The following is a 56,500-nucleotide window of genomic DNA, read 5'->3' as shown; positions in this document are numbered from 1 at the left end:
GTCGGCCATCCGGCGGAGCAGGACGAGCTGGAACTGGAGCGGCCCGAAGCTGTTCATACACCCCATCCTGCCCGCCGCCGGAGGTCGGGTACGCGCGGTCGGCACCAGTTGCCCCGCCATGGAATCGCCGATTCCACACAGGATCCTCACAGTTGCGGCTACCCCTGTTGACCTGCGGCTGCGTACGCTGCGGGCGCCATGGACTACTGCCACCAGTGCCGTCGGCACCTCAATGGGGCTCTGGCGTGCGCCGGATGCGGTACCCCCGCGGAGGAGCTGAGGCATCACAACCCCGCCGCGCCGGCGGATGACGTCGTCATCGAGCTCGGCGGTGCGTACGAAGAGGACCGGCCGTCGGCCGGACACCGTCGCGCGCCGTCCCAGAACCGGCGTGCCCGCAGGCCCGCCGGCGTGCGCAGGCGCAAGAAGCGCGGCCGCAAGGTGCTGATGGGCACGGTCGGTCTCGCGCTGGCGGCGGGTGGGCTGAGCCTTGCGGAGCTGGCGCGCGAGGCGGTGTGGGACGACGGGGCGTCCGTCGAGGTCCGTGAGGAGGAGTCGCTGGCGGTCGACGACGTACCGGAACCGACCGCGAGTGACGAGCCCGCCGAAGTCCCGAGCGTCATAAGCGAGCCGCCCACGACGTCGTCCGCGGCGCCTCGGCCGAGCGTCACCGGCACGGGAACCGCCAGTGCCCTGCCCACGGGCGCGGCGTCGTCCTCGCAGCCGGTGCCGACGCGCTCGTTCGTCGCCGCGCCCGTCCCGAGCAGAGACGATTCTCCTCCGAGCCCGCGCGACCCCGGCGGTCATCCGTCGCAGTCGTCCTCGGCGTCTGCGCCGCCCGCCGCGCCTCCGGAATCGTCGCCCACGCCGACGCCGAGCGAGACGTGCACCTGGTTCCTGTTCTGGTGCACGTAGGGCTTGCGGTGCCCTGAGTTGTCGGGCTCACGCCGGAACCGGTCGTCGGCACGTGACGCGGTGGCGCCCCTCGGGGGCCGACAGCCCTCCGGCCGCTGAGCGGCCTCCGCGCCCGCGCCGCCTCCGCGCCGCCTCCGCGCCCGCGCCGCCTCCGCGCCGCCTCCGCGCGGCCCCGCCCGTCGCCCCGCGAGGGGTCGGCGGCCTGCCGGACCCGGCTTCGCCGCCTGTCCGGCCCGCCGGCTATCCGGCCCGCTCCCCGGGCTCCCCGAGCATCCGCTTGAGCAGGTCACGCAGCACCGTCCGCTCCTCCGCCGAGAGCTCCGCCAGCGGCTCGCGCGCGAAGTGCAGCGATTCCCGCAGCTGCCGGGCAGTGTCGCGGCCCTCGTCCGTCGCCGCGGCGATCTTGACCCGCCGGTCGTCGGGATCGGGCCTGCGCTCGACGAGCCCGCGGGCCTCCAGCCGGTCGATGATCCCCGTCACGTTCGACGGCTCGCACTTCAGCTTCTGCGCGATCCGGCGCATGGCCGTAGGTTCCATGGAGAGGAGCCCCAGCACCCGGGCCTGGGCGCCGGTGAGGCTGTGCCGGGTCGCGGCCTGCTCGTACTCGTCGTGGTAGCGGGCCACGACGGCGCCGATGAGATCGACGACCTCGAGCGTCAGCGGGTCCGGGGGTGTGGTGGCCATGGCGTCCATCATAGCCGAATACTTGACAACCTGAAATATTCAGTCGCATGGTTGTTTCAGAACCTGAAGCTTTTCTAGGAGGCACCCCAGCCATGTCCGCTCTTCCCACCTCCGGCCGTGAATGGCACCTCGTCGCCCGCCCGCAGGGCTGGCCCGAGGCCGAGGACGTCGCCCTGCGCGAGGGCCCGGTGACAGAGCCGGGCGAGGGCCGGATCCTCGTCCGCAATCTGCACTTCTCGGTCGACCCGTACATGCGCGGGCGGATGAACGACGTGAAGTCGTACGTCCCCCCGTTCCAGCTCGACCAGCCGATGGAGGGCGGCGCGGTCGGCGAGGTCGTCGCGTCGAACGCCGAGGGTTTCGCCGTCGGCGACCATGTCCTGCACGGCCTCGGCTGGCGCGAGTACGCGGACGTTCCCGCCAAGCACGCCACCAAGGTCGACGCCTCGGTGGCGCCGCTCTCCGCCTACCTGGGCGTGCTCGGCATGCCGGGTCTCACGGCCTACGCGGGCCTCTTCGAGGTCGCCTCCTTCAAGGAGGGTGACGCGGTCTTCGTCTCCGGCGCGGCCGGTGCCGTCGGCAGCCTGGTCGGCCAGATGGCGAAGCTGAAGGGCGCCTCGCGGGTCGTCGGCTCGGCCGGCTCCGACGAGAAGGTGAAGCTCCTCGTGGAGGAGTACGGCTTCGACGCCGCGTTCAACTACAAGAACGGCCCCGTGGCGGACCAGCTGAAGGAGGCCACCCCCGACGGCATCGACGTCTACTTCGACAACGTCGGCGGCGAGCACCTGGAGGCGGCGATCTCCTCGTTGAACGTGCACGGCCGCGCCACCCTCTGCGGAATGATCGCCCAGTACAACGCCACCGAGCCCACCCCCGCCCCGCGAAACCTCGCCATGGTGATCGGCAAGCGCCTGCGGCTGCAGGGCGTGCTCGTCAGCGACCACGCGGCGCTGCAGCCGCAGTTCGTCCAGGAGGTCGGGGGCTGGCTGCGTTCCGGTGAGCTCAAGGCGAACGAGACCGTGGTCGAGGGCATCGAGAACGGCTTCGACGCCTTCGTGGGCATGCTCCGTGGCGAGAACACCGGAAAGATGATCGTCTCGCTCAACCGGTAGGCTCACCCCAGCCGTCGCGGTCGTGGGCGCGAGCCGCGGCGAACCACAGAAGGAACCTCTTGATGTCCATCCAGCAGTCCGACGTTCTGTACACCGCGACCGCCACTGCGGAGAACGGCCGTGACGGCCGCGTCGCCACCGACGACGGCAAGCTCGACGTCGTCGTCAACCCGCCCAAGGAGATGGGCGGTTCCGGCGCCGGTACGAACCCGGAGCAGCTCTTCGCCGCCGGTTACAGCGCCTGCTTCCAGGGGGCGCTCGGTGTGGTCGCCCGCCAGGAGAAGGCCGACATCTCCGGCTCGACGGTCACCGCCGAGGTCGGTATCGGCAAGAACGACGAAGGCTTCGGCCTCATCGTCAGGATCTCGGCGACGATCCCGAACGTGGACGCAGCGACGGCCAGGGAACTGCTCGAGAAGGCCCACCAGGTGTGCCCGTACTCCAAGGCCACCCGCGGCAACATCACGGTCGAACTCGCCGTCTGAGCCGACCGGCCCGACCGGCCCGACCGGCCCGACCGGTCGACCGAGCCGTCCTGTCGCACACGCGCCGGGACGAGGGAGGGCCGCATCCCGACCGACCGGGGTGCGGCCTTCCCGCAGGCGCCGGACCAGCCCGGCTCAGCCCAGCAGCGCCCGCCCGACCTGGGCGAACACTCCCTTCGGGTGGTCACGGAAGAGCGGCTCCGTACCGAACAGCACCACCGGGGTGCCGCGCTCCGTCCTGCCGCTGACGACCGACGCCTTGCCCGCCGCGTCCTTCGGTCCGCCCTTGCCGTCCGCCCCCGCCCTCCAGTGGCCCGCGACGAGCGGGTTCCCGGCGGCGTACGACTGCTCCGCCCGTACGCCCCTGCCGAGGTCCGTGAACCACACCGGCGCATAGACGAAGGTGTGCGCAGGGGCGCCCGAGGTGATCCGGCTGCCCGAATTGACCACCCTCACCACGCCGTTGGCATCCCCGTTGCCCTCGGCCGCGCGGACCGCGAGCAGTCCCGCCGCCGTGTTGAAGGCCGCACCCTCGGGGCCGAGGGCAACCACGTTCGCTCCGCGTCGCGCGAGGAAGCCGTTCAGGGCGCTGCGGGCCGCGGGAGTCAGCTTCGCGTGCTCCAGGCCCGTCGAGACGAACAGGACGTCCGCCTTCGACCAGTCGAAGCCCGCGTTGAGCACCTCGGTCGACACCGGCACCACGTCGAAGCCCATCTCCCGCAGCGCGAACGACTCGCCGGCGCTGACCGCCGCCGCGACCCTGGTCCGCCCGAGCGCCGTCACGCCCGGCTCCTTCGTCGCCCGGAAGGCCACCCCGTACCGGTCCGCCAGGACGGCCGCCCTGCCCCGCGCGGAGCCGGGCACGACCGCCGACCCGCCGTCGGCCGACCGGCGCACCGCCACACCCTGCGCGAGCAGCGCGTTCAGCGCGGCCAGCTCCTTCGGGTCGTCCAGCCGCAGCCTCAGATCGCCGTGGCGCGCCACCTGCCCTGTGGGCGCGGCGGCCACCACCGCACGGCCGTCGATCTTCAGCTCGCCGCGCGCGACCTTGTCCACGCTCGCGCCCCACAGCAGCCCGAGGCTCCAGCCGGAGATGTCGTACATCGTGGAGACGTCCGCACTGATGTCGCGGCCCCGCGACAGGATCGCGTTCGCGAGACCGCGCTTGGGCTGGTGCATGTCGACGACGTACGAACCGGCCGGGTACGAGCGGCCCGCCAGCCGGAAACCCTTGCGCGCCCGCTCCACCCGTACGTCGTTGGCGACCAGATGGTCCACCAGGCGCCCCGCGGCGGTGGCGCTTCTCTGCCCCGTCCCCGCCGGGACGACGTACGCCCGCGGGAAGCGGGTCGTGTAGACGTCCTCCGGCCCGATCCCGGGAACGCCCGGCACGGTCCGCTCAGAAACCGGCCGTTGCGCCTCGCCCGCCGCGCCCCGCCGGAACGTCTCGATCTGGTCGGCGAGCACGGACGCGCGGTGGGCGCGGGTGTAGTCGAGTGCGGCGCGCATCGCGGCGCCCGCGACGCGTGTGTTGATCGCGGCCCGTCTGCGCAGCTCGGCGACGGGTAGCGAGTCGTACTCCTCGTAGTTCACCGCCAGCGGGATCTCGATGGTGTGCGAGGCGACAGCGCCCTGGAACGGCATGTACTGCGGGGTGAAGACCGGCGGCCAGTCGTCCCAGCCCTCCGTCTCGTCCCGGAAGGGGATCATCGCCGGCCGCACACCGTCCCTGGCCTCGGTGTAGCCGAGGCCGTTGACCGCCTTCTCCATGCCGAGCGCGTTGGCGTAGGCGTTCTTGAGGAAGAGGTCGTACTCGTAGTTCTCGCCGTGCGGCGGGGTCGTCGGCTCGATCAGGGTGCCGTTGACGTAGCCGTGCAGATCCAGCATCACCGCCGGCTGCTTTTCGACGGCGATCCGCCGCATCGCGCGGGTCTCGGGCTGCGAGGCGGTGATGAAGTCGCGGTTGAGGTCGAAACCGTTGGCGTTGGCACGGGTTCCGGCGATCCTGCCGTCCGGATTCGCGGTCACATTGAGGTGGACGCGGCTTGCTGCGAGCAGGCCCGCCGTCTTCGCGTCCTTCGCCGTCGCCAGCTCCTCGACGAGCTTCAGGGCGGCGTCCGTGCCTTCCCACTCGTTGCCGTGGATGTTGTTGTTGATGAAGACCGGTGTCTTGTAGGCGGCCTTGATGTGCCGGTCCTCGGCGGCCACGGCCGGCCGGTTCTCGATGAGCTCGCGCATCCGCTCCTGGTCGCGGGCCTGTCCGGCGGTCTCAGGGGCGGTCACGGTCACGAGATACAGCTCATGGCCTCCCGCCGAGCGCCCGGCGACCTCGACACTGACCCGGTTGCCCAGCTTCTGCAGGGCGTTCAGGCGCGGGGCCAGGGAGTGGTACGGCGCGAGACCGAGCCTGAGCGCGCTGTCGTCCGGGTTGACGGGCGGGGGAGTGAGACGGGTCCGCCGGGGGTAGCCCCCGTCCTTGCGCAGCCCCGGCGCCGTGTCCGCCGGCGCCCGCAGCGCCGCGGACGCGCTCGGGCTGCTGTCCCGGCCGGTGTCCCGGCCCGCGCCTTCCCGCACCGGATGAGGGCTGTCGCGACCGGCAGCCGCGGTCGCGTGTACGGGAGAGAGGAGCAGAGCTCCGGTGACGACGGAACTCGCTGTCGCAAGCAGGACGGTTCGGGGCATACCCATACGGAGGGCCTCCGGCGGATCGGAAGTGATCGGTACGGAGGGTCTACCGGCTCAACCGACGTACGACAAGAGGGACTTGCGCGGTCCATGAGGCTCGGGAGGCCCATGGGGCCGCGGTTTCCGGCTCCGGCCCCGATAGGGTGTGCGACATGCGTGATCTGAGGATCGGTTTCGGCTACCTGGTCAAGGGCCAGCGATGGATCGGCCGGCACGGCCGGTGGTTCGGTATCGGGCTGCTGCCCGGACTGGTCACCCTTGTCCTGTACGCCGGTGCGCTGACCGGACTCGGCTACGGCGCCGACGACCTGGTGGGCTGGGCGACGCCGTTCGCCGACGACTGGTCGTCGCCGTGGCTGAGTCTGTTCCGGGGCTTCCTCACCGCACTGGTCTTCGCCTTCGGTCTGTTCCTTGCCGTGATCACCTTCACGGCCGTGACCCTGCTGGTCGGGCAGCCGTTCTACGAGTCGCTCTCGGAGCAGGTCGACCGCACCGAGGGCGGCGACGTGCCCGAGTCGGGGCTGCCGCTCTGGCGCGAGCTGTGGATCTCGGCGCGGGACAGCCTGAAGGTCGTGCTGCGCGTCGCGCTGTTCGGAGTGCTGCTCTTCGCCCTCGGATTCATCCCGGTCGTCGGACAGACCGTGGTCCCGGTGATCGGCTTCTGCGTCTCCGGGTTCTTCCTCGCGGAGGAGCTGACGGCAGTGGCACTGCAGCGGCGCGGTGTCGAGCTGAAGGAACGCCTCACGATGCTGCGCTCCCGCCGCATGCTCACGCTCGGCTTCGGCGTTCCGCTCACGCTCGCGTTCCTCGTCCCGTTCGTCGCGGTCTTCCTGATGCCGGGTGCGGTGGCGGGCGCGACGCTGTTGGTACGTGACCTGACGGCGCCGGAGCCGGAGCCGGAGCACCGTGCCCCCGCCCAGTACCAGGCCCCGTCTCCGTCTCCGTCACCGTCTCCGTACAGCTTCAGCAAGGACCAGGCGCGCTCCTGACGAGCGGCAGTTCCACGACCGCGAGCCCGGGTGCCTCGGTGCCCGCCGTGGCCAGCACCACCCCGTCCGGACCCCACACGGCGCTTCCTCCGCAGCACTCACCGGCCCCGGTGCTGAGCCCCACGAGGTTGCCCAGGGCCACATAGAGGCCGTGGGTCCGGGCGCGGACCGGATAGACCGTGTCGAACGAGTCGTTCTCCCTGTCGAGCGCGGAACTCGCCAGATACACCTGGCAGCCGTCGGCCCGGGCGCGCTCTGCGAGCTCGGGGAACCGGTTGTCGTAGCAGATCGCGAGAGCGAAGCGGACGCCGTCCAGCGTGAAACGGCCGTCCTCGCCGCCCGCCGAGAAGATGTCGTTCTCGGGGCCGTGCAGATGCTGCTTGTCGTAGCGGGTGAGGAGCTCACCGTCCGGGCCGATGACGAGTGAGGCGATGGCCGGCCGGGCCCGGTCCGTACGCGCCGCACAGCTGACCACGGCGGCCGTGGCGGTGGCGCGGCACGCGTCCCTCACCGCGGCCAGCCGCGGATCGTCGGGCGCCACCCACAGCCCCGGGTCCTCGCCGAGCAGCCCCAGCTCGTAGCCGGTGACGGTCAGCTCGCCGAAGACGACCAACCGGGCGCCGTCAGCGGCCGCCGTATGGATCAGGGCGGCCATGGATCGCACGTTTGCCTCGATGTCCCCGGGTACCGGGACGAACTGAGCGGCGGCGAGGATCATGCCGCCCATCATCGCCGACACGCCTGTCAGCCGTTCGCCGCGACCGTCACGATCGACCGGACCTGGGCGATGATGTCCAGCCGGTTCCGTACGAACTCGGGGTCGGTGACCGTGCCCGTCGCCGGGTCGGTGTTGTCCGCGCCGAACTGCAGCACCGGGGTGTGGACATGGCCGCCCGGGAGCGTGTCGTGCAGGCCGAGCCGGTCGCGGAGCAGGGTCGCCCGGTAGGCGATCTCGTTGGAGAGGTAGTTGCCGCCGCCACCGGCACGGGCCGTGGAGCCGGGAGTCGGGCCCTCGGGACGGACCACCGGGTCGGTGCCGCCCACCGGTATCTCGGTGACCGAGGTGTTGTCGTAGACCGGGAAGCGGCCGGTGTGCGCCGCGACGACGGCCGTGTACGGGAGGGTCGTCGAGGTCCACTGCGGCCGGCCGGCCGGGTCGGGGACCGGCACGGGTCCGTCGCTCGACAGATTCTCGTTGTCCGGGAAGCCGCCGCGCCAGGCTCCGTTGGTGCGCTCGATGTCGAACCTGCCGACTCTGCCCTGGCTCACGGTGGTGAACAGATCCGCATGCGGCAGTTGCGGGCGAAGCGTCCGCTCGACGGTCCCGGCCTCGAAGTCGCTCCAGCGGACCGGGAAGACCGCCGTCTCGATCCTGGCGCGGCCACCGTCCGCCGTGCGTATCCAGGTGCCGTCAAGGGCGAGCGCCGTCGCCCCGCTCGGGTTGCTGATCCTTATGTCACGGTCCAGCGTGAAGGGATCGAAGCCCGTCACCACGATGCGCCTGAAGCCGCCTCCACGCGGGAAGTCCATCGTGTCCTGGCCGCGAGAGGTCTCCTCGAGCCTGTCGAGCAACCGGGACCGAGCGGCGTCGGACAGCCCGAACTCCGGCTGCCACGCGCGCAGTTCCCTGGTCATACCGAGCCGCGACCAGTACAGCGGCCGGTCGTCGTCCCGGCTCAGATCGCCCTGTGTCCCGTTCCTGCCCTGAGCCCGGTCCACGGCCGAGCGCCACAGGCGTGAGCCCTGCCGCGCGACCACCCGCCGGGCCTCGCCGTACGAGCCCGCCGCGCGCAGCTCCCGCGCGAACTCCGGTGCCACGGAGTCGAATCCGCTGCGCCGGAGGATCTCCTGCGGTACGGCCCCCTCCAGTCGCTGCTCCTCCACCGTGGGGGTGCCGGAGGACGCGGCCTCCGCTGCTCCCGACGCCGAGGCCGTGCCGAGCAGCGTGCACGCCACCGCCGAGACGACCAGCACTGCCGAAGTCCGTGTCCGCCGCACGCCGAATCCCTTCGCCGAAACCGTTCAACCGAAGTGGTCAGTATCGGAAAGGAGTTCGGCTGTGAACAGAGGGGCGAACGAGCCTCGGGAAGCTTCAGGCGAGAAACCGCCGTCGGGCGTCCCCTGATCAGGCGATGGGCGACATCGCCGAACGCGGCCGACGCCGGGATCACGCCGTCGCGGCGCGCCTACGGGACGCCGGACGGGAAGGCGGGATCCTGGATGTTCGTCTCCGGCTCGTACGGGGTCCAGGAAACCGCTCCGTCGGGCCTCCTCCTGACCGCCCTGCCGGGACACCCGTACGGCCCCGGGGCGGAACCTGACAACCGCCTCGGGGCTCCTTCCCGCCCGATCCCGAGCCCGAGCCCGAGCCCAGCCCGGGCCCTAGGCAGGCGGCTTCGCGGACGTCACATTGCGGTACGCGATCTCCGCCAGCCGCTGCTGGCCGTCCCTGCCCGGGTGGAACCAGTCCCAGGGGCTCAACTGCCTGCCCGTGAAGCGGTAGTCGAAGACCTCCCCGCCGTCGTACCGGCAGCGGCGATCCTTGGCACAGACGCTCTTCAGCGCCTGGTTGTACGCCACGACCCGGTCGTACACCCGGGCCCGCCGCAGCCGTGCCTCCTCGCCCGCGTTCTCCGAGTCGCCGAGCATCGACGCGCAGATCCCCAGCTTCCAGACCTGCCGGCCGAGCGGATTGCCACGCCCGGTGGACCACAGCCGCATCAGGTCGGGCACGCTGGACACGTACACCTGCGCCTTGGGTGCGGTGCGCCGCAGGGCGCTCATCGCCGCGGTGAACGACTCCGTGAACTCCGCTACGGGCGTCATCAGTTCGGGCGAGTCCCGGCATGCGTCGTTGGCGCCCACCATCACCGCCACGAGCTCGGGGCGCCGGGCCGCCGCTGCCTCCATCTGCCCCGGCAGATCGGCCATCCGGGCCCCGGTCCTGGCGTGGTTCCAGCTGCGCGTGGCCGCCGCCGGGCCGAGGAGGCGCAGGGCGAGGCTGCGCACCTCGGCGTCGGTGCCGGTGGCCCAGGACACCTCGGGGCAGTCGGCGAACACCTCGCAGGCGTCGAAGCCGCGGGTGATGGAGTCGCCGACGGCCGCCAGCGAGCCGGGGCTGCGGTCCCAGACCGGAGTGGGGGAGGGGGAGGGCCGCGGCGCCTTCTGCCGGCCGTTTCCGCTCCTGGTCGCGGTGGAAGGATCGTCACAGCCCGTGACCGCCGTGAGTCCGACGAGCACCGCCGCCGTCAACGCGGCGACCGTGGCACGCGGTCGAAGGCGTGTTCGCCCGCTCCGCCGGTTTTCCCGCATCCTGCCCTCCCCGTTGGCGTCCTGGTGGGTGAAACCTTGGCGCGTACGGCCATTCGGGCGGTCGGTACGACACACCTCGGTGCCCGGCGCACGGTAGCTTTTCCCCCGTCGAACCAGAGGTACCTGGCCCCCGGCTCCGGTAAATTACATCACGTCACATGGTGTCCGTTTTGCGGAGTTTCACTCCCGATGCTGTTTACTGGGCCGCTGGGGAAGGCGAACCTCGTCCCACACTGGAGGTCCCGGTGACGACACGCGGCGTTCTGTACGTTCACTCCGCACCCCGCGCGCTGTGCCCGCACGTCGAATGGGCGGTCGCGGGTGTACTCGGCGTGCGGGTCCAGCTCGACTGGGTACGGCAGCCGGCGTCGCCGGGTACCTGGAGATCCGAGATCTCCTGGCAAGGCGAACCCGGAACCGCCTCGAAGCTCGCGTCGGCCCTGCGGGGTTGGCAGTTGCTCCGCTTCGAGGTGACGGCGGAGCCCTGCCCCACCGCCGAGGGCGAGCGCTACAGCGCCACACCCGACCTCGGCATCTTCCACGCCGTCACCGGCATCCACGGTGACATCCTGATCCCCGAGGACCGGCTGCGCGCGGCCGTCGCCCGCTCGGCCCAGGGTGAGACGGAACTCGAGGCGGAGATCGCCAGGCTCCTGGGCAAGCCCTGGGACGACGAGTTGGAGCCGTTCCGGTACGCGGGCGAGGGCGCCCCCGTCCGCTGGCTGCACCAGGTCGTCTGAGGCCCTGTCTTCCGGATCCTGCCGGCTCGCGTGCCCCGGCACGTGCGCTCCACCAGCTCGCTGATCCGGCCCGATCCAGAAGACAGGTCCTCGGTGTTCCTCTCCGGCGCCCCGTCCGGGCGGGTAGGTCCGCGGTCCGCCGGCCCCCCGCCTGTCCAGGCAGGTCCACCTGACGCCCCCTGACGCCCACTTGCGCCCCTGGGCGCTCCCTTACACCGCATTCCGGACACCGCATTCCGGACACCGGTTCCCGGTCGTCGACTCCCGGCACCACTATCGCTTTCCGGTCACCTGCTCCTGCCGGTCGAGCTCCGCGAGCAGCCGTCGCAGCAGGCCGCGTCGGCCTTGGCGCTCCGCCGAACGCGAGCGGGCCCGGCCCCCAGGAAGGGAGCCGGACCCGGTCGTACAGCAGGAAAGCCGGAGAGATCAGACCGTGCGGAACGCCAGCACCACGTTGTGGCCGCCGAAGCCGAACGAGTTGTTGATCGCCGCGATCGTGCCCTCGGGCAGCTCGCGCGGCTCGCCGCGCACGATGTCCGCGTCGACCGTCTCGTCCAGGTCGTCGATGTTGATCGTCGGCGGGGCGAGACGGTGGTGCAGGGCGAGGACCGTCGCGACGGTCTCGATGCCGCCCGCGCCGCCCAGCAGGTGACCGGTCATGGACTTGGTGCCGGAGACCGCGACATGGTCCAGGTCGTCGCCGAGGACCTTCCGCAGTGCCTTGATCTCTGCGACATCACCCTGAGGAGTGGACGTCGCATGCGCGTTGAGGTGGACGACCTCGGCCGGCTTGAGGTCCGTCGCGTCGAGCAGGTTCTGCAGCGCCGTGGCGATGCCCCGGCCGGTCGGCTCGGGCTGCGCGATGTGGTGGCTGTCCGCGGACAGACCCTGGCCGAGCACCTCGCAGTAGACGCGGGCGCCACGTGCGGCGGCGTGCTCCGCCGACTCCAGGACGACCACGCCCGCACCCTCGCCGAGGACGAAGCCGTCACGGGCCTTGTCGTACGGACGCGAGGCCTTCTCGGGCTCGTCGTTGTTCTTGGACATCGCCATCATGTTGGCGAACGCGGCGATCGGCAGCGGGTGGATCGCCGCCTCCGTGCCGCCGGCGACCACGACATCGGCGCGGCCGGTGCGGATCATCTCGACGGCGTAGCCGATCGCTTCTGCGCCCGACGCGCACGCGGAGACCGGAGTGTGCACGCCCGCCTGGGCGTTCACCTCCAGACCGACGTTCGCGGACGGGCCGTTGGGCATGAGCATCGGCACGGTGTGCGGGGAGACGCGGCGTACGCCCTTCTCCTTCAGCACGTCGTACTGGTCGAGCAGCGTGGTCACACCGCCGATGCCGGAGGCGATGACGGCGCCGAGCCGCTCGGGCGTGATCTTTTCGTCCTCGCCCGCCGGAGCGGTGAAGCCGGCATCGGCCCACGCCTCACGTGCGGCGATGAGCGCGAACTGGGCCGAGCGGTCCAACTTGCGCGCGAGCGGCCGGGGCAGGACCTCACCCGGGTCCACCGCCGCCGGTGCGGCGATGCGGACGGGCAGGTCGGCGAAGCGTTCACCCTCCAGGGGGCGGACGCCGGAGCGTCCCGCGATCAGACCTTCCCAGGTCGATGCGGAGTCGCCACCCAGCGGTGTGGTTGCGCCGATACCGGTGACGACCACGGTGCGATTGGTCGAGCTCACAGGAATTCTTTCTCCACGGTCTATGAGGTTTCGTGAATCAGCGGCGCCACCGCTGGGTGGCGTACCTGATCAGTCCTGGATCAGTCCTGGTGCTTCAGGATGTAGTCGGCAGCGTCGCCGACCGTCTTGAGGTTCTTGACGTCCTCGTCCGGGATCTTGACGTCGAAGCGCTCTTCGGCGGCGACGACGACCTCGACCATGGACAGCGAGTCGACGTCCAGGTCGTCGGTGAAGGACTTGTCCAGCTGGACGTCCTCCGCCGGGATACCGGCGATCTCGTTCACGATCTCGGCGAGACCGGCGACGATCTCTTCCTGAGTGGCGGCCATGTGGCGCTCCTTCGGTGTGTAGCAGAGGGTTGAACTGGGCGTGGCCCGGAGAACCGGAAAGACCGGAAGATCCGGATGCTTGCCTAGGGGAGGGTAACGACCGTCGCGGCGTACACGAGACCCGCCCCGAAGCCGATGACGAGCGCGGTGTCGCCGCTCTTCGCCTGTCCGGTCGCCAGAAGCCGCTCCATCGCGAGCGGAATCGAGGCGGCCGAGGTATTGCCGGTGGTCTCCACGTCACGGGCGACCGTGACGTGCTCCGGCAGCTTGAGAGTCTTCACCATCGAGTCGATGATCCGCATGTTGGCCTGGTGCGGAATGAAGACGTCCAGGTCGTCCGCGGTGATCCCGGCCGCGTCCAGCGCCTGCTGGGCGACCTTCGCCATCTCGAACACGGCCCAGCGGAACACCGCCTGGCCTTCCTGCGTGATCGCGGGAAACTTGATGTCGCCGTTCGCGTCGAGCGGCAGCTGCGTCACATCACCGACGCGGTAGCGGTCCCAGGACACGGTCTGCTTGATCGTCCCGGCCTTGTCGCCCTCGGAGCCCCAGACGGTCGGGCCGATCATCGGCTCCTTCGCGGGGCCCACGACGACCGCGCCCGCGCCGTCGCCGAACAGGAAGGCCGTCGCGCGGTCCTCCAGGTCGGTGAGGTCGCTCAGCCGCTCGACGCCGATCACCAGGACGTACTCGGCGGAACCTTCCACCACCATGCCCTTGGCGAGGGTGAGGCCGTAACCGAAGCCTGCGCAGCCCGCCGAGATGTCGAAGGCCGCGGCCTTGTCCGTGCCGAGCTTGTCGGCGATCTCGGTGGCGATGGCCGGGGTCTGGGCGAAGTGCGAGACGGTCGACACGACCACGGCGCCGATCTGGCCGGCGGTGATGCCGGCGTCGGCGATCGCCTTGCCGGACGCCTCGATCGACATCGCGGCGACGGTTTCCTCGTCGTTCGCCCAGTGACGGGTCGCGATGCCCGAGCGGGAGCGGATCCACTCGTCGGAGGAGTCGATCTTCTCGAGGATCACCTCGTTGGGCACGATCCGCGTGGGGCGGTAGCCGCCGACACCCATGATGCGTGCGTACGGGGCGCCCTGACTGGGCTTGATCTTCGACATGCGCTACGGCTCCTTCGTCAGACTGCGCCCGCCGCGTCAGCGGCAGATGTTTCGGCGGCGACGAGCGCGCGGGCCGCGTCGAGGTCGTCGGGGGTCTTCAGCGCGAGCGTCTTCACGCCCGGCAGGGCCCGCTTGGCCAGACCGGTGAGGGTGCCGCCCGGGCACACCTCCAGCAGCGCGGTCACCCCGAGCTCCTTGAACGTCTCCATGCACAGGTCCCAGCGGACCGGGTTGGCGACCTGGCCGACCAGCCGGGAGACGATCTCGTCGCCCGCGCTGACGGTCCGGCCGTCCCTGTTCGAGACGTACGCGACCTTCGGGTCGGCCACGGCCAGGGACTTCGCGGCCGCGTCGAGCTTGTCGACCGCCGGGGCCATGTGCTGCGTGTGGAACGCGCCGGCCACCTTCAGGGCCACGACACGCCGTACACCCTCGGGCTTGTCCGCCTCCAGCGCGGCGAGCTGCTCCATGGTGCCCGCGGCCACGATCTGGCCCGCGCCGTTGACGTTCGCCGGGGTCAGGCCCAGCTTCTCCAGATGCGGCACCGTGACGTCGGGCTCGCCGCCGAGCAGCGCCGACATACCGGTGCGGGTGACGGCGGCGGCCTCGGCCATCGCCAGTCCGCGTGTGCGTACGAAGCCCAGTGCCGCGGTGTCGCCGAGGACACCCGCGAACACGGCGGCCGTGATCTCACCGACGCTGTGGCCGGCCACGGCGCCGGGCGTGAGGTCGCCGAGCGCGGAGGCGGACAGCAGACCGGCCGCGACGAGCAGCGGCTGCGCCACGGAAGTGTCGCGGATCTCGTCCGCGTCGGCCTTCGTGCCGTAGTGGGCAAGGTCGAGCCCGATGGCGTCGGACCAGGCCGCGATGCGGTCGGAGGCGCCGGGGAGTTCGAGCCAGGGGGTCAGGAAGCCGGGCGTCTGAGCGCCTTGGCCGGGAGCGACGAGTACGAGCACCCTCACACTCTCTCTTGTGGACGGTCATGGCCGCCCGTGGGGACAGGGACCAAGAACCGTCAGGGGAATTGTTGGTGTCCGACAAAAGCCTAGGACTGCTGATCGCCGTCTACCAGACGCCCGAGGATGAGTGCGATCCGAAGGGTGAACGCGGAGCGGACATCGGACGGTGACCAGCCGGTGACGTCAGTCACACGTCGGAGCCGGTAGCGGACGGTGTTGGGGTGGACGAAGAGCATCCGGGCCGCGCCTTCCAGACTGCTCGCCTGCTCCAGATAGACACTGAGAGTTTCCAGCAGCGCCGAGCCGGCTTCCTCCAGCGGTCTGTAGATCTCCTCCACCAGTTGCTCGCGGGCCGAAGGGTCGCCCGCTATGGCGCGCTCCGGCAGCAGATCGTCCGCCAGGACCGGCCGGGGGGCGTCCTGCCAGGCGGAACAGGCCTTGAGTCCGGCCGCGGCGGCCTGCGCGGAGCGGGTCGCCGCCAGCAGATCGGGTACCACGGGCCCGGCGACGACCGGTCCGGCGGCATACGGGCCGATCAGCGCCTTGGCGACCTGCAGGGGATTGTCGCTGCCGCCCGCGATGACGACGAGCCGGTCGCCGAGCACACCGGTCAGCACCTGGAGCTTGGCGTGCCGGGCGGCGCGGCGGATGGCCTCCACCGTGAGCTCGCTGTCCCCGTCGGGTGCGGTGCCCAGCACGACGCACACGTACTCCGGCGAGTTCCAGCCGAGCGCGGCGGCCCTGCTGACGGCCCCCTCGTCGGCCTCGCCCGACAGCACCGCGTTCACGACGAGCGACTCGAGCCGGGCGTCCCAGGCGCCGCGTGCCTCTGCGGCCTGCGCATACACCTGCGCGGTCGCGAAGGCGATCTCCCGGGCGTACACGAGCAGCGCCTCACGCAGGATCGACTCGTCGCCCGGAGCGGCGACCTCCTCGATCGCCGACTCCATGACCTCGATGGTGGTCCGCACCATCTCGACGGTCTGGCGGAGCGTGATCGCGCGGGTCAGCTCGCGCGGAGCCGTACCGAAGACATCGGTCGAGATCGCCTGCGGCGTCTCGGGGTGCCGGAACCACTCGGTGAACGCGGCGATACCGGCCTGGGCGACCAGTCCGATCCACGACCGGTTCTCCGGGGGCATCGCCCGGTACCACGGCAGCGTCTCGTCCATGCGGGCGATGGCGTTCGCGGCCAGCCGTCCTGAGGACTGCTCCAGGCGCTTCAGGGTCGCGGAGTGCGGATGGGCGGCGTTCGCAGGCAGAGCCGGTTCGGGATGGGGCACGGGGACAAGAGTGCCTTATCGGGACGCGCGGACGGAGTGGCGGGTCCGTGCTCATGGGTGAGGACCGGCCTTCGGCCGCCCCCGCGGGGCTCTACCGTAGAGGCGTGATTTCCGTACGGCGCGCCGGAGGGCGCTACCGGGGTGGGGACGAGACCGCCGGTATCGAGTCGCTTCACGCTTTCTCCTTCGGACGGTTCTACGATCCGGACAATCTGCGCTTCGGTGCGATCCTGGCGTGCAACGAGGAGCGGCTCGCGCCGGGCGCCGGGTTCGACGAGCACCCGCACAGCCACACCGAGATCGTGACCTGGGTGGTGGAGGGCGAGCTGACCCACCGGGACACGGCCGGGCACGCCACCGTCGTACGGCCGGGGGACGTTCAGCGGCTGAGCTCGGCGGGCGGGGTGCGGCACATCGAGCGCAACGACGGCGAGGCACCGCTCACGTTCGTGCAGATGTGGCTCGCGCCGAAGGACCCGGGAGGCGAGCCGTCGTACGAGACCGTGCGCGGGATCGCCGACTCGACGCCGTACGCGGTGCCGGAGGCGGGAGCGATGCTGCACGTCCGGCGTCTCGCGGCGGACGAGCGGACCGCCGTCCCGGACGCGCCCTTCGTATACGTGCATGTGGTCAGGGGGGTCGTGCGGCTGGCGGGTGAGGAACTCGGGCCCGGGGACGCGGTGCGGATCACGGAGGCGGAGGGTCTCGAACTCGCCGCCGCCGCGGCCGCGGAGGTGCTGATGTGGGAGCTGTCGGGCTGAGGCCGGCGCCGTTCAGCGCAGGGCGCTCTTCTCCCGCCACTGGGTCCACGGCAGATTCCACTCGCCGAAGCCGTTGGCCGGAGCCACCGTGCCCTTGGTGTCCGCGCCCTTGGTCTCGAACGGGTCGCCCGGCCGCACCTGCCCGTAGAACCACGCGGCGTCGGCGTCGCTCATCCCGATGCAGCCCGAACTGCGGTTGGCGTTGCCGAACCAGCGGGCGTTCCACGGCGCCGCGTGCGCGTACATCCCCGACCAGGTCAGCCGCATCGAGTAGTTGACCATCTTGTCGTAGGCGTCGCCGAGGCCCACGGTCTCGGAGTTCATGTTGATGGTGCCCTCCTTGGCCATCAGCACCGCCGTGCCGCGCCAGGAGCGCTTGTCCCCGCCCGGAGTGCCGCCGGAGACCGGGATCTGCCGCACCACCTTGCCGTCGCGCTCCAGGGTGAGCCGGTGGCTGTCGAGGTCGACCTTGACGATCTGCCGCGCGCCGATGGTGAAGGTGGTCGTGTAGTCGCGTACGAACCAGCCGCCGTCGCCCGAGTCCGTGCCGCCCAGCTCGGCGTTCAGGGTGACGCGGGTGCCCGGCCGCCAGTACTCCTTCGGTCGCCAGTCCACGCGGTCCTTGCCCGACCAGTCCTTCATCCAGCCCCACGACCCCTCGGTGCCGTTCGTGGTGGAGACCTTCAGCTGCCGCTCGACCTCCGCCTTGTTCGTGACGGGGCTGTCGAAGACGAGGGAGACGGGCTGGGCGATGCCGACGGTCGTGCCGGTGCCCGGACGCCAGTCGACCTTGTTCACCTTGTCCGCCTCCGCGGTGGCGAAGGACGTCTTGGCGGTGCCGGTGGTGCCGCCCTTGGTACGGGTCGCCGCGGTGACCGTGTACGCCGTGCCGGGCGCCACCTTGCGGGACGAGGTCCAGGTCGTGCCGTCGGCCGAGACCTTGCCCGTGAGCCGGTGCCCGTCGGCGTCGGTGACGGCCACCGAGGTGAGGCTGCCACCCGCTGCGGTGACCTTGACGGGCCGACCCGCTCCGGCCTGCTTCCCACGCGGTGTGACGGTGACGGTCGCGGGGCGGTCGTCCGAGGCCGCACCGCCCTTGGCATCGGCCCCCGCGGGGGCGTCGGTGCCGGACGAACAGGCCATCAGCGGGGTCAGCAGGACCGCCGTGGCGGCGAGACGCACACGTATGTGGCTCAACGGAACCTCCATAGGGGACAGCGGACAGCGGACAGCGGACCGCGACGACGACCGCGGCGAAGGGCTGCGGCAAGGACCGCGAAAAGGGAGACGACGGTGACTCTAGGGCGGGAAAAACGCAGGTGAGAGGCCCTGGGCCGACATGACGGCGACTGCAGCGGAACGGTCATGGTCCGGTCACATACGCCGCTCGGGGCGGTCACGCACGGCTGTGAGCATCGGCGGCGTCCCCGCGACAGCACGGGGCGGAAGGAAGGCTCACACTGTGTCAGCACTGCTCGTGCCGGCCGGCCGCGGCCAGCACCACCACCAGGGCAGGGAAACCCGCCTGGCACCCATCACGCCCCAGGCCTACCGGGCCTTCCTGGCCTCCGAGGCAGGCACGGCCCTCGGTGCCGGTTTTCTGCAGTGCCCGTCCTGGGCGCAGGTCAAGGAGGGCTGGCGGGCGCAACTGCTCGGATGGGGCCAGGACCCGGAGAGCGGACGGCTGCGCGGCGTCGCGCTCGTACTGCTGCGGCAGTTCCCCGGCACCCGCAAGTTCTTCGCGTACCTCCCAGAAGGGCCGGTCGCCGACTGGGCGGACCCGGACATCGACGGCTGGCTCACCCCGCTGCTGGACCATCTGCGCGCGGCGGGCGCCTTCGCCGTACGCATCGGCCCCTCGCCCGCGTACCGCCGCTGGAACGCCGCCCTGCTCAAGTCGGTGACCGGCCCCGGCCGGCGGCTGACCGACGTCCTCGCCAGCGAGGTCGACCCGCTCGGCACGGCGGTCGGCGACCGGCTGCGGGCCCGTGGCTGGCGCCGGTGCGGCGACGGCGGCGCCGGGGACGACGCCGACGCACAGCCCCGTCATGTCTTCCATGTGCCGCTCGCCGGACGCACCGCCGACGACCTGTGGGCCGGCCTCAACCAGGAGTGGCGCCGCAACGTCCGCCGCGCCCAGAAAGCGGGCGTCGAGGTCGTCGTCGGCAGCGCGGCCGAACTTCCCGAGTTCTACCGGCTGCTCCGGATCACCGAAGAGCGCGACGGCTTCCGGCTCGGCCGCACGCTCTCGTACTACGAGCGTCAGTACGCGGCCCTGAACGCCGAGGAGCCGGGCCGGATGAAGCTGTATCTCGCCCGCCACGAGGGCGAGATCCTGGCCGCCCACACGATGATCACGGTGGGCCGCCGGGTCTGGTACCAGACCGGTGCCTCCGCCGATCACCGCCGGGAGGTCCGGCCCTCCAACGCCCTGCAGTGGCGGATGTTGCTCGACGCCCACGCCCTCGGGGCCGACATGTACGACATGCGCGGGGTACCCTCCACACTCGACCCGGACGAACGTGCGTACGGGCTGCTGCGCTGGAAGCTCGGCACCGGCGGGCATGTCGTGGAGACCCTCGGGGAGTGGGAGAGACCCTTGGCAGGCACCGCCAACCACACGCTGTACCGCGCCTTCCAGGCGTATCTGGCCCGCCGGTGAGCTCGAGACCTGTGAGCACGGCCACCGTCGGCGCCCCGGCCGCCGACGAGAACCGGGCGAAGGACGCCGCGCCGTCCGTGGCACGCAGCGGTGCCGTCATGGCCGCCGGGTCCCTCGTGTCCCGCGCGACCGGGTTCGTCCGCTCCGCGGTGGTCGCCGCGGCGCTCGGCCTCGGGATGGCCGCCGACGGGTACGGCGTCGGGAACTCCGTACCGACGATCGTCTACATGCTGCTCCTCGGCGGGGCGCTGAACGCCGTCTTCGTACCCGAGCTGGTCAAGGCGGCCAAGGAACACAAGGACGGCGGCGCCGCGTACACCGACCGGCTGCTCACCGTCTGCGTGGTCGCCCTGCTGGCGATCACCGCAGCCGCCGTCTGGGCGGCGCCCGCGATCGTCGGCGCGTACACCGACTACACGGGCGAGCAGGCCGAGATGACGGTCGCGTTCGCCCGCTACTGCCTGCCGCAGATCTTCTTCCTGGGCCTGTTCACCCTGCTCGGTCAGGTGCTCAACGCGCGCGGCAGGTTCGGCGCCATGATGTGGACACCGGTCCTCAACAACGTCGTCGTCATAGCGGTCTTCGGCCTCTACCTGGTGACGTACGCCACGGGCGACGCGGACACGCTCACCCCCGCCGAGACCATGCTGCTCGGCTGGGGCACCACCGCCGGGATCGCCGTCCAGGCCCTCGCCCTCGTCCCCTCGCTGCGCGCCGCCCGCTTCCGCTGGCGGCCCCGCTTCGACTGGCGCGGCAGCGGGCTCACCCGGCCGTTGCGGTCGGCCGGATGGCTGGTGCTGCTCGTCCTCACCAACCAGTTCGCGTACTGGGTCACGACCCGGCTCGCGACCGCGGCGGGCGCGCAGGCGGAGCACGGCGGCATCGACGGTGGCGCGGGCTTCAGCGCGTACAACAACGCCTATGTGCTCTGGGCCGTCCCGCACGGCATCGTCACGGTCTCGCTGGTCACCGCGCTGCTGCCGCGTATGAGCGCAGCCGCGGCCGACGGCGACACGGCGGGCATACGGCGCGATGTGTCCTATGCCCTGCGCAGCAGTGCGGCGGCCGTCGTTCCCGCCGCCTGCATGCTCCTCGCGCTCGCGCAGCCGGTGACGAGCCTCGTCTACGGATACGGCAAGAGCGACGCCGACGCCACCGCGCTGATGGCGGGCACCCTGATGGCCTTCGCGCCCGGACTCATCGCCTTCTCCGGACAGTACGTCCTCTCCCGCAGCTTCTACGCGCTCTCCGACACCCGCACCCCCTTCCTGCTCAATCTGGTGATCGTGGGCCTCAACGCGGGCCTGTCGACAACCGCGTACCTGCTGCTCCCGGCCCGCTGGGCCGTGACCGGAATGGCCGGGGCGTACTCGCTGGCGCTGTGCGTGGGATGGCTGGTGACGGGCCACGTGCTCGGCCGCCGGCTCGCGGCGCCGCGGCCGTGGCGCTCCGGAGCCGTCGCCGCCCACGCCCGGCTGTTGCTCGCCGCGCTTCCCGCCGCCGCGCTCGGACACCTCGCGGCCCGCGGTACCGCCCCGCTCGGCGCCGCGGCGGCGACCACCGCCGGTGCGCTGGTGATCGTGCTGACCTTCGCCCTGCTCGCCCGCCCGCTGCGTCTCGCCGAACTGACCGATCTGCTTTCCGCCGCCCGCCCCCGCCTGGCCCGGCGCTGACCACACCCTTGGGAGACTGCCGATGCCCCGCGTGCTCCTCGTCGAGGACGACCCCTCCGTACGCGAAGGGGTCGAGCTCGGCCTGCGCCGCCGCGGCCACGAGGTGCGCTGCGCCGCAACCGGTGAGGCAGGACTGGCCGCGCTCGACGGGTTCGTGCCCGACCTGGTGCTGCTGGACCTGATGCTGCCCGGCATGAACGGAGTCCAGGTCTGCCGCCGGATCCGCGAGAGCAGCCAGTTGCCGATCATCATGCTCACGGCACGCGGCGACGACTTCGACGTCGTCGTCGGGCTGGAGGCGGGCGCGGACGACTACATCGTCAAGCCGGCCCGCACCGAAGTGATCGAGGCCCGCATCCGGGCCGTGCTGCGCCGCATCGAGGAGCCGGGCGGCGGGCGGCCCACCGTCGAGGTCCACGGCGAACTCGCCATCGACCGGGCGGGACTGACCGTCGCCAAATCCGGCCGGCGTCTCGCCCTCGCCCCCTCCGAGCTGAAGCTGCTGCTCCATCTCTCCGCCGCCCCGGAGCAGGTGTTCAGCCGTCAGCAACTGCTGGAGCACGTCTGGGAGCACAGCTACCACGGCGACGCGCGGCTGGTCGACGCCTGCGTCCGGCGGCTGCGCAACAAGATCGAGGACGAGGCCGGCAGCCCCCGCTACATCCAGACCCTGCGGGGCTTCGGCTACCGCTTCGGGCCGCTGTGAGGGGCAACCGCAGCCCCCGGCGCATCGCCGCGTTCGGGCTGCGCACCCGCCTCGTCCTCGCCTTCCTGCTGGTCGCCTTCGTCAGCGCGGGGACCACCTCGGCCCTGACCTACCGCGAGGCACGCAACGCCCTCCTCGAGACCGCCCAGGACACCGCGGTGTCGTCCTTCCGCGACCAGGTCCAGCAGCTCGGCGTCGCCCTGCCCGTCGAGCGCGACTCGCTGCAGGAAGTACTGCGTGATGTCGCCCGCAAGGGCAAGCCCCACCCCTGGGTGGTCTTCGCCGAGTACGGATCGCTCCACGTCTCCTCCGGCACCAGCGCCACCTCCACCGTGATCACTCCCGAACTGCGCCGCGCCGCCCTGGCCAGGCCGAACGGCACCTTCGAGCGGGTCGTCAAGGACGGCGAGCCGTATCTGACCATCGCCATCCCCACCGTCTTCAAGGTCGGTGTCGGCGGCACGCTTCCCACCGGACTCGTCCTCTACGCCGTGATGCGGATGAACGACGAACAGACCAATGTCGATGCCCTGGTCACGGCCGCCCGTGACGGCGCCCTGCCCGGCCTCGCCATCGCCCTCGTACCCGCGCTGATCGCCGCGCGCAGCGTGCTGCGCCCGGTCCGCGAGCTGCGACAGGCCGCCCGCAGCATGGGCACCGGCCGCCTCGACACCCGCATCCGCGTCAGGGGCAGCGACGAACTCGCCGATCTGGCCCGTACGTCCAACGAATCGGCGGGCGAACTCGAACGGTCGGTGGACGAGCTCCAGCAGGCAGAGGCGCGCGCCCGCCGCTTCGCCTCCGACGTCTCGCACGAACTGCGCACCCCGCTCGCCGGGATGCTCGCGGTCACCGAGGTTCTCGACGAGGACGCCGACCACCTGGACCCCGACACCGCGAAGGCGGTCCGGCTGATCAGCGCAGAGACCGGAAAGCTCGCCGTGCTGGTCGAGGACCTCATGGAGATATCCCGTTTCGACGCGCGCGCGGCCGAGCTGAACACCGATGAGATCGACGCGGCAGAAACCATCCGCAAGACCCTCCAGAGCCGGCACTGGACCGACCAGGTCCGCACCGAACTGCCCGACGGCATCCGGGTCCGCCTCGACCCGCGGCGCTTCGACCTCGTCGTCGCCAACCTCGTCGGCAACGCACTGCGGCACGGTGGCGCGCCCGTCACCGTACGGCTGCGCACCGAGGCGCGTGCCGGCGGCCCGCCCGTGCTGGTCACCGAGGTCGCCGACAGCGGACCCGGCATACGGCCCGAGGTGCTTCCGCACATCTTCGACCGTTTCTACAAGGCCGACGCCGCCCGTACCCGCTCTGCGGGCAGCGGTCTCGGACTGGCGATCACCCAGGAGAACGTCAAGCTGCACGGCGGCACGGTGCGCGCGGCGAACGGTCCCGCCGGGACCGGTGCGGTCTTCACCGTCGAGATGCCGCTGTGGCAAAGGGACACGGGGGACACGGGGGACACGGGGGGCACGAGGGGCACAGAGGATCCGGAGGACACGGGGGGCACGACGGGCGCGGGGGAGGCGAGGGCATGAGGCTTCCGCGGTCCGCCGCGGCGGGGGTGCTCGCCACACTGCTGCTCACCGGCTGCGGCATCCAGGAGACCGATGTGATCGAGGCCGGCGGCCCCGCCACCATCCAGGTCTTCCCCTCACGGGGCGACCGGATGCTGCTCTTCTTCCCCTCGCCCGGAGGTGAACTGAGGCCGGTGGCCCGGCCCATGGGCGCTTCGAGCGAGGCCGGCCTCGGCAACGGTGAGTTCCTCAAGCCCGAGAGTTCCGGCCCACCGGTCGTGTCGACCGAGAAGACCCTCGCCGCGCTGTTCGCCGGCCCGGTGGAGGGCGAGCGCGCCGCCGGACTCACCAGCGGGCTGCCCCCGTTCCCGCCCGATGGCCTGCTGCAGGTCACCCCGTCCGCAGGGGGAGAGGTGGAGGCCGTCGTTCCGGTCGAGCTCGGCGGCCTCGGAGCGACCGGGCTGCGACAGCTGATCTGCACGGTCGCCTACGCCGAGGACCCCGCCGGGCAGGTCGTGGTGAGCCTGAAGGGGCCGGACATGACGCTGTCGCCGGCCGCGTGCGACGTCGGCGACAGCGACGGCGCCGACGCCGGCGCTGACACACAACCGCCCCCGACGCGCACGCCCGACGGGCGGTGAGCGGGCTGCCGGAGGGGCGGGCGGTGAGCCGGCCTGCCCAAGGCCGACGAGCCGGACAGGTCAGCCGCGTCGCAGCTCGGCCAGTACCGCGTCGGTGAACTGCGGCCAGGCCTCGACCGCCCACGGCCCGAAGGCCCGGTCGGTCAGCGCCACACAGGCCGCCCGTGCGTCGGGGTCGATCCACAGGAAGGTGCCGGACTGGCCGAAGTGCCCGAACGTACGGGGCGAGGACGTGGCTCCCGTCCAGTGCGGGGACTTGGAGTCGCGGATCTCGAATCCGAGGCCCCAGTCGTTGGGCTTCTGGTGGCCGTAGCCCGGCAGGATTCCCGAAAGCCCGGGGTGGACCACGGACATCGCCTCGAGGACGGTCCGGGCATCGAGCAGCCGCGGCGCCTGCACCTCGGCGGCGAACTTCACCAGGTCGTCGACCGTCGACACACCGTCCCTGGCGGGCGAGCCCTCGAGAGACGTGGACGTCATGCCCAGGGGCTCCAGCACGGCCTGCCGCAGATACTCCGCGAACGGGATGCCGGTCGCCTTCGTGATGTGGTCGCCCAGCACCTCGAAACCCGCGTTCGAGTACAGCCTGCGGGTGCCGGGCGCGGCCGTCGCCCGGTGCTCGTCGAAGGCGAGACCGCTGGTGTGCGCCAGCAGATGGCGGACGGTGGAGCCCTCGGGTCCGGCCGGCTCGTCGAGCTCGACCGCGCCCTCCTCGTAGGCGACGAGCGCGGCGTACGCGGCGAGCGGCTTGGTGACCGAGGCCAGCGGGAAGCGGTGCGCGGTGGGGCCGTGCGCCCCGGCGACGGTGCCGTCCGCTCGGACGACGGCGGCGGCCGCGGTGGGGACGGGCCAGTTCTCGGTCAACGCCAGGCTCTGCATGTCTACGACCTTAAAGTACGACCTCACATGGTCGGCCGCGTGGTTGTTCGCTTGCCTGGAGTGCACTCCAACGTCATAGCGTGGAGGTCATGACGGTGCTGGAGACCACATCCGCGACAACCGACATCTGCGTGTCCGCGCCCCCCTCCCATCCGCGGCCGGAGGGACAGGACCACTACACGATCAGCGAGGTCGCCGCCTGGACCGGGCTCAGTGCGCACACCCTGCGCTGGTACGAGCGGATCGGGCTGATGCCGCACATCGACCGGTCCCACACCGGCCAGCGGCGCTTTCGCAACCGCGACCTGGAATGGCTGGACTTCGTCGGAAAGCTGCGCCTTACCGGGATGCCGGTCGCGCACATGGTCCGGTACGCGGAGCTGGTGCGCGAGGGCGCCCACACGCTCGGGGAGCGGCAGGAACTGCTGGAGGCGACGCGCAGGGACGTGCTCACCCGGGTCGCGGAGCTCCAGGACACGCTCGCCGTCCTCGACCACAAGATCAGCTATTACGCGGACGCCCGTCGGGCGCCGGAGAGCGCGTAGTACCTGTCCGGCGACCTTCGAGGGTCGGTCCGCAGCGTCAGATGCATGGTCTCCCGGGCCCGGAGGGCGGAGGGGACGCATCGCGAGGTGGTGGGGCACCTCCCAGCGGTTTCGCCGCTGCCGGAGCGCGGGTCGTGATGGCCGTCCGTACCGTCGCAAAGGGCGAGCAGGCCCGCGCCGAGATCCTGGCGCAGCACCCGCACGCGACGATCGAGGTACGCCGGATCGACCTGGCCGATCTCGGCTCGGTCGCGGGGTTCGCCGACGCGCTCATCGCCGACGGCACCCCCGTCGACCTGCTCCTCAACAACGCCGGGGTCATGGCCCCGCCCACCCGCATGACCACGGCCGACGGCTTCGAACTGCAGCTCGGCAGCAACTTCCTCGGTCCGTTCGCGCTCACCGTGCGACTGCTCCCCGTGCTCCTCGCCGCCGACGCACCCCGCGTGGCCACCATGAGCAGCGGCACCGCCAACTACGGCCGTATCCACTTCGACGACCTCCAGTGGGAACGGGGCCGCTACAGCCCCAACCTCGCGTACGCCCAGTCCAAGCTCGCCGACCTCATGCTGACGCGCCACCTCGCCGCCGTCGCCGCCGAGCGTGGCTGGCGCCTGCTGAGCACCGGCGCCCACCCCGGCTACACCCGCACCAACCTCCAGACGGCCGGCGCGAGCCTCGGACGGGACAAGCCGAAGCGCTCCCTGCTCACCTCGCTCGACTTCCTTCCTTCTCAGGAGCCCGAGCAGGGAGCAGAACCGCTGCTGTACGCCGCAACCAGTCCCGACGCCGTCGCCGGGGGCTACTACGGACCGGGCGGACGGTTCGGCCTCGTCGGCCCCACCACCACCGCACGGGTGACCCGACGCGCCCTCGACCCCACGATCAACGCCCGCCTGTGGTCGGAAGCCGAGATCCTCACCGGTGTCGCCCTGCCCACAGCCGTCGCCTGACAAGACAGACAGACAGACAGACAGACAGGCAGGCAAGTAGACAGACAGGCAGGCAGGCCGACCCACACGGCACCGGCAACACCACCCGGAACCGCCGGAGGCTACCGGTCGCCCGGGGTCACCAGCCCGGACTCGTACGCGAAGATCACCGCCTGCGCCCGGTCCCGCAGGGCCAACTTCGCGAGGACGCGGCCGACATGGGTCTTGACCGTCTGTTCGGCCACGACCAGCCGCTCGGCGATCTCCTGGTTGGACAGGCCGCAGGCGATCAGCTCCAGGACCTCGGTCTCGCGCGGGGTGAGCCCGCCCGGGCGGGGTGTCGCGCGGTTCCTGCGTGGGGCGGGGCGCTGGGCGGCGAAGTCGGCGATGAGGCGGCGGGTGACCGAGGGGGCAAGCAGGGCCTCGCCCGACGCGACCACGCGCACCGCCGAGATCAGGTCGGCCGGCGGGGCGTCCTTCAGCAGGAAGCCCGACGCGCCCGCGCGCAGGGCTTCGTAGACGTAGTCGTCCACGTCGAAGGTGGTCAGCATCAGCACCTTCGGCACATGGACCGCACCCGGCGGCGGCGACAGGATCTCGCGCGCGGCCGCGAGCCCGTCGAGCTCGGGCATCCGTACGTCCATGAGGACCACGTCCGGCTGTGTGGCGCGGGCGACCGCGACGCCCTGTCGCCCGTCCGGGGCCTCGCCGACGACGTCGATGTCCGCCTGCGCGGCGAGCAGCGCGGCGAACCCGGCGCGCACCATGGCCTGGTCGTCGACGATGTTCACGCGGATGGTCAACGGGGGTCCTTCACGGTCGTCAGCGGCATGCGCGCGGCGACCCGGAAGCCGCCGTCCGGCAGCGGACCGGTGTCCAGGGTGCCGCCGGTCAACCGTACGCGCTCACGCATCCCCACCAGGCCGTGCCCGGTCCCGGTGGTCTCCAGCGGTGAAACCGGCTCTGCCGCGGGGCCGTTGACCACCAGCACCGTCATGTGGTCGTCGCCCGCCGTCACCGACACCCGGGTCGCCGCTCCCGGCGCGTGCCGCACCACGTTCGCCAGTGCCTCCTGCACGATGCGGTACGCCGAGAGATCCACGGCCCCCGGCACCTCGCCCCGTTCTGCCGGGAGGGACAACTGGGCGGGCACCCCGGCCCGTACGGTCGCCTCCACCAGCTGCTGGACCCGGTCGAGTCCCGGCTGTGGCGCCCGTTCGCCCTCCGAGCCGTCGCTGCGCAGCACGGCGAGCAGCCGCCGCATTTCCGCGAGCGACTCCCGCGCGCTCGACGCGATCGTCGCGAATTCCTGCTGCGCGGCCTCCGGCAGCCCGGTGATCCGGTACGGCGCCGAGTCGGCCTGCACCGTGATCACCGACATATGGTGTGCCACCACATCGTGCAGCTCGCGGGCGATGCGTGCTCGCTCCTCGAGCAGTGTGCGCTGGGCACGCTCCGCCTCGCTGATCGTCTCCTGCTCGGCCAGCTTCCGCTGCACGTCGCCGCGTTCGCGCAGCGCTCCGCCGATGAACAGGGCCACTGCGCTCAGTACGAAGAGCAGCACGTCGCTGCCGTTGCTGTGGTCCGGCGCGGACAGTCGCAGCACGAACCCGGCCGCGCCGGTCAGCAGCCAGACCGTGACCAGTGTGCGGCGCGGTTCGCGCAGCGCCAGGGCCACCATGAGGAAGAGATAGCCGAGAACGACCGGTGGCGGCCACGGCCAGATGGTGTGGGGGTGGACCGGCAGGCCCCCGAGGTTCAGGGCGCAGACGATGTCGACCGGGAAGACGATCCACCAGGCCTGCAGCGGTCGGTGGGCGATCATCAGCAGGGGCGCCGCGGATCCGGTGGCCAGTGCCCCGGCCAGTGCGGCGTTCATCCCGTAGTCGTTGGTGAGGATGTTGACCGTCACCGGGAGCAGGATGGCGGTGAGCGCGAGCACGACGACGTACGGGGCTCTGCGCCGCCATCGCTTCGGGGACCTGGCGAGCAGCGCGGTGGGCGGGTGCGAGGGATGCCCGAGGCCGTGCAGGGCGTCACGCACATACCGGCGCAGGTCGGCCGACGGGGCGGAGGAAGGGGGGTTCGGGGTACGGGACATGGCCTGCTCAGCGTAGGCGGCAGGTCCGGCCCCGGGCGTCGTACCGAGGGGCCGGATGCGGTGTCATACCGGGGTATGACACCGCGGACAGCCTCCGGGCCCTACAACTCGGCCAGCAGTTCCGCCTTCTTCGCCGAGAACTCCTCGTCCGTCACCAGCCCCGCGCTGTGCAGCTCTCCCAGATGCCGCATCCGCTCGGCGACACCGGCGGGGTCATGGGGCGCGGGCCGGGGCGCAGAGGCCGACGACGCGCCCTGGACCGCCTCCAGGACCGCCGCGGCGAACGGCAGGGACTCGTGCACCGGGCCGTAGCCGAGCCCGAAGACGACCGCCGCGGGGTCCTGGTCGGCCTGTGCGGGCTGCGGGGCGTCCGCCGCCAGGTCGCCCGCGCGCCGCAGCAGGCGCAGATGTCCGTCGAGGACGTCGGGGGAGCGCCATTCGACCCCGGCCAGCTCGGAGACGGCGAAGGTCTGGTCGCCCGCCTTCCACTTCGCGGACGAGGCGCCCGTCCAGAACCAGCGGAACGACACCTTGTCCCCGTCGAACGTCGCTTTTCCGTCATACGCCTTGAACTGCAGTGGCGTCGCCACCGACGACACCAGGTACGAGGCGGCGGGCGCGGTCTTCCCACCGGGGAGTACGGCGCGCAGCTCGTCCGCGTAGTACTCGGCGAGCGTCTCGCGCTCGGCGGGCAGCACGAGCCGGTACGGGTCGCAGCCTTCCTTCAGCTGGCCCGAGGCCGCGTCCATCAGCGGATCGGCGCCCGGTCTCGGCACCGCGTGCAGCACGACCGTGCCGCGTTTGCCCGGGGAGAGGGCCACCGACTCCAGCGCTTCCAGGGGGATGCGACGTTCGCCCAGCGCGTGGAACAGCTTCGGCGCTCCGCGGGTCCCCCGTGTGAAGCGGATGAGTACAGCGTCCGGTTCGAACTCCCAGGTGGCATGAATTCCGGCCAGCACATCACCCATGTGCCTCATCGTAGGCGGCGTGCGCCCGCGCGTCGCCCCTCGGAGGAAACACCGCCGTACGCCCCCTCGCCCGCCGCTGTGCGCGTCAGAGGTCCGCCGCGCCGTAAATTCCGCTGCGGCAGTCCGCGTCGCCGTCCGCGCAGGTCACCGTGTCGTACGAACCGACGCCTATCTGCGCGAAGTTGGACAGGCTCTCCGTACCCGGCTCGAAATAGCCGGCATGGCCGACGGCACCGGCCGCGGACAGCACCCGCGCACCGAAGTCCGGAGCGACCGGATCCGCGCCGTGGCCCAGCCCGCCGACCTCCAGGTTCGGCACGTCCTGGATCCAGTCGTCGCTGTCCCGCATCGCCCACACCCGGGCGTCCGTGTCCAGCTGCGCCGCGCTCTGCGCGCGCATGCCGGGGCTGGCGGCGACCGCCACATCGCCGACCCGGCCGGGCAGTTCGCGGGCGGCGACCCCGCACACCACCGAGCCGTAGCTGTGGCAGAAGAGCGACACCCTGGCGGAGCCCGGCAGCGACCCGGCCAGCGCCACCAGCCGTTCTGCGCCGGTCACGGCGAGCCTGCCGGTCGATGCGTCGAGACCCACACCGGCCGGTGAGGTGTAGTCGGCCCAGGCGATGACCGCGGTACGGGTGGCCGGTGAAGCCGCCCGCTCGGCGTCGTACAGCGACTGGCCCATCCCTACCGGGGCCGTGTACTTGCGCGTGGTCTTCTCGAACGTGAGGAGGTTGGTGTCGACACCGGGGACGATCACAGAGACCCGCCGGGCGTGGTCGAGATCGCCGAAGACCTCGGCGGCGCGGCCCTTGCCGGACGGGTCGAAGGCGAGGATCTGCCGACCGGGGCGGAGCATCGACTCGAACCGGTGCATCCGCCTGACCGCCTCACTCCTGCCGTCGGCGGAGAGCCTGGGGTCGTCCATCCGCCACGCCTCGACCTGGCGGGCCTGCGCGAGCGCGATCCGGTTGGCGCGGTAGCGCAACGTGACCGGCGCGCCGTTGAGGTTGCCCACGACGAGGGGGTGACGCTCCGCCAGTTCCGCCGCTTTCCGCTTGCCGATGGAGGCGAAGAATCCGGCCAGTCTCGCCGGCGGCGAGTCGGGGTCGGGCAGCGCGTGCGTGCCGATCCGGGCCTTGTCCCAGGCGGCGATCGCCGCCTCCTTGGGCTCGCCCGGACCGCGCTGATGTCGTACTGCGGTCCAGCCGGTGGTCGCGAGCAGCACGAACACGACGGCGAGAGCGAGCAGGGCGCGCCAGACGTTGAGGGCGGAGGAGGAGTCGAAAGGAGTCACTGAGGGGACAGCCTAGGGGGCGCTCGACGGCGTCCGTGAAGACCGTGAGAGAGATCACGCGTACGCGTGGCGGGAGGGGGCGCGCGGCTACTCTTCGTGCGCGCCGGACGTACGCTCCGACGCACCCCGAACCCCGGAACGGGCGTTGCCGGGCCCGGTCGGACGGGCCCCCTCCGCCGTCGGCGGCCCGGCGGGCCCCGTGCTCGCCACCGCCGGTGCACGCCAGTCGGTGGCGAGGGCGGGCGCCAGATGGTCGAGATAGCCCTCGGTCAGTTCCCGGATCGCTTCCACGCTCGGGTCCTCGCCCTTCCCCCAGAGCCGGCCGGTCACCCGCATCACCCCGGTGAAGGCGGCGACGGCGACGCGGGGGCGGGGGTCGGTCTCCACGTCCAGGCCCTCCCGTGCGGCGATCAGCCGGGCGACCTCCTCGTCCAGTTCGGCGGAGCGGCGCAGATGCACGGCGAGCAGCGCGGGCGTCGACTCGATCATCTGGTAGGTCCGCATGTGGAGTTCGACCGGGACGACCGCCCCGATGGCCTCGCCGATGGTGTCCCAGGCGGAGCGGACCGCGCTGCGCATCGCCTCGAACGGGCCCTCCTGCGCGGGCCGTTCGCGCAGGGCGGCCACGAAGTGGGACTCCACCATGTCCTGGACCGCGAAGACCGCCTCTTCCTTGTTGGCGAAGTAGCGGAAGAAGGTGCGCTGGGAGACCTCGACGGCGTCCGCGATCTCGTCGACCGTGGTCTGCTCGTACCCCTGGGTCGTGAAGAGCTCGAGCGCGGCGCGCAGCAGAGCGTCGCGGGTGCGCTGCTTCTTCAGCTCACGGAGTCCCGTTCCGGTCACCTGATGGCCTGCTCTCCGCCGTCCCTTTGCTGCTTTTCCCAGCTCAGCGTACCTGTGAGTGATATGACAGCGACCGACTCATGAAATGTTTTGTCAACTGTCAGTCGCTGACACTAGCCTCTTCGGTATGACTAGTCAGATCACTGTCGACAAGGCGCCGGCGGACGACGGTCCCGAGCCCGCGCCGGCCAAGGGGCTCCGCGGCCACCCCTGGCTGACGCTGTTCGCCGTGGCCATCGGCGTGATGATGGTCGCGCTGGACGGCACGATCGTCGCCATCGCCAACCCGGCCATCCAGAAGGACCTCGGCGCCTCGCTCGCCGATGTCCAGTGGATCACCAACGGCTATCTGCTGGCACTCGCCGTCGCGCTGATCACGGCCGGCAAGCTCGGTGACCGGTTCGGCCACCGCCAGACGTTCCTCATCGGTGTCGCGGGCTTCGCCCTGGCCTCCGGGGCCATCGGACTCTCCGACTCGATCGCCCTCGTGATCGTCTTCCGGGTGCTCCAGGGCCTCTTCGGCGCCCTGCTGATGCCGGCCGCGCTCGGCCTGCTGCGCGCCACCTTCCCCGCCGAGAAGCTGAACATGGCGATCGGCATCTGGGGCATGGTCATCGGTGCCTCGACCGCCGGGGGCCCGATCCTCGGCGGTGTGCTCGTCGAGCACGTCAGCTGGCAGTCCGTCTTCTTCATCAATGTGCCCGTCGGCGTCATCGCGATGATCCTCGGACTGGCCATCCTCAGGGACCATCGCGCTGCCCTCGGCCAGGGGACGTCCGGCGGGCACGGCGCGCCGAAGTCGTTCGACATCCTCGGCATCGTGCTGCTCTCGGGCGCGATGTTCGCCCTCATCTGGCCGCTGATCAAGGCCGGTGCATGGGGCTGGGGCTCGGTGAGCACCCTGGGCTGGCTGGCCGGGGCCGTGGTCCTCTTCGTCCTGTTCGCCGTCTGGGAGACCAAGGTCAAGGAGCCGCTCATCCCGCTGCGGCTTTTCCGCTCGGTCCCGGTCTCTGCCGGTACGGTCCTGATGGTGCTGATGGCCTTCGCCTTCATGGGCGGACTGTTCTTCGTCACCTTCTATCTGGCGAACGTCCACGGCATGAGCGCCGTCGACAGCGGGCTGCATCTGCTGCCGCTCACCGCGATGATGATCGTCTCGTCGCCGCTCGCCGGAGCGCTCATCACCAGGTTCGGCCCGCGCATCCCGCTGGTCGGCGGCATGGTGTGCACGGCGGTCGCGATGTTCGGGATGACCACTCTTACGACGGACACCGGCACGCTGCAGATGTCCGTCTGGTTCGCCCTCCTCGGCCTCGGCCTCGCACCGGTGATGGTCGGTGCCACCGAGGTCATCGTCGGGAACGCGCCGCTGGAGCTGTCCGGTGTCGCCGGTGGTCTGCAGCAGGCCGCCATGCAGGTCGGCGGCAGCCTCGGTACGGCGGTGCTGGGCGCGGTCATGTCGGCCAGGGTGAACTCCGACCTCGCCGGGAACTGGGCGGACGCCGGGCTCCCGCCGCTGCCGCCCGAGCAGCTCGGACCGGTGGAGCAGGCGGTCGAGGTCGGTATCGCCCCGCTCACCCCGGAGACCCCGCTGCCGGTCGCGGCGCGGATCACCGACGTCGCGCACGACACCTTCATGTCCGGCATGGGCATGGCCTTCACCGTCGCGGGCATCGTCGCGGTCCTGGCCGCCGCGGTCGCGCTCTTCACCAAGCGCGGCGAGAACGCGGAGGCGGGTGCGGGCGCCGCCCATATCTGACGGTCGCCCACATCCGACGGTCGCCCACATCCGACGTCAACCTCGTGACGCACGACAGCCCCGCCGGACGGTTCCGGCGGGGCTGTCGCCTATCAGGATGAACCGGTCCTGCGGGTCTTCCGCGTCGCCGTCGGCAGCGGCCAGGGTGCGGACAAGTGATCCGTAACGACACGGGGGTCGATCCGTATGCGCACCATCGTTCTCGCCGCCGCCGCCACTCTTGCCCTGACCGCAGCTCCGGCGCCCGCCGCCGCATCCGCCGCACCGCAGCCACGGCTCGGCACCTGCGCGCCGGGCGAGCTCTGCCTCTGGGAGAAACCGGACTTCAAGGGCGCACGCCACCTGCACGAACTGTCCGGGACCGACATCGAATCCTGCGTTCCGCTCCCCGCGGGCACCAGCGCCCAGGCCCTCGCCAACCGCACCGGCCGGCCCGTCACCACCTACCAGTCGGCCGAGTGCGCCGAGACGGGCGAGTTCGACACCTATCCGGGCGGCGGGACGTGGGTGCCGCAAACCCCGTACCGCGTAAGAGCTTTCAAGGTCTGGGAGAGCTGAACGCGGGTACCCGGGAGCCATGAATGGTTTCGGGTGCACCTCGCGTACGCGCAGGAACCCCCGTTCACGCGGCCGTAGGAGGTCGGGGAGCGGGCCGGACAGCGCGACGCCCGGGATCTCGGTCCGGTCTGCGCGATCGCCGGATTCTTCGGGCCGGGGATCATCCTCGGCCCGGCGGCGGTCGTCTGCGGCCGGCTCGCCATGGGCCGGCGCCGGACCGGTGACAACATCCCCGAGGTGGTTGCCGTCGTCCTCGGAGCGATCGGCACCGTCCTGGCCGTCGTCCGGCCGGCCGGTGCCGGCGCCCCGGGGGGCGGACTTCTCTAGGGAGTTCCCTGAGGGCTCCCCTTCTGGGTGGGCACGGCTGTCGGGTCGGACAGCCGTGCGACCTCCGCACGCAGCTCCCTGACCTCCACGGTCAGGGCCTCGAGGAGCGCCGTCTGGTGCCGCTCCTCGGCGTCGTCCCGCTCGAAGCGGCCGATGAACCACGCGGCGATGTTCGCCGTCACCACACCCAGCAGGGCGATGCCCGACAGCATCAGCCCGACGGCCAGCACCCGTCCCAGGCCGGTCGTCGGCGCGTGGTCGCCGTATCCGACGGTCGTCATCGTCGTGAACGACCACCACACGGCGTCGCCCAGCGTTTTGATGTTGCCGTCGGGCGCGTTCCGTTCGACGTGCAGCACCGCCAGCGAGCCGAACATCATCAGCCCGACCACCGCTCCGGCCACATACGTGGTCAGGGTGATCTGCGGCGCCATCCGGGCCCGCCGCCCCACCAGCAGCAGCGTGGCGACGACCCGCAGCAGCCGCAGCGGCTGCACCATCGGCAGCAGCACGGCCAGCAGATCCAGCGGATGCTTGCGGACGAACAGCCGCTTGTACGGCGCGAGCGTCAGCCGTACCAGGTAGTCGCAGGCGAACGCGCCCCACACCACCCACTCCACGGCCTGGCAGAGCTGATGCACCCAGGGCCGTGCGTCAGGCGCCACGATCGGCACCGCGTACGCCAGCCCGAATGCGACGGCGAGGCCCAGGAGCGGTCCCTGTGTGTGCGCTTCCCAGCGCATCTGCGCCGTTCGTTCCTTCATGCCGCGCATCGTAAGCGGGGTGCGAGGGACCCGGTCCCTCGCACCCCGCTACGTACTGCGTGCCGGCTCTACGCGTCGCCGCCCGCCGCACCCGGGTCCGCCGCCGCCACATCCAGCAACTGGTAGCGGTCCACGGCCTGCTTCAGCACCGAGCGGTCCACCTTGCCTTCCGCGGCCAGCTCCGTGAGCACCGCCAGGACGATCGACTGCGCGTCGATGTGGAAGTACCGGCGGGCCGCGCCACGCGTGTCGGCGAAGCCGAAGCCGTCCGCACCCAGCGAGGTGTACCGGCCCGGCACCCAGCGGGAGATCTGGTCCGGCACGGACCGCATCCAGTCGGAGACGGCCACGAACGGACCCTCCGCCACGGAGAGCTTCTGCGTCACGTACGGAACGCCCTGCTCCTCCTCCGGGTGGAGCAGGTTGTGCCGCTCGACGTCCACGGCCTCGCGCCGCAGCTCGTTCCAGGAGGTCGCCGACCACACATCGGCCCGTACGTTCCACTCCTCGGCGAGGATCCTCTGCGCCTCGACGGCCCAGGGCACCGCGACACCGGACGCCATGATCTGCGCCGGGATCTCGCCGGCCTCGCCCGCCTTGAAGCGGTGGATGCCCTTGAGGATGCCCTCGACGTCGACGTCCTCGGGCTCCGCCGGGTGCTGGATCGGCTCGTTGTAGACGGTCAGGTAGTAGAAGACGTCCTCGCCGTGGGGGTGTTCGGCGGTGGAGCCGTACATCCGGCGCAGACCGTCCTCGACGATGTGGGCGATCTCAAAGCCGAAGGCCGGGTCGTAGGCGATGCAGCCCGGGTTGGTGGACGCCAGCAGCTGCGAGTGGCCGTCCGCGTGCTGAAGACCCTCACCGGTCAGGGTCGTGCGTCCCGCGGTCGCTCCCAGCACGAATCCGCGCGCGAGCTGATCCGCCATCTGCCAGAACTGGTCGCCGGTCCGCTGGAAACCGAACATCGAGTAGAAGACATAGACCGGGATCAGCGGCTCACCGTGCGTCGCGTACGCCGAGCCCGCGGCGATCAGCGACGCCGTGCAGCCCGCCTCCGAGATGCCGTCGTGCAGCATCTGACCCGTCGGAGACTCCTTGTACGCGAGAAGCAGCTCTCGGTCCACGGCCTCGTACTGCATGCCGAGTGGGTTGTAGATCTTCGCGCTCGGGAAGAACGAGTCCATGCCGAAGGTGCGGTACTCGTCCGGCGCGATCAGCACGAAACGCTTGCCGATCTCCTTGTCCCGCATGAGGTCCTTCAGCAGCCGCACAAACGCCATGGTGGTGGCGATGGACTGCTGGCCGGAGCCCTTCTTCACAGCCGCGTACGTCTGCTCGTCCGGCAGGGCCAGCGGCTGCGACCGCACCACACGGGTCGGGACGTACCCGCCCAGGCCCTTGCGGCGGTCGTGCATGTACTGGATCTCCGCCGAGTCGCGCCCCGGGTGGTAGTACGGCGGCGGCCCCTCCTCCAGCTGCTTGTCGCTGATCGGCAGGTGCAGCCGGTCGCGGAAGCCCTTCAGGTCGTCGACCGTCAGCTTCTTCATCTGGTGGGTCGCGTTGCGGCCCTCGAAGTTCGGCCCGAGCGTCCAGCCCTTGACGGTCTGGGCGAGGATCACGGTCGGCTGGCCCTTGTGCTCACGCGCGGCCGAATAGGCGGCGAAGATCTTCTTGTGGTCGTGGCCGCCGCGCCCGAGCATCAGGATCTGGTGGTCGGTCATGCCCTCGACCATGGCCCGCAGCCGGTGGTCCCCACCGAAGAAGTGCTCCCGGATGTACGCGCCGGTCTCCGTGGCGTACGTCTGGAACTGCCCGTCCGGTGTCGTGTTCAGCTTGTTGACCAGCACACCGTCGCGGTCCTGGGCGAGCAGCGGGTCCCATGAGCGGTCCCAGACCAGCTTGATCACATTCCAGCCCGCGCCGCGGAACTGCGACTCCAGCTCCTGGATGATCTTCCCGTTGCCCCGCACCGGACCGTCGAGCCGCTGCAGATTGCAGTTCACCACGAAGGTCAGATTGTCCAGGCCCTCACGGGCGGCGATGGACAGCTGGCCGAGCGACTCGGGCTCGTCCATCTCGCCGTCGCCGAGGAACGCCCAGACGTGCGACTTGGAGGTGTCGGCGATCCTGCGGGCCTCCATGTAGCGGTTCATCCGCGCCTGGTAGATCGCGCCGAGCGGGCCGAGGCCCATCGACACGGTCGGGAACTCCCAGAAGTCCGGCATCAGCCGCGGGTGCGGGTACGACGACAGTCCGTTCGGGAACTTCGACTTCTCCTGGCGGAAGGCGTCGAGCTGCGACTCGTTCAGCCGGTCCAGCAGGAAGGCGCGGGCGTAGATACCGGGCGAGGCATGACCCTGGAAGAAGATCTGGTCGCCGCCGTCGCCCTCGTCCTTGCCGCGGAAGAAGTGGTTGAAGCCCACGTCGTAGAGCGAGGCGGAGGAGGCGAACGTGGCGATGTGGCCGCCGACGCCGATACCCGGCCGCTGGGCGCGGGAGACCATCACCGCGGCGTTCCAGCGGGTCGCGTTGAGGATCTTGCGCTCGATCTCCTCGTTGCCGGGGAAGAACGGCTCGTCCTTGGTCGCGATGGTGTTCACATAGTCGGTGCTGCGCATCTCGGGCACGGCCACGCGCTTCTCGCGGGCACGCTCGATCAGGCGCAGCATGAGATAGCGGGCACGCTCACGGCCGCGCTCGTCCACGGCGGCGTCGAGGGAGTCGAGCCACTCCTGGGTCTCCTCCGGATCGAAGTCCGGGACCTGGCTCGGCAGGCCGCCAATGATGATCGGGTTGCGATCGGATCCGGAAGCCACGCTGTTCCTTCACTGCTCGGTTGATGGGTGATTTCACCGTTCCCCATCGTGTACCCCGGGAGCAATTACGTCATCTCTACCGATGGGTAACCAACCACCCCCGATTGGCGGACCGGCGCCACGGAAGCGTACAAAGGTGGCGAAGGGGGTGGGACGTTCCGGTGCCCCCGGGCGCGAGGCTGCCTGGAGTTGCGGCGGGACGGCCGTAAACGTCACCGTTTCGGCGGTCTCGACGGCCGGGTACTTGCGCGATCCGTCCCGCCCGTGTGGACTACGGCCAACGCCTCGCGTACGCGCGCGGCCGAAGCATTTTCCGAAACAAGATCAGGAGGCAAGCCGTGAGCGCGACCGCGGACCACGCGGAGGAGCGGACCAACCCGGCAGCAAAGCTGGGGTTCGAGCCCGGACAGGTGGTCCAGGAGATCGGCTACGACGACGACGTCGAGCTGGAGCTCCGTGAGGCTATCGAGGCCGTCACCGGCCAGGAACTCGCCGACGAGGACTACGACGACGTGGCGGACGTCGTCCTGCTCTGGTTCCGCGACGAGGACGGAGACCTTACGGACGCCCTGGTTGACGCCATCGGGCTGGTCGATGACGGCGGAACGGTCTGGCTGATGACGCCGAAGACCGGCCGTGACGGCTATGTCGAGCCCAGCGACATCAACGAGGCCGCCCAGACGGCCGGCCTCTCGCAGACGAAGAGCATCAACGCCGGAAAGGACTGGACCGGCAGCAGGCTGGTCACGCCCAAGGCGGCGAAGCCCAAGCGCTGAGCGCCGGCTGTCCCGGGGCCCCTGCCGACGGCTGTCGGCGGGGGCCCTGTGCGTAGGGTGGACCCTCCGGGGGCCGTTCATGGCCCCGGACAACCGTCACGACCTTCGCAGGGATGGAGTGGACATGGCGATCGAGGCCGGTACCAAGGCCCCGGACTTCGCGCTCAAGGACAACCACGGGCGCACCGTGACCCTCGCCGGGTTCCGCGGCGAGAAGAACGTGGTGCTGCTCTTCTACCCGTTCGCGTTCACCGGGGTGTGCACCGGTGAGCTGTGCGCGCTGCGCGACGAGCTGCCCAGGTTCGTCAACGAGGACACCCAGCTCCTGGCCGTCTCCAACGACTCCATCCATACGCTGCGGGTCTTCGCCGAGCAGGAGGGCCTCGAGTACCCGCTGCTGTCGGACTTCTGGCCGCACGGCGAGACCTCGCGGGCGTACGGCGTCTTCGCCGAGGACAAGGGCTGCGCGGTCCGCGGCACCTTCGTCATCGACAAGGAGGGCATCGTGCGCTGGAGCGTCGTCAACGACCTCCCCGACGCCCGGGATCTGAACGACTACGTCAAGGCGCTCGACGCGCTCTGATGTTCTTCGGCCCATGTGTCTGTTTCGGCAGGGAACCCGTCACTAGGATCCACTCGTTGATCCGATGCCATCGCACGACGGGGGCGCTGCCCCTGAAAACCACTTGGGAGGACTCGTGGGAGTCAGCCTCAGCAAGGGCGGCAACGTCTCGCTGACCAAGGCCGCCCCCAACCTGACCGCGGTCACCGTCGGTCTGGGCTGGGACGTCCGTACCACCACCGGTACCGACTTCGACCTCGACGCCAGCGCGCTGCTGACGAACGCCGAGGGCAAGGTCGCCACGGACGGAAACTTCGTCTTCTTCAACAACCTCAAGAGCCCCGACGGCTCTGTCGAGCACACCGGTGACAACATCACCGGTGAGGGCGAGGGTGACGACGAGCAGATCAAGGTGAACCTGGCGGGTGTGCCGGCGGACATCGAGAAGATCGTGTTCCCGGTCTCCATCTACGACGCCGAGACCCGTCAGCAGTCCTTCGGCCAGGTGCGCAACGCGTTCATCCGCGTCGTGAACCAGGCGGACGGGGCGGAGCTCGCCCGCTACGACCTCAGTGAGGACGCCTCGACCGAGACCGCCATGGTCTTCGGCGAGCTGTACCGCAACGGCGCGGAGTGGAAGTTCCGCGCCATCGGCCAGGGCTACGCCTCGGGCCTGCGCGGCATCGCGCAGGACTTCGGCGTCAACGTCTGAGCCACAACCGAAGCCGCCAGTCGGCTGTACGACCGTGTCCGGCGCCGCACACCATCCGTGCGGCGCCGGACGCGCCTGCAATTCCGTACATCCAAGGGGAGGACACACCGTCATGGGCGTCACGCTCGCCAAGGGAGGCAATGTCTCCCTCTCCAAGGCCGCACCGAACCTCACCCAGGTCCTCGTCGGACTCGGCTGGGACGCGCGCTCCACCACCGGAGCACCCTTCGATCTCGACGCCAGCGCGCTGCTCTGCCAGACGGGCCGGGTGCTCGGGGACGAATGGTTCATCTTCTACAACAACCTGACGAGCCCCGACGGTTCGGTCACCCACACCGGCGACAACCTGACGGGCGAGGGTGAGGGGGACGACGAGTCGCTGATCGTGGACCTCCCGGCGGTGCCGGCCCACTGCGACAAGATCGTTTTTCCGGTCTCGATCCATGACGCGGACAACCGCGGCCAGACCTTCGGCCAGGTCAGCAACGCGTTCATCCGCGTCGTGAACCAGGCCGACGGCCAGGAGCTCGCGCGGTACGACCTCAGCGAGGACGCCTCGACGGAAACCGCGATGATCTTCGGTGAGCTGTACCGGTACGGGGGCGAGTGGAAGTTCCGTGCGGTGGGACAGGGGTACGCGTCGGGGCTCCGCGGTATCGCTCTAGACTTCGGGGTCAACGTTTCGTAAAGCCGGGCGCGGCGCGGGGGAGACCTGTTCTCGCGGGGTCCGTACAAACCGATGGGATAGGCAGTGGTCCTGAGAACTTTCGGCTGGTCGTTCGCCATCACGGCGCTCGGCCTCGCATTCGCCGCCTGGCAGTGGGGGTGGGAGGCGTTCGGGATCGTTCTGATCCTGTCCGTCCTCGAGATCTCGCTGTCGTTCGACAACGCGGTCGTCAACGCCGGAATCCTGAAGAAGATGAATGCCTTCTGGCAGAAGATCTTCCTCACGGTCGGCGTTCTCATCGCGGTGTTCGGTATGCGGCTGGTCTTTCCCGTCGCCATCGTCGCCATCAGCGCCAAGGTCGGGCCGATCGAGGCCGTTCAGCTCGCGCTCGACGAGCCGGAGAAGTACGAGGCCCTGGTCACCGACGCCCACCCGGCCATCGCGGCCTTCGGTGGCATGTTCCTGCTGATGATCTTCCTCGACTTCATCTTCGAGGACCGGGACATCAAGTGGCTCGCCTGGCTGGAGCGCCCTCTCGCCAAGCTCGGCAAGGTCGACATGCTGTCGGTCTGCATCGCCCTGATCGCCCTGCTCGTCACCGCGATGACCTTCGCGACGCACGCCCACACCAGCACCGGCTACGCGGACAAGTCCGCCACCGTGCTCCTCTCCGGCGTCGCCGGTCTGATCACGTATCTGATCGTCGGCGGCCTCTCCGGCTACTTCGAGGACAAGCTCGAGGAAGAGGAGGAGCGCGAGCACGAGGAGGAGGAGAAGGCCAAGGCCGAGGGCAAGCAGCTCTCCGCGGTCGGCCTGGCCGGCAAGGCCGCCTTCTTCCTGTTCCTGTACCTGGAGGTGCTCGACGCGTCGTTCTCCTTCGACGGTGTCATCGGCGCCTTCGCGATCACCAACCACATCTTCTGGATGGCGCTCGGCCTCGGCATCGGCGCCATGTACGTCCGGTCGCTCACGGTCTACCTGGTCCGCCAGGGCACCCTCGACGACTACGTCTACCTGGAGCACGGCGCGCACTACGCCATCGGCGCGCTCGCCGTCATCCTGCTCATCACGATCGAGCACCAGATCAGCGAGATCATCACCGGTCTCATCGGTGTCGTGCTGATCGCCGCGTCCTTCTTCTCCTCCGTGAGGCGCAACAGGAAGATCGAGGCGGGAGAGGCAGCAGAGGCGGAAACGGCTGACGCGAAGTAGCCGGCGGACGCGAAGCAGCCCACGCCCGGGGAAGTGTGACGGCCCGGGGTTTGAGGAACGCTCTCAGCGGGGCGGCCCGGAGGCAGGACACGGCCTCCGGGCCGCCCCGCGTGGTTCAGCGGGCCCGCGGTCGCATCGGCGCCCGCGTACACATCGGACCGGCCGGGGGAAACGGCCGGGCGCAGTCAGGGGTGGGACATGGCCTTCTGGGACGGTTGGTGGCAGGGCAGGGGAGCGGCACAGTTCGACTCGGGCAGCGCGTCGACCAACTCCATTCAGCTGACCAAGCGGCATCCGCAGGTCTCGCTCAGCAAGCAGGGCGCGGCCACCGGCAACCTCCGGGTCAATCTGTCCTGGCGGATGCGGACCTCCGACATCGAGGGCCGCTCCAGGCAGAGCGGGCGGCTCCTGCGGCACCCGTTCAAGCTGTTCCAGCCCGAGCTGGTCCAGGCGCACACCCAGGGCGTGGTCAACGTGGACCTCGACCTGGGGTGCCTCTACGAGATGGCGGACGGCAGCAAGGGCGTCGTACAGCCGCTCGGCAGCCTCTTCGGGAGCCTGAACGAGCCGCCGTACGTCAGGCTCAGCGGCGACGACCGGTTCGGCGCGCCGTCGGGCGAGACCCTGTTCGTCAATCTCGACCACCGCGAGTCGATCAAGCGGCTGCTGTTCTTCGTGTACATCTACGACCAGACACCGGCCTTCGACCGCACGCACGCGAAGGTGACGCTGTACCCGAGCAACGGGCCGCGCGTCGAGATCGAACTGGACGAGCGCGCCCCGCAGGCCCGCTCATGCGCGGTGTTCAGCGTCGAGAACGTCAAGGGCGAACTCGTCGTGCGCCGCGAGGTGAAGTTCGTGTACGGATTCCAGGCGGAGCTGGACCGGCTGTACGGCTGGGGGCTGCAGTGGGGCCGCGGCTACAAGACCAAGGCCTGAAGCGGGACCCCCCGACGCGCAGGGCCGTGTCGCCCGTCCGCGTCCGGCGTCACTGGCGGATGAACTGCGGGCCCATCGGAGGAAGCCGGAAGTTCGGGTCGGGTGCGGGGGCGGACGCCGCGGCGGGCTGCGGATAGCCGTAGGCCGGCTGGGCCGACGGCTGCGGCGAGGTCTGCTGCGGATAGCCGTACGCGGGCTGGGGCGCCGGCGAGGCCGGCTGGGGGTAGCCGTAGGCGGGCTGCGTGGAGGGCTGGGCCTGCGGCTGCTGCGGATAGCCGTACGCCGGGGATGCCGGGGAGCCCGTGGGCGTGGCCGTCTGCGCCTCGGGGAGCTGCTGCGTCGCCGGCTGCTGCCGGTGCTCCGGCCGGGACTGCGCGGACGCCTCGCCCTGCGCCTGCTGCTCGGACTCGTCCACCGAGATGCCGAACGCCGTGGCCAGGCCGATCAGACCGGTCGGGTACCCCTGTCCCACCGCGCGGAACTTCCACCCCTCCCCGCGCCGGTAGAGCTCACCGCAGATGATCGCCGTCTCCTCGCCCGTCTCGGGCCGGACGTCGAACACGGCCAGCGGCTCACCGTCGGCGGTCCCGGCGTCGTACACCGCGATCCGCAGATCCCGCACGCCGGCGAAGCTGCCGCCGTCGGACGAGGCTGCGAGCACCACCTGGTCGACCGACGCGTCGAGAGCGCCTACATCCGCCTGGACGGTGTCGGTCAGGCAGTCGGCGACCCGCTTCTTCGGCATCAGCCGAACCAGCCCGGAGGGGTGGCGGGGCTGGTTGTAGAAGACGAAGTCCTCGTCGGAGCGCACACGGCCGTCGGTGCCCAGCAGCAGGGCGGAGGCGTCCACGTCCGGGACCCCGGGGCCGGGAGTCCAGCGCAGTACGGCCCGCACCGCCGTCACTCCGAGCGGAACGTTCGAGCCCTTCAGCATCGCGTGCGTCATGCCCGTCATCCTGCCTTCCCGTGCCCCGCGTGGACAACGCGGGGCACGGGAAGCGGACGACGCGGGGCACGGTAGGACGGGGGTGGGCATGCGCATGCCCGTAGGCGGGCAGTCTGAGTCGGGGACGGAACGAGGTCGAGTTACCTGGATTTCATGCACGTGGGGAACTCTTGACACCTGCACCTACGTACTATTACCGGCCACCAGACGACAGGGCCGTAACGGCAGTACGGGGGATTCACATGCGTCATTTCGGGCATATCCCGGGCACTGCACGGAAGGAACTGTTCCATAGGGAGCCGTCGGAGTTCGACGCCGACTCCCCGGCACGCCTGCTGTCGGTCGCACTCGGAGCCACGCTCTACAGCCCGGCGACCCGGCCCCGGCTTGCGGACGACGTCCTCAAGCAGGCTGCCCGTGGAGTGGTCTCCATGGTCCTCTGCCTGGAGGATTCCATCGACGACGCCGAGGTGAAGGGCGCAGAGGAGAACCTGGTGCGCCAGTTCGCCGACCTCGCCGCGAGCGGCGCCGGGCTACCGCTGCTCTTCGTCCGCGTCCGGGAACCGGGTCAGATCCCGGACCTCGTCCGGCGTCTCGGCGACACGGTCCGGTTGTTGTCCGGATTCGTACTACCGAAATTCACCGAGGAGCGCGGTACGGCCTTCCTCGACGCCCTCAGCGCCGCCGAGACCGGCAGCGGACGGCGGCTCTACGCGATGCCGGTGCTCGAGTCGCCCGAGCTGCTGTACCTGGAGAGCAGGGCGGAGACCCTGGCCGGCATAGCCCGTACCGTCGACAAGCACCGGGACCGGGTGCTGGCGCTGCGCCTCGGCGTCACCGACTTCTGCTCGGCGTACGGACTGCGCCGCTCTCCCGACATGACGGCGTACGATGTCCAGATCGTCGCGAATGTGATCGCCGACGTCGTCAATGTCCTCGGCCGCGCCGACGGAACGGGATTCACCATCACCGGCCCGGTGTGGGAGTACTTCCGGCTCCAGGAGCGCATATTCAAGCCCCAGCTCCGGCGCAGCCCCTTCATGGAGGTGCGGGCCGAGAAGCTTCGTACCGCACTGATCGAGCACGACCTCGACGGACTGCTGCGGGAGATCGAGATGGACCGGGCCAACGGACTGGTCGGCAAGACCTGCATCCACCCCTCGCATGTGCTTCCCGTACACGCACTGTCGGTCGTCAGCCATGAGGAATTCAGCGACGCGCAGGACATCCTTCGCCCGGAGCGGGGAGGTGGGGGAGTGATGCGTTCGGCGTACACGAACAAGATGAACGAGGTGAAGCCCCACCGCGCCTGGGCTGAGCGCACGCTCCGGCGCGCCGAGGTGTTCGGCGTCGCACGCGAGGACGTCGGCTTCGTGGAGCTGCTGACCGCCGGGCTGGCCGGCTGATGACGAAGGAGAGCGGAACGAAAGTGGTGTGGTCGGGTAGCTGGGTCGCCCAGCGGCTGGGAGTCGAGCTCGTCGGCGACGACGGGCTGAAGAATCTGCTGGGCCTGGCCCTGCGGCGCAATCCGAAGCGGGCGCATCTGCTGGTGTCGCACGTGCTGGGCAAGCATGTGCCGCAGCGCCCGGGGGCCGTCTACGGCCACGGATTCGTGCTGGGCGTGCGGGTCCGCGAGCTGCTCGGGGACGAGGAGGCCGCGCGGTCGGTGGTCCTCGGGTACGCCGAGACCGCGACCGGTCTCGGCCACTCCGTGGCCGACGGCCTCTTCCTCGCGCCCTACCTCCACTCGACCCGCCGCCCCGTCGCCGGAGTCGCCGCAGCGGGCGGCTTCGAGGAGTCCCACTCGCACGCCACCTCACATCTGCTCCTCCCGGAAGACCCCAAGCTGCTGGCGGGGGCGGGACCGCTGGTGCTGGTCGACGACGAGTTCTCCACGGGCAACACCGTGCTCAACACGATCCGCGACCTGCACGAGCGCTACCCGCGCGAGCGGTACGTGGTCGTCGCCCTGGTCGACATGCGCTCGGCGGCGGACGCGGGCCGTCTGGAGGCCTTCGCGGCGGAGATCGGCGCCCGGATAGATCTGGTGGCGACGGCCGGAGGGACGGTGCGGCTGCCGGAGGGGGTGCTGGAGAAGGGGCAGGCGCTGGTGGCGGAGCATGAGCTCGCGGCAGCGGCGGGGCCCCGGTCTGCTCGTACGGCAGGGTCTGCGCGTACGCCAGGGTCTGCCGGACCGGCGGGGCCTGTCACTCCTGCGGGGCCTGCCGAAATGGCCGGGCCCGCCACTCCGGCGGGGCCTTCTGCCTGCGGCTCGGGGCCGGTGGCCCCGGGCGCGGAGTTCTCCGAGCCGGATGCGCCCGAGGGCGTACCGCTCCGCCAGGCCGCCACGCGTACCGCCGCGCGTACCGCCCTGCGGGTGGACCTCGGCTGGCCCAAGGGTGTCCCCGACGGTGGCCGGCACGGCTTCAGGCCCGAACACCGCGCGGAGCTCGAGGCGGCACTGCCCGGGATGGCGGTCCGTATCGCCACCGCGCTGGACCACGCTGTGGCCGCGGCGGCCCCCTGGCCGCAGCGTGAGGCAGCCACGGTCGCGGGGGTGCCGAACCTGACCCCGGAAACGACGGTGCCGGACGAGGCGACCGCCCCGGAGGACGTGACGGCGCCGGAACCGGCGGACAGGCCCGCGTCCGGCCCGGCAACGGCGCCGCAGCGCGTCCTCGTCCTCGGTTGCGAGGAGCTGATGTACGCGCCGCTGAGGCTCGCCCAGGCCCTCGAACAGCATGGCGACCGCGAGGTGCTCTACTCGACGACGACGAGGTCACCGGTTCTGGCCATCGACGACCCCGGTTACGCGATACGGAGCCGACTCGTCTTCCCGGCGCATGACGACCCGGCCGACGGGCCCGGTGAGCGGTACGCGTACAACGTCGTGGGCGGCGGATTCGACGCCGTCGTCGCCGTCGTCGACTCGGCCGCCGACACTCCCGAGCTGCACCACCCCGACGGGCTGCTGGCGCAGCTCGCCGAGCACATACCGCACGTCGTCCTCGCCGTCGTCCCGAGTCACGTCCCCGCTCCCGAAAGGGAACCCATGCTGCCCGAGCCCCTCCGCGGCCCCGCTTTCTCCTCCTACGCGCCCGAAGAGGTCGGCTGGCTGCTCCAGGACCTCTCGGACGTCGAGCTGGAAGCGCCCACGGAGGAGCGCGAAGAGGCGATACAGAGCGGTGGCGCGCACTACGCCGAGTCCCTGCCGGTCGAGTACCAGCCCAGCGCCCGGTACCAGGACCTGTTCCGCGCCGCGCTCGAGACCTCGGCCGTCCGGATCGCCCGCGCGGTCGGCACGGTCACGGAGACCGTCCTCGCCGAGAGGTCCGCGCGTCCCGTCCTCGTGTCGCTGGCCCGCGCCGGCACCCCCGTCGGCGTACTGATGCGCCGCTGGGCCCAGTACCGCCACGGCCTGGACCTGCCCCACTACGCAGTGTCGATCGTCCGCGGCCGCGGCATCGACACGAACGCGCTGCGCTGGCTGGCCGCCCACCACGACCCGGCGGATGTCGTCTTCGTCGACGGATGGACCGGCAAGGGCGCCATCACGCGCGAACTGGCCACCGCAGTCAGTGAGTTCGACGGCTTCAACCCCGAGATCGCGGTCCTCGCCGACCCGGGCGGCTGCGTCCGCACCTACGGCACCCGCGAGGACTTCCTCATCCCCTCCGCATGCCTCAACTCCACGGTCTCCGGGTTGATTTCGCGTACGGTGCTCCGCGCGGACCTGGTCGGTCCGTACGACTTCCACGGTGCGAAGTACTACCGCGAACTGGCCGCGGCGGACGTGTCGGGCCACTTCCTGGACACCGTCGCGGACCGCTTCGACGAGGTGTCCGACGCCGTGGACACCGAGGTCAAGGAGTTGCTGTCGGCGGACCGGGCACCCACGTGGGCCGGCTGGGCGGCAGTGGAGCGGATCAGCGAGGAGTACGGCATCCACGACGTCAACCTCGTGAAGCCGGGCGTCGGCGAGACGACCCGTGTCCTGCTGCGACGCGTCCCCTGGAAGATCCTGGCCAAGCGTGGCGCCGGCGCCGACCTCGAGCACGTACGGCTGCTGGCCGAGCAGCGCGGCGTACCGGTCGAGGAGGTCGACGACCTGCCGTACACCTGCGTCGGGCTGATCCACCCCCGGTACACGCGCGGGGCGACCGGCGCCGACGGCAAGGCGGTGGCCGCGCAGTGACCACGAACGCCCTGAACGCCGACGGGGCGCACGCGAGCGTCCTGATCGCAAGCGACCTCGACCGCACGCTCATCTACTCCGCGGCGGCCCTGCAGCTGACCGTGCCGGACGCCCGGGCGCCCCGACTGCTCTGCGTCGAGGTGTACGAGAGCAAGCCCCTGTCCTACATGACGGAGGCCGCCGCGGTGCTGCTGCCCGAGGTGGCCCGCACGTCCGTCTTCGTACCGACGACGACGCGGACGCGCGAGCAGTACGGCCGGATCCATCTGCCCGGCCCCGCGCCGCGGTACGCGATCTGCGCGAACGGCGGGCATCTGCTGGTCGACGGCGAGTCCGACCCGGACTGGCAGCGTTCCGTCGCGGCCCGTCTCGCCGACGAATGCGCCTCGCTGGCCGAGGTCCGCGCGCATCTGCTGGCGACAGCCGACCCGGCGTGGGTGCTGAAGGAACGGGTCGCGGAGGATCTCTTCGCCTACCTCGTCGTCGACCGTTCGCTGCTGCCGGAGGGCTGGACGCGGGAACTCGCCGCATGGGCGGAGCCCCGGGGGTGGACGGTCTCCCTCCAGGGCCGCAAGATCTACGCCGTCCCGAAGCCTCTCACCAAGAGCGCCGCTGTCCACGAACTCGTCCGCCGCACGGGCGCGGAGGTGGTGCTGGCCGCCGGTGACTCGCTGCTCGACGCCGACCTCCTCCTCACCGCGGACCACGCCTTCCGGCCGTCCCACGGCGAACTCGCCGACACGGGCTGGTCCGCCCCGCACATCACCGTGCTCCCGGAGCGGGGAGTCGCGGCGGGCGAGGAGATCGTGCGGTGTTTCGCGGCGGCGGCGAGCGCGACGTCGTCGCTGAGGGTCCCGACACCGGCCTCGGCAGCGGCTACGGCCACGGCTGATGATCATCCGGGCGCGGGCGCGGGCGCGGGCGCGGGCGCGGGCGCGACGGCGGACGCGGCGGCAACGCTCTGACTGCCGGGCCGTGCGGCCGTCCGGCTAGCCGCAGCAGCCACCACCGCAGCAGCCGCCCCCGCCTCCGCCGCTGCTGGGGGCCGGGGCTGCGCTCGTCCCGCCGACGGCGACGGCGGACAGCAGCTTCACGGTGTCCTCGTGCCCGGCGGGGCAGACGGCGGGCACGGAGGACTCGGCCATGGGCCTGCTCAGCTCGAAGGTGTCGTCGCAGGAGCGGCAGCGGTATTCGTAACGGGGCATGCGGACAGATTAGCCCTGACGGGCACGCTCTTCCTCGGCAGCCTGGTCGGGATGGCGGGCCTTCCAGTACGGATTGTCGTGGGGGAGGGCGCTGCCGACCCTGCCGTACATCCCGAACCACATCAGCGCGACCCCCACGATGAAGCTGAAGATCACGTTCTGGATCCGGAAGTTGAGGAAGTTGTAGTCGGTGTCGAGCATGCCCAGGCCGATGAATCCGTTGAGGATGAAGAGGACGCCGAGCACCATGTTCAGCGTCGAGGCGAAGTTGCCGCCGATGACCATGCCGACGAAGAGCAGCAGTCCCACACAGATGGACAGCACACTCAGCGCACCGTTGGTGTTGAGGCCCGCGACGCTGTGGTGGCCGATGTCGAAGAAGCCGATGTTGTGGGTCAGTCCGAGGATTCCGAAGGCCAGCAGCACCAGCCCCATGAGTCCGGCGCCCACCCGGTAGACACGGCTCAAGCGGTGATCGACGGGCAGGTGCTCGTCCAGTGCGACGCGGAAGCTGCCCTTGGGCTGTTGGGGCTGCGATACCTGCGTGGATGCCATATCGGCCTCCTTTGTGGCCGTACATACCTCCATACAGCATCCGCCCGCACCGGCGGCCCGACAAATCCTCGGGCGGGCGGACCGGGACCGGCGATCGGGCCGTGGCAGGGAGCCTCGCGCAGGTCAGGCACCTGGGACCGGGACCTGGGACCGGGGACCGGGGACCAGGGACATGGGCTCAGGGCCATGCGATCAGGCCGCGCGGTGCGGGTCACGCGGTGCGGGTCACGCGGTGCGGGTCATGCGGGGCAGGCCACACGGCTCAGGCAGTCGGCCGTGCTCAAGCGCCGGCGCCGCCGCGCTCATCGCGGATCTGTTCGACGACGTGGGCCACGGTCTGCCGTACCGCTTCCGTCTCGGTGAGGAAATGCCAGTAGTCGGGATGCCGGCCCTCTAGACCGGCGACGGCGCGGTCCAGCCGGGCCACGGAGTCGTCCAGGGGCCGGGCGTGGCGCGGGTCCGGCGTACTGCGGCCGGCCATGGCCAGCCGCTGTGCGTCGCGGATCGCGAAGCGGGTGCGCTGGATCTCCTGCTCCGGATCCTTGGCGACGGCGTCGAGGCGGTGCAGTCGGTCGCCTGCGGCGGAGACCGCCTCATCGGTGCTGTTCAGCAGGGATCTGACCGTACCGAGCAGTGCGGTGGCGTCCGGCCAGCGCTGCTCGTCGCGCGCCTGGCCCGCCTCCTTGAGCTTCTCCTCGGCCCGGCGGACGTTCTCGGCGGCCTGAGCGGGAACGGGCTGCAGATCCTGCCAGCACGCGACGGTGAAGCGGCGGCGCAGCTCGCTGAGCACCGGTTCGACACCGCCCGCGCGCGTGGTGAGGGCTTCGGCGCGGGTCCGGAGCGACACAAGCCGCTTGTCGATCTCGGCGGCACGCTCGGGGAGCCGCTCGGCCTCGGTCCGTACGGCTTCGGCATCGCGTACGACCCGGTCGGCGCGCTGCAGGGTGTCGGCGACACCGTGCCGGCCGGCGCCCTCATTGAGCTTGGTGAGCTCGGGGGCGAGCGCGGCGAGGCGGGCGGCGAGATCATCCGCTCGCAGACCGGATCCCCGTACCGAATCGAGAGCATTGCTCGCGGAAAGGAGCGCCTGCCGTGCCCGCTCGACCGCCGGCGCGAGACGCGCCAGCTGGGTCTCCGCCTTGTCGAGCAACGGCCCGAGACCCTGCGCGAACCTTTCGAGCTCCCCCTTGACCCGTTCGAGTTCGTCCTTCGCGCTCGTCAGCTCCGTACGCGCCCGGGCCGCGACCGATGCGTCGAGGTCGTCCCGGTCGAGATCGTGCGCGTCGACGGCCTTGATGTAGCCATGGCTGACCTCGTCGATCCGGCGCCCCAGCGCCGCGAACTCCTCCACCACCCTGCGCGCATCCGGCGAGCTGTCCACGGCGCTGATCGTCTCGATCGAGATCCGGAGATCGCGCTGAGCTGTGTCCAGTTCGTAGAATGCGGCGGCGGCAGCGTCCTTCGCGGCCTGCGCCTCGGCCCGCTGACTCTCGCCGCGGCCCCCGAACCAGCGGGCCCTTCCGCCACCGCCCGCGGCGAAAGCCGTGGGCAGCGCTGCGAGGACCAGGGGCAGTGGCAGCATCACCAGGGCGAGCACGTCCCGCACACCCCGCGCGACACCCGCTCTCGCCCCCTGCTTTGAGTGCGGCCGCGCGTGTGTCGCCGTCACATCCCTCTCCCGTGCCGTGTCCGCCCTGCCGGTTAATTCTCCCACCAGGTAAGGACGAACACACGGGTCGGTTAGTTCGCCCGTACGACAACCTCTCCGTTGTCGCTGCGGGTCTTGATGACATGCGGGCTCCGCGGGTCCTGTTTCACGTCCACCGACGTGTCCCCGTTCTCGGCCGACGCCGTCACGTCGTACGCCCCCGACCCGGGCACCTCGATGGTGATCGCACCGTTGTCGCTCACGCCGTCCACCAGGTCCGGATCCTTGACGAAGGCCAGTTTCACCGACCCGTTGTCGGACCTCACCGACACGTTCCCGGAAGCGATCCGCTCGCCGTTGATCTCGCCGTTGTCACTGACCAGCTTCAGCGGCCCGCTGGAGTCGCGTACGGTCACCTCTCCGTTGTCCGACTGCAGCGTCAACGCCGTGTCGAACCCGGTCGCCCGTACGCTCCCGTTGTCACCCCGCACGGTGACGGCGACCCCGCGCGGCACCTTCACCGAATGCCGCGCCTCGCAGTCGCTCGAGACGGCGTCGCACGTCACCCCGACCGTCAGCGTCCCGTCCTTCATCTCCCACACCGGATCGGGCCCGCTCCCCATGAACACCCAGCCGTCGACCTGCCGCTCCACCTCCACGGACCGCACATCGGCCGGCACGAGCTCGACCTCCGAGTTCCGGGCGTCGATGGTCAGGCTCTTCCCGCTGAACGCGAACGACTTCCGCTCGACCGGCCCCTCCCCGGCATCCGCGGTACCGCACCCGGTGACGGCGAACGCGACGATCACGACCGCGGCGGCACCAAGGGCCCTCGTACGGGTGCGTGCGCGGTGGCGGCATGTGTCCACGATGATCATTCCCCCAAGGTGCTGAGCTGCGATGTTCCCCCAACGGTAGGTACCCCCGCCCCACCCGACGATCCGGCCACCCACCTACTCCGCGGTGGGGCTTTCCCCCGTGCCACCCGAACATCCGGTTTGCGGCACCCACCCATGGTCCATGTACGCTGTTGGCTCATTCCGGGTGCGTAGCTCAGGGGTAGAGCGCTGCTCTTACAAAGCAGATGTCGGCGGTTCGAAACCGTCCGCGCCCACCAGTAGGAAGCACGACAAAGGCCCAGGTCACCGGCGGTAAGCCGAGAGCCTGGGCCTTGCTCGTTCCTCAGCCGCGGGGGCGGGGGACGGGCGTCGTGCCAGATACGTGCCAGATCGAGTCCACAACGAGTCCACATCACCCGTCCCGCTCTCGGACCTTCCTGATCTGACGATCGACGTGGTCGGCGATGGCGTGGTCACGACCGTTCACCAGATGCTGGCAGATGAGAGCGGCCCGCACCGACGAGTGCCCCATACGCTGCATCAGTTCGCGCGTCGTCGCGCCACCGGTCGCAGCCAGGGTGTTCCCGGTGTGCCGGAGATCATGGAAGTGAACGTCCCCGAGCCCGGTCGCCTCGATGGCGCGCAGCCAGATGCGCCGGAAGTTGTTCCGGCGGAGCTGGCCTCCCCGCGCTCCGGTGAAGACCAGACCCGTGCGGCACTCCTGCCGCAGGGTCAGCCGTGCCCGGTCGGTGCCGAGCGCGTTGACGGTCCAGCTGCCCGACCCCAAACCGGGCAGGACACCGGCCAAAGCCCCTCCGCCGACCTCACGCCGACGTTGTCTACAGGCCCTGAACCGCATTCACTCCAATGGCTGCCGTACGGAGCAAAGGACAACCAGCGCGACCAGCATCGCCCCCCAGGTACCCCGACTGAGCAGTCGAGAAGACGTCAGTGACAGCCCGGCCGACAGTCAGCATCGAGTGGTCTCCTACGCAGTTCCTCGCCCCCATCGAGGCTCGCGTATCGAACCACGATGCGCTCCGTCGGGACTCCCGCACATTGGGACGGCAGCTCGTACACAAGTACGCCAGCTTCGTTCCACGGGGCGTGAGACGATCTTGACTGCTGTAGTTGAAAGGCTGCGTTGCGTCAGGATTTGGCGGATAATACGGTGCACTCTCGGCCGCTTCGAGACTGGCCGGGTGACTTTCACTTAATCGACAAGGGTGGGGGCCATGTTAACTGAGGGGTTGGCTGCGTTGGCGGCGGCTGGCGGCACGGCTCTGGTCGGAGCGATGGCTACCGATGCGTGGCAGAGTGCACGTGACGGGTTCGCTCGGCTGTTGGGTCGAGGCGGTAGCGAAGAGGTCATCGCCGGTCAGATTGAGGCGGACGCCGGGGTCGTAGAACGCGCCGAGGCAGCCGAACGGGAACAGGCGCGAGAAGACCTAGCCCGGACCTGGCAGCGGCGGATGACGGACTTCCTGCGGGAGCATCCCGAGAGTGAGCAGGAGCTGCGGGAACTCATTGGACAGGTGCGGGCCGAGCTACCGAAAGGCCAGCAAGCGGCGGCGCAGAACTACTTCCAGGTGCACGCGGGGCGTGACGCCAATACCGCTGGCGGTGACATGACTATCACTCACCACCACGGTGGTACGTCTGCGTCATGACCACGTCGGCCGAGCCGCCACCTCCACGGCCATCAAAAGCAAGCACGCAGATTTCCAGCAGCCGCGACGCGTACACCGCAGGTGGCGACCTGTACCTCTCGACTCACTACAGCGAGCAGCTCCATTCGGCAGGTCGGGTATCGATCATGCCCGAGGAATTGGTGTACCCGGTACGGGGACGTGACCGGCTCGTGGCCTCCATACTGGCCGCACCGCCCGGCTCGGTGCACGTGCTGTGCGGAGCTGGGGGCTCCGGAAAAACCACTGTCGCACTGGCGGTCGCCGAGCAATCTCGCGAGCAGGGTGCTGAGGTGTGGCAGGTGTCCGCCGCCGACGCCAACACTCTGGATGATGGCATGCGTGCTCTGGCCTTGCAGTTAGGCGTCAGGTTGGAGCGCCTGCGTCTGGCCTGGTCGCCACGGGGTGACGCCCCGGATCTGGTGTGGGAGCTCCTCGCAAGCCGGGAACGGCCGTGGCTGCTGGTGGTAGACAACGCGGACGACGTACGGCTACTGGCCACCGACCGCGGCCGGGGATGGATCCGCCGCCCCCCGAAGCAGGGTCGACTGCTCATTACCAGTCGCAATCACAACAGGGATGCCTGGGGCAGATGGGCGGCGTTGTATCCGCTCGACGAGTTGACGGACCAGGCAGCCAGGCAGATGCTCCTAGACAGGGCTCCCACTGGCGGCACAGACCAACAGGCTGTCGCACTCGCGGCCAGGCTCGGCCACCTACCGCTATTGCTCCACCAAGCCGGGTTGTACCTGGCCAACGTCGGCCGCATCCCATCCTGGCCGGGGCAACGCCGTAAGCCGCGCAATTTCCAGGAATTCCGGTCCGTGCTCGATGACCGGTTCGGGGAATTGCTCGACAGTCGGCTTCCCTACCTGCCGCGCCAACAGGTCACCGCGACTTGGGAACTCACCCTCGACCTGCTCGCCGACCAAGGCCTGCCCCATGCTCGATCGCTACTACGGCTACTCGCACATTTCGCCGACGCGCCCATCCCGTACGCGGAAGTACTCTCTCCAACCGCCCTGTGTTCTTCCGAGTTATTCGAGCTGCCCCCCGACCGGGACCTTCAACAGGCCATCAATTCCCTCGCGGACTTCGGCCTGCTCACGACCCACGCGCGGGACCCCGAAAGCGACGATCCATCTAATTACACGGCATCCATGCATCCACTTGTCGGCGAGGTCACTCGCAGCCTCGATGAGGTCCGTCCACATCGCGGCGTTTACCTCGCTCTTGCCGCCCAAGGCCTGCACGATGCAGCGCGCAGGCGCGATCCGCGCGTCCCCTCCAACTGGCCCTTCTGGCAACTCGCAATTCCGCATCTACACCGCATTTCCGAGCTTGCCACTGGGTGCCACAGCCATATCACAGCTGAGCATCTCACTCGCACAGCCGTGGCTGGCATTCAGTACGCAACAGAAGTTGGCCTGTATGCCCTCGCCGAGACAACAGCCCAACACAGCGCATCGCTTGCGACCACACTTTCTTCAGCGCACCCAGCGGTCCTCCGGCTGCGCCACCACCGCGCCCGGCTCGCGTATCACCGAGGGGACGCCGCAGCCGCTCAGACGGCTTTGGCGGCTCTGCTCGACGTTCAACAGCAAACGTTGGGCGCCGACCACTCCGACACCCTCACCACCCGCAATAACCTGGCTGAGTCGCTCTGGTATCAAGGGCATCTAGACAGCGCGGGCACACATTGGCGTGCCGTGCTCGCCGACCGCACTCGAATACTGGGCGCCGACCACCCCGACACCCTCGACACCCGCCACAACCTGGCGTGTCTGCTTGCAGCCTCCGGGGACCTGGAGAGCGCCGAGGCGGAGGCCCGGGCCGTCATCGCCGATTGCACCCGGGTACTGGGCGCCGATCACCCCGACACCTTCACCACCCGCCACAACCTCGCAGGCGTGCTTGAAGATCGCGGGGACCTGGAGGCGGCCGAGGCGGAGTACCGGGCCGTCCTCGCCGACCGCACCCGGGTACTGGGCGCCGACCACCCCGACACCCTCACCACCCGCAACAACCTCGCCGTCGTCCGCGATCGCCGCGGGGACCTGGAGGCGGCCGAGGCGGAGTACCGGGCCGTCCTCGCCGACCGCACCCGGGTACAGGGCGCCGACCACCCCGACACCCTCACCACCCGCAACAACCTCGCAGGCGTGCTTGAAGATCGCGGGGACCTGGAGGCGGCCGAGGCGGAGTACCGGGCCGTCCTCGCCGACCGCACCCGGGTACTGGGCGCCGACCACCCCGACACCCTCACCACCCGCAACAACCTCGCCGTCGTCCGCGATCGCCGCGGGGACCTGGAGGCGGCCGAGGCGGAGTACCGGGCCGTCCTCGCCGACCGCACCCGGGTACAGGGCGCCGACCACCCCGACACCCTCACCACCCGCAACAACCTCGCAGGCGTGCTTGAAGATCGCGGGGACCTGGAGGCGGCCGAGGCGGAGTACCGGGCCGTCCTCGCCGACCGCACCCGGGTACTGGGCGCC

51 protein-coding genes, 1 tRNA gene and 2 pseudogenes (1 of these 54 running past the window's edge) are annotated in these 56,500 nt (G+C 70.5%); 28 read left to right on the top strand and 26 right to left on the bottom strand.

All coding sequences use genetic code 11. The annotated features are described in order from the left end of the window. Positions 1 to 57, bottom strand: partial view of a hypothetical protein gene (locus ACFU5O_RS01975; RefSeq protein WP_384235149.1) — the 5' end (the start) only. 492 nt of this gene lie to the left of the window's left edge; 57 of the gene's 549 nt are visible here — the first part of the coding sequence; its start codon is at positions 55 to 57; its stop codon lies beyond the left edge, outside the window. A gap of 141 nt (positions 58 to 198) precedes the next feature. On the opposite strand from ACFU5O_RS01975, the gene ACFU5O_RS01970 reads away from it, so the two are divergent. Continuing rightward, on the top strand, positions 199 to 915 hold the full coding sequence (locus tag ACFU5O_RS01970) for a hypothetical protein (RefSeq protein WP_384235147.1): 717 nt from the start codon (positions 199 to 201) through the stop codon (positions 913 to 915). A gap of 240 nt (positions 916 to 1,155) precedes the next feature. On the opposite strand, the gene ACFU5O_RS01965 is transcribed toward ACFU5O_RS01970, so the two are convergent. Next, positions 1,156 to 1,599: a MarR family winged helix-turn-helix transcriptional regulator gene (locus tag ACFU5O_RS01965; RefSeq protein ID WP_384235144.1), complete on the bottom strand. Its 444-nt coding sequence runs from the start codon at positions 1,597 to 1,599 to the stop codon at positions 1,156 to 1,158. A 92-nt stretch (positions 1,600 to 1,691) separates the two neighbouring features. Between ACFU5O_RS01965 and ACFU5O_RS01960 the strand changes: the two genes are divergently transcribed. Together ACFU5O_RS01960 and ACFU5O_RS01955 are read left to right on the top strand one after the other, a co-directional pair. Continuing rightward, on the top strand, positions 1,692 to 2,711 hold the full coding sequence (locus ACFU5O_RS01960; RefSeq protein WP_384235142.1) for an NADP-dependent oxidoreductase: 1,020 nt from the start codon (positions 1,692 to 1,694) through the stop codon (positions 2,709 to 2,711). Between the two features lie 62 nt (positions 2,712 to 2,773). Beyond that, the gene (locus tag ACFU5O_RS01955; protein ID WP_384235139.1) at positions 2,774 to 3,196 is read left to right on the top strand and encodes an organic hydroperoxide resistance protein; all 423 of its coding nucleotides are present in this window, start codon (positions 2,774 to 2,776) and stop codon (positions 3,194 to 3,196) included. Positions 3,197 to 3,331: 135 nt separating this feature from the next. On the opposite strand, the gene ACFU5O_RS01950 is transcribed toward ACFU5O_RS01955, so the two are convergent. Continuing rightward, a complete protein-coding gene (locus tag ACFU5O_RS01950) occupies positions 3,332 to 5,884 on the bottom strand; it encodes a M14 family zinc carboxypeptidase (protein WP_384235136.1) in 2,553 nt (850 codons plus the stop codon). A 149-nt stretch (positions 5,885 to 6,033) separates the two neighbouring features. On the opposite strand from ACFU5O_RS01950, the gene ACFU5O_RS01945 reads away from it, so the two are divergent. Then, entirely contained in the window at positions 6,034 to 6,870 is an 837-nt protein-coding gene (locus tag ACFU5O_RS01945; protein WP_384235133.1) for an EI24 domain-containing protein, read from the top strand. On the opposite strand, the gene ACFU5O_RS01940 is transcribed toward ACFU5O_RS01945, so the two are convergent. From ACFU5O_RS01940 to ACFU5O_RS01930, 3 genes are all read right to left on the bottom strand, one after another. Next, entirely contained in the window at positions 6,845 to 7,588 is a 744-nt protein-coding gene (locus ACFU5O_RS01940; protein ID WP_384235130.1) for a carbon-nitrogen hydrolase family protein, read from the bottom strand. The genes ACFU5O_RS01945 and ACFU5O_RS01940 overlap by 26 nt on opposite strands. A 26-nt stretch (positions 7,589 to 7,614) precedes the next feature. After that, the gene (locus ACFU5O_RS01935; protein ID WP_384236364.1) at positions 7,615 to 8,844 is read right to left on the bottom strand and encodes a pyroglutamyl peptidase; all 1,230 of its coding nucleotides are present in this window, start codon (positions 8,842 to 8,844) and stop codon (positions 7,615 to 7,617) included. A gap of 408 nt (positions 8,845 to 9,252) precedes the next feature. After that, on the bottom strand, positions 9,253 to 10,182 hold the full coding sequence (locus ACFU5O_RS01930; protein ID WP_384235128.1) for an SGNH/GDSL hydrolase family protein: 930 nt from the start codon (positions 10,180 to 10,182) through the stop codon (positions 9,253 to 9,255). A 245-nt stretch (positions 10,183 to 10,427) separates the two neighbouring features. Between ACFU5O_RS01930 and ACFU5O_RS01925 the strand changes: the two genes are divergently transcribed. Then, positions 10,428 to 10,922 (top strand): DUF3145 domain-containing protein, encoded by a 495-nt coding sequence (locus tag ACFU5O_RS01925; RefSeq protein WP_384235125.1) that lies wholly within the window; start codon positions 10,428 to 10,430, stop codon positions 10,920 to 10,922. A 426-nt stretch (positions 10,923 to 11,348) separates the two neighbouring features. Here ACFU5O_RS01925 and fabF read toward each other — a convergent pair whose 3' ends face one another. The 5 genes from fabF to ACFU5O_RS01900 form a co-directional block, all read right to left on the bottom strand. Then, positions 11,349 to 12,611, bottom strand: a complete 1,263-nt coding sequence (gene fabF, locus ACFU5O_RS01920) for a beta-ketoacyl-ACP synthase II (RefSeq protein ID WP_384235122.1) — start codon at positions 12,609 to 12,611, stop codon at positions 11,349 to 11,351. An 80-nt stretch (positions 12,612 to 12,691) separates the two neighbouring features. After that, positions 12,692 to 12,940: an acyl carrier protein gene (locus ACFU5O_RS01915; protein WP_384235120.1), complete on the bottom strand. Its 249-nt coding sequence runs from the start codon at positions 12,938 to 12,940 to the stop codon at positions 12,692 to 12,694. 83 nt (positions 12,941 to 13,023) lie between these two features. Next, positions 13,024 to 14,055 (bottom strand): ketoacyl-ACP synthase III, encoded by a 1,032-nt coding sequence (locus ACFU5O_RS01910; RefSeq protein ID WP_384235116.1) that lies wholly within the window; start codon positions 14,053 to 14,055, stop codon positions 13,024 to 13,026. Positions 14,056 to 14,072: 17 nt separating this feature from the next. Then, entirely contained in the window at positions 14,073 to 15,011 is a 939-nt protein-coding gene (locus ACFU5O_RS01905) for an ACP S-malonyltransferase (RefSeq protein WP_384235113.1), read from the bottom strand. Between the two features lie 89 nt (positions 15,012 to 15,100). After that, a complete protein-coding gene (locus ACFU5O_RS01900) occupies positions 15,101 to 16,297 on the bottom strand; it encodes a PucR family transcriptional regulator (RefSeq protein WP_384235110.1) in 1,197 nt (398 codons plus the stop codon). A gap of 104 nt (positions 16,298 to 16,401) precedes the next feature. Here ACFU5O_RS01900 and ACFU5O_RS01895 point away from each other — a divergent pair, with 104 nt between their 5' ends. After that, a complete protein-coding gene (locus ACFU5O_RS01895; RefSeq protein ID WP_384235108.1) occupies positions 16,402 to 17,058 on the top strand; it encodes a pirin family protein in 657 nt (218 codons plus the stop codon). 12 nt (positions 17,059 to 17,070) lie between these two features. On the opposite strand, the gene ACFU5O_RS01890 is transcribed toward ACFU5O_RS01895, so the two are convergent. After that, the gene (locus ACFU5O_RS01890) at positions 17,071 to 18,267 is read right to left on the bottom strand and encodes an Ig-like domain-containing protein (RefSeq protein ID WP_384235105.1); all 1,197 of its coding nucleotides are present in this window, start codon (positions 18,265 to 18,267) and stop codon (positions 17,071 to 17,073) included. A gap of 253 nt (positions 18,268 to 18,520) precedes the next feature. Between ACFU5O_RS01890 and ACFU5O_RS01885 the strand changes: the two genes are divergently transcribed. From ACFU5O_RS01885 to ACFU5O_RS01865, 5 genes are read left to right on the top strand one after another with little or no spacing between them, the layout of a single operon-like run. Then, positions 18,521 to 19,720, top strand: coding sequence for a lipid II:glycine glycyltransferase FemX (locus tag ACFU5O_RS01885; protein ID WP_384235104.1), 1,200 nt, complete (start codon positions 18,521 to 18,523; stop codon positions 19,718 to 19,720). Positions 19,721 to 19,731: 11 nt separating this feature from the next. Next, positions 19,732 to 21,393, top strand: coding sequence for a murein biosynthesis integral membrane protein MurJ (murJ, locus tag ACFU5O_RS01880; protein ID WP_384235101.1), 1,662 nt, complete (start codon positions 19,732 to 19,734; stop codon positions 21,391 to 21,393). Positions 21,394 to 21,415: 22 nt separating this feature from the next. Continuing rightward, positions 21,416 to 22,099 carry a response regulator gene (locus ACFU5O_RS01875; protein WP_384235098.1) on the top strand — a complete coding sequence of 228 codons (684 nt, stop codon included), beginning with the start codon at positions 21,416 to 21,418 and terminating at the stop codon, positions 22,097 to 22,099. Continuing rightward, positions 22,096 to 23,649, top strand: coding sequence for a sensor histidine kinase (locus ACFU5O_RS01870; RefSeq protein WP_384235095.1), 1,554 nt, complete (start codon positions 22,096 to 22,098; stop codon positions 23,647 to 23,649). The genes ACFU5O_RS01875 and ACFU5O_RS01870 overlap by 4 nt, the downstream gene beginning before the upstream one ends. Further along, positions 23,646 to 24,269, top strand: coding sequence for a hypothetical protein (locus ACFU5O_RS01865; RefSeq protein ID WP_384235092.1), 624 nt, complete (start codon positions 23,646 to 23,648; stop codon positions 24,267 to 24,269). Before ACFU5O_RS01870 ends, ACFU5O_RS01865 begins: the two co-directional genes overlap by 4 nt. Before the next feature lie 60 nt (positions 24,270 to 24,329). Here the strand turns inward: ACFU5O_RS01865 and ACFU5O_RS01860 are convergent, their stop codons facing one another. Continuing rightward, a complete protein-coding gene (locus ACFU5O_RS01860; RefSeq protein ID WP_384235089.1) occupies positions 24,330 to 25,148 on the bottom strand; it encodes a serine hydrolase domain-containing protein in 819 nt (272 codons plus the stop codon). 89 nt (positions 25,149 to 25,237) lie between these two features. Here ACFU5O_RS01860 and ACFU5O_RS01855 point away from each other — a divergent pair, with 89 nt between their 5' ends. Together ACFU5O_RS01855 and ACFU5O_RS01850 are read left to right on the top strand one after the other, a co-directional pair. Further along, complete coding sequence (locus ACFU5O_RS01855; protein ID WP_384235086.1) at positions 25,238 to 25,693, top strand: MerR family transcriptional regulator; 456 nt, start codon at positions 25,238 to 25,240, stop codon at positions 25,691 to 25,693. 41 nt (positions 25,694 to 25,734) lie between these two features. Further along, positions 25,735 to 26,646: an SDR family oxidoreductase gene (locus ACFU5O_RS01850; protein ID WP_384235083.1), complete on the top strand. Its 912-nt coding sequence runs from the start codon at positions 25,735 to 25,737 to the stop codon at positions 26,644 to 26,646. Positions 26,647 to 26,747: 101 nt separating this feature from the next. On the opposite strand, the gene ACFU5O_RS01845 is transcribed toward ACFU5O_RS01850, so the two are convergent. The 5 genes and pseudogenes from ACFU5O_RS01845 to ACFU5O_RS01825 all read right to left on the bottom strand — a co-directional run. Then, on the bottom strand, positions 26,748 to 27,428 hold the full coding sequence (locus ACFU5O_RS01845; protein ID WP_384235081.1) for a response regulator: 681 nt from the start codon (positions 27,426 to 27,428) through the stop codon (positions 26,748 to 26,750). Then, positions 27,425 to 28,726 (bottom strand): sensor histidine kinase, encoded by a 1,302-nt coding sequence (locus tag ACFU5O_RS01840; protein WP_384235078.1) that lies wholly within the window; start codon positions 28,724 to 28,726, stop codon positions 27,425 to 27,427. Before ACFU5O_RS01840 ends, ACFU5O_RS01845 begins: the two co-directional genes overlap by 4 nt. 101 nt (positions 28,727 to 28,827) lie before the next feature. Next, positions 28,828 to 29,694, bottom strand: a complete 867-nt coding sequence (locus tag ACFU5O_RS01835) for a DUF4429 domain-containing protein (protein WP_384235077.1) — start codon at positions 29,692 to 29,694, stop codon at positions 28,828 to 28,830. An 85-nt stretch (positions 29,695 to 29,779) separates the two neighbouring features. Beyond that, complete coding sequence (locus tag ACFU5O_RS01830; protein WP_384235075.1) at positions 29,780 to 30,991, bottom strand: alpha/beta hydrolase; 1,212 nt, start codon at positions 30,989 to 30,991, stop codon at positions 29,780 to 29,782. 219 nt (positions 30,992 to 31,210) lie between these two features. Beyond that, positions 31,211 to 31,834, bottom strand: a pseudogene (locus ACFU5O_RS01825) (TetR/AcrR family transcriptional regulator); the annotation flags it as partial. Between the two features lie 139 nt (positions 31,835 to 31,973). On the opposite strand from ACFU5O_RS01825, the gene ACFU5O_RS01820 reads away from it, so the two are divergent. The 3 genes and pseudogenes from ACFU5O_RS01820 (at position 31,974) to ACFU5O_RS01810 (ending at position 34,478) form a co-directional block, all read left to right on the top strand. Beyond that, positions 31,974 to 33,593 (top strand): MFS transporter, encoded by a 1,620-nt coding sequence (locus tag ACFU5O_RS01820; protein WP_384236363.1) that lies wholly within the window; start codon positions 31,974 to 31,976, stop codon positions 33,591 to 33,593. 186 nt (positions 33,594 to 33,779) lie between these two features. Further along, complete coding sequence (locus ACFU5O_RS01815) at positions 33,780 to 34,151, top strand: peptidase inhibitor family I36 protein (RefSeq protein ID WP_384235073.1); 372 nt, start codon at positions 33,780 to 33,782, stop codon at positions 34,149 to 34,151. Positions 34,152 to 34,170: 19 nt separating this feature from the next. Next, positions 34,171 to 34,478 (top strand): annotated as a pseudogene (locus tag ACFU5O_RS01810) (small hydrophobic protein). On the opposite strand, the gene ACFU5O_RS01805 reads toward ACFU5O_RS01810, so the two are convergent. Together ACFU5O_RS01805 and aceE are read right to left on the bottom strand one after the other, a co-directional pair. Then, on the bottom strand, positions 34,475 to 35,242 hold the full coding sequence (locus ACFU5O_RS01805; RefSeq protein ID WP_384235071.1) for a potassium channel family protein: 768 nt from the start codon (positions 35,240 to 35,242) through the stop codon (positions 34,475 to 34,477). The pseudogene ACFU5O_RS01810 and the gene ACFU5O_RS01805 sit on opposite strands and share 4 nt — an antisense overlap. Before the next feature lie 68 nt (positions 35,243 to 35,310). Further along, positions 35,311 to 38,058 (bottom strand): pyruvate dehydrogenase (acetyl-transferring), homodimeric type, encoded by a 2,748-nt coding sequence (gene aceE / locus ACFU5O_RS01800; protein WP_384235069.1) that lies wholly within the window; start codon positions 38,056 to 38,058, stop codon positions 35,311 to 35,313. A 338-nt stretch (positions 38,059 to 38,396) separates the two neighbouring features. Between aceE and ACFU5O_RS01795 the strand changes: the two genes are divergently transcribed. The 6 genes from ACFU5O_RS01795 (at position 38,397) to ACFU5O_RS01770 (ending at position 42,926) form a co-directional block, all read left to right on the top strand. After that, positions 38,397 to 38,834 (top strand): DUF3052 domain-containing protein, encoded by a 438-nt coding sequence (locus ACFU5O_RS01795; protein ID WP_384235066.1) that lies wholly within the window; start codon positions 38,397 to 38,399, stop codon positions 38,832 to 38,834. A 124-nt stretch (positions 38,835 to 38,958) separates the two neighbouring features. After that, positions 38,959 to 39,417: a peroxiredoxin gene (locus tag ACFU5O_RS01790; protein ID WP_384235064.1), complete on the top strand. Its 459-nt coding sequence runs from the start codon at positions 38,959 to 38,961 to the stop codon at positions 39,415 to 39,417. 115 nt (positions 39,418 to 39,532) lie between these two features. Then, positions 39,533 to 40,108 (top strand): TerD family protein, encoded by a 576-nt coding sequence (locus ACFU5O_RS01785; RefSeq protein WP_384235062.1) that lies wholly within the window; start codon positions 39,533 to 39,535, stop codon positions 40,106 to 40,108. Positions 40,109 to 40,220: 112 nt separating this feature from the next. Next, positions 40,221 to 40,796, top strand: a complete 576-nt coding sequence (locus ACFU5O_RS01780) for a TerD family protein (protein WP_384235060.1) — start codon at positions 40,221 to 40,223, stop codon at positions 40,794 to 40,796. Between the two features lie 63 nt (positions 40,797 to 40,859). After that, complete coding sequence (locus ACFU5O_RS01775) at positions 40,860 to 41,987, top strand: DUF475 domain-containing protein (RefSeq protein ID WP_384235058.1); 1,128 nt, start codon at positions 40,860 to 40,862, stop codon at positions 41,985 to 41,987. A 198-nt stretch (positions 41,988 to 42,185) separates the two neighbouring features. Further along, positions 42,186 to 42,926, top strand: coding sequence for a Tellurium resistance (locus ACFU5O_RS01770; RefSeq protein WP_384235056.1), 741 nt, complete (start codon positions 42,186 to 42,188; stop codon positions 42,924 to 42,926). Between the two features lie 49 nt (positions 42,927 to 42,975). On the opposite strand, the gene ACFU5O_RS01765 is transcribed toward ACFU5O_RS01770, so the two are convergent. Beyond that, on the bottom strand, positions 42,976 to 43,872 hold the full coding sequence (locus ACFU5O_RS01765) for a TerD family protein (RefSeq protein WP_384235054.1): 897 nt from the start codon (positions 43,870 to 43,872) through the stop codon (positions 42,976 to 42,978). Between the two features lie 242 nt (positions 43,873 to 44,114). Here ACFU5O_RS01765 and ACFU5O_RS01760 point away from each other — a divergent pair, with 242 nt between their 5' ends. From ACFU5O_RS01760 to ACFU5O_RS01750, 3 genes are read left to right on the top strand one after another with little or no spacing between them, the layout of a single operon-like run. Then, the gene (locus ACFU5O_RS01760; RefSeq protein ID WP_384235052.1) at positions 44,115 to 45,278 is read left to right on the top strand and encodes an HpcH/HpaI aldolase/citrate lyase family protein; all 1,164 of its coding nucleotides are present in this window, start codon (positions 44,115 to 44,117) and stop codon (positions 45,276 to 45,278) included. After that, positions 45,278 to 48,067 (top strand): phosphoribosyltransferase domain-containing protein, encoded by a 2,790-nt coding sequence (locus ACFU5O_RS01755; RefSeq protein WP_384235051.1) that lies wholly within the window; start codon positions 45,278 to 45,280, stop codon positions 48,065 to 48,067. Before ACFU5O_RS01760 ends, ACFU5O_RS01755 begins: the two co-directional genes overlap by 1 nt. Next, the gene (locus ACFU5O_RS01750) at positions 48,064 to 49,032 is read left to right on the top strand and encodes an HAD family hydrolase (protein ID WP_384235049.1); all 969 of its coding nucleotides are present in this window, start codon (positions 48,064 to 48,066) and stop codon (positions 49,030 to 49,032) included. Before ACFU5O_RS01755 ends, ACFU5O_RS01750 begins: the two co-directional genes overlap by 4 nt. Before the next feature lie 24 nt (positions 49,033 to 49,056). Here ACFU5O_RS01750 and ACFU5O_RS01745 read toward each other — a convergent pair whose 3' ends face one another. From ACFU5O_RS01745 to ACFU5O_RS01730, 4 genes are all read right to left on the bottom strand, one after another. Next, positions 49,057 to 49,272 (bottom strand): zinc ribbon domain-containing protein, encoded by a 216-nt coding sequence (locus ACFU5O_RS01745; RefSeq protein ID WP_384235047.1) that lies wholly within the window; start codon positions 49,270 to 49,272, stop codon positions 49,057 to 49,059. A gap of 9 nt (positions 49,273 to 49,281) precedes the next feature. Continuing rightward, positions 49,282 to 49,827 (bottom strand): DUF4383 domain-containing protein, encoded by a 546-nt coding sequence (locus ACFU5O_RS01740; RefSeq protein ID WP_384235045.1) that lies wholly within the window; start codon positions 49,825 to 49,827, stop codon positions 49,282 to 49,284. Positions 49,828 to 50,107: 280 nt separating this feature from the next. After that, entirely contained in the window at positions 50,108 to 51,496 is a 1,389-nt protein-coding gene (locus ACFU5O_RS01735) for a hypothetical protein (protein ID WP_384235044.1), read from the bottom strand. 71 nt (positions 51,497 to 51,567) lie between these two features. Continuing rightward, positions 51,568 to 52,353, bottom strand: a complete 786-nt coding sequence (locus tag ACFU5O_RS01730) for a DUF4097 family beta strand repeat-containing protein (RefSeq protein WP_384235041.1) — start codon at positions 52,351 to 52,353, stop codon at positions 51,568 to 51,570. 164 nt (positions 52,354 to 52,517) lie between these two features. Between ACFU5O_RS01730 and ACFU5O_RS01725 the strand changes: the two genes are divergently transcribed. Next, positions 52,518 to 52,592: transfer RNA gene (locus tag ACFU5O_RS01725), tRNA-Val, on the top strand. A gap of 134 nt (positions 52,593 to 52,726) precedes the next feature. Here the strand turns inward: ACFU5O_RS01725 and ACFU5O_RS01720 are convergent. Continuing rightward, positions 52,727 to 53,122 (bottom strand): tyrosine-type recombinase/integrase, encoded by a 396-nt coding sequence (locus ACFU5O_RS01720; RefSeq protein ID WP_384235040.1) that lies wholly within the window; start codon positions 53,120 to 53,122, stop codon positions 52,727 to 52,729. A gap of 427 nt (positions 53,123 to 53,549) precedes the next feature. Here ACFU5O_RS01720 and ACFU5O_RS01715 point away from each other — a divergent pair, with 427 nt between their 5' ends. Beyond that, positions 53,550 to 53,984, top strand: coding sequence for a hypothetical protein (locus ACFU5O_RS01715; protein WP_384235038.1), 435 nt, complete (start codon positions 53,550 to 53,552; stop codon positions 53,982 to 53,984). Next, positions 53,981 to 56,500: FxSxx-COOH system tetratricopeptide repeat protein (gene fxsT, locus ACFU5O_RS01710; RefSeq protein ID WP_384235036.1), on the top strand; the 2,520-nt coding region annotated here is incomplete at its 3' end. The genes ACFU5O_RS01715 and fxsT, both read left to right, overlap by 4 nt.

Source organism: Streptomyces sp. NPDC057445, assembly GCF_042802855.1.
In the GTDB taxonomy this organism is placed as follows: domain Bacteria; phylum Actinomycetota; class Actinomycetes; order Streptomycetales; family Streptomycetaceae; genus Streptomyces.
Note: the sequence above shows the minus strand (reverse complement) of the source record. Positions and strands in the feature narration are given on the sequence as shown.

Coding starts and splice junctions, on each gene's coding strand:
- ACFU5O_RS01970 (WP_384235147.1), top strand. CDS start 199: ATGGACTACTGCCACCAGTGCCGTCGGCACCTCAATGGGGCTCTGGCG.
- ACFU5O_RS01965 (WP_384235144.1), bottom strand. CDS start 1,599: ATGGCCACCACACCCCCGGACCCGCTGACGCTCGAGGTCGTCGATCTC.
- ACFU5O_RS01960 (WP_384235142.1), top strand. CDS start 1,692: ATGTCCGCTCTTCCCACCTCCGGCCGTGAATGGCACCTCGTCGCCCGC.
- ACFU5O_RS01955 (WP_384235139.1), top strand. CDS start 2,774: ATGTCCATCCAGCAGTCCGACGTTCTGTACACCGCGACCGCCACTGCG.
- ACFU5O_RS01950 (WP_384235136.1), bottom strand. CDS start 5,884: ATGGGTATGCCCCGAACCGTCCTGCTTGCGACAGCGAGTTCCGTCGTC.
- ACFU5O_RS01945 (WP_384235133.1), top strand. CDS start 6,034: ATGCGTGATCTGAGGATCGGTTTCGGCTACCTGGTCAAGGGCCAGCGA.
- ACFU5O_RS01940 (WP_384235130.1), bottom strand. CDS start 7,588: ATGATCCTCGCCGCCGCTCAGTTCGTCCCGGTACCCGGGGACATCGAG.
- ACFU5O_RS01930 (WP_384235128.1), bottom strand. CDS start 10,182: ATGCGGGAAAACCGGCGGAGCGGGCGAACACGCCTTCGACCGCGTGCC.
- ACFU5O_RS01915 (WP_384235120.1), bottom strand. CDS start 12,940: ATGGCCGCCACTCAGGAAGAGATCGTCGCCGGTCTCGCCGAGATCGTG.
- ACFU5O_RS01910 (WP_384235116.1), bottom strand. CDS start 14,055: ATGTCGAAGATCAAGCCCAGTCAGGGCGCCCCGTACGCACGCATCATG.
- ACFU5O_RS01890 (WP_384235105.1), bottom strand. CDS start 18,267: ATGGAGGTTCCGTTGAGCCACATACGTGTGCGTCTCGCCGCCACGGCG.
- ACFU5O_RS01875 (WP_384235098.1), top strand. CDS start 21,416: ATGCCCCGCGTGCTCCTCGTCGAGGACGACCCCTCCGTACGCGAAGGG.
- ACFU5O_RS01865 (WP_384235092.1), top strand. CDS start 23,646: ATGAGGCTTCCGCGGTCCGCCGCGGCGGGGGTGCTCGCCACACTGCTG.
- ACFU5O_RS01860 (WP_384235089.1), bottom strand. CDS start 25,148: ATGCAGAGCCTGGCGTTGACCGAGAACTGGCCCGTCCCCACCGCGGCC.
- ACFU5O_RS01855 (WP_384235086.1), top strand. CDS start 25,238: ATGACGGTGCTGGAGACCACATCCGCGACAACCGACATCTGCGTGTCC.
- ACFU5O_RS01850 (WP_384235083.1), top strand. CDS start 25,735: ATGCATGGTCTCCCGGGCCCGGAGGGCGGAGGGGACGCATCGCGAGGT.
- ACFU5O_RS01840 (WP_384235078.1), bottom strand. CDS start 28,726: ATGTCCCGTACCCCGAACCCCCCTTCCTCCGCCCCGTCGGCCGACCTG.
- ACFU5O_RS01835 (WP_384235077.1), bottom strand. CDS start 29,694: ATGGGTGATGTGCTGGCCGGAATTCATGCCACCTGGGAGTTCGAACCG.
- ACFU5O_RS01815 (WP_384235073.1), top strand. CDS start 33,780: ATGCGCACCATCGTTCTCGCCGCCGCCGCCACTCTTGCCCTGACCGCA.
- ACFU5O_RS01805 (WP_384235071.1), bottom strand. CDS start 35,242: ATGAAGGAACGAACGGCGCAGATGCGCTGGGAAGCGCACACACAGGGA.
- ACFU5O_RS01790 (WP_384235064.1), top strand. CDS start 38,959: ATGGCGATCGAGGCCGGTACCAAGGCCCCGGACTTCGCGCTCAAGGAC.
- ACFU5O_RS01780 (WP_384235060.1), top strand. CDS start 40,221: ATGGGCGTCACGCTCGCCAAGGGAGGCAATGTCTCCCTCTCCAAGGCC.
- ACFU5O_RS01770 (WP_384235056.1), top strand. CDS start 42,186: ATGGCCTTCTGGGACGGTTGGTGGCAGGGCAGGGGAGCGGCACAGTTC.
- ACFU5O_RS01765 (WP_384235054.1), bottom strand. CDS start 43,872: ATGACGCACGCGATGCTGAAGGGCTCGAACGTTCCGCTCGGAGTGACG.
- ACFU5O_RS01760 (WP_384235052.1), top strand. CDS start 44,115: ATGCGTCATTTCGGGCATATCCCGGGCACTGCACGGAAGGAACTGTTC.
- ACFU5O_RS01755 (WP_384235051.1), top strand. CDS start 45,278: ATGACGAAGGAGAGCGGAACGAAAGTGGTGTGGTCGGGTAGCTGGGTC.
- ACFU5O_RS01745 (WP_384235047.1), bottom strand. CDS start 49,272: ATGCCCCGTTACGAATACCGCTGCCGCTCCTGCGACGACACCTTCGAG.
- ACFU5O_RS01740 (WP_384235045.1), bottom strand. CDS start 49,827: ATGGCATCCACGCAGGTATCGCAGCCCCAACAGCCCAAGGGCAGCTTC.
- ACFU5O_RS01730 (WP_384235041.1), bottom strand. CDS start 52,353: ATGATCATCGTGGACACATGCCGCCACCGCGCACGCACCCGTACGAGG.
- ACFU5O_RS01715 (WP_384235038.1), top strand. CDS start 53,550: ATGTTAACTGAGGGGTTGGCTGCGTTGGCGGCGGCTGGCGGCACGGCT.